This is a genomic window from Rhizobium oryziradicis, from assembly GCF_001939045.1.
Classification (GTDB): domain Bacteria; phylum Pseudomonadota; class Alphaproteobacteria; order Rhizobiales; family Rhizobiaceae; genus Allorhizobium; species Allorhizobium oryziradicis.
The window spans coordinates 688,159-742,906 of the sequence record NZ_MKIM01000027.1; the positions used below are offsets into that span (position 1 = coordinate 688,159).

Consider the following 54,748-nt stretch of genomic DNA (forward strand, 5'->3'; position numbering starts at 1 on the left):
TCGCTGTCTTTCCAGCAGCGCAAAATCAGGCGGTCTGTTTCAAGAAACATCATGCTGACCTCAGGCGGAGACGAAATCGGTTTTGCGATAGCCTTGCAGATAGAGAAGGGCGGTGAGATCGCTATGGTCGATGCGGATTTTGGCTTGCGCCGCAACCGATGGTTTGGCGTGCAACGCCACACCGGAACCTGCAATGCCCAACATGCCAAGGTCATTGGCACCGTCACCCACCGCCATCACGTCATCATTGGTAATGCCAAGCTTGGCGACAATGTCTTCGAGCGCATCCACCTTGGCCTGTTTGCCCAAAATTGGCTCGGCCACTTCGCCGCTTAACAATCCATCCCGCTCCAAAAGAATGTTGGCACGATTTTCATCAAAGCCGAGCGTTTCTGCGATTTTTGAGGTGAAAACGGTAAACCCGCCAGAGACGAGGGCGGTGTAATATCCCTTGGCTTTCATGGTGGCGATCAGCTCAAGGCCACCTGGAGTAAGGGTGATGCGCTTGGCAATCACCTCATCCACCACATTGGCGGGCAGGCCTTTCAGCAGCGCCACGCGCTCGCGAAGGGCTGGCTCAAAGGCGATCTCACCGTTCATGGCGCGGGCGGTGATTTTTGAGACCTGATCTTTCAGCCCCACTTCGGCGGCGAGTTCATCAATGCATTCCTGACCGATCATGGTTGAATCCATATCGGCAATCAGAAATTTTTTGCGGCGTTGATCTGCGTGTTGAATGGCCACATCAATCGGCAGATCTGCCACGATGGTGCGAAGACAGTGCTCTGCATCCGCAAGGTTTGTGCCGTCTTTCAAGGCGATATCGCATGCCACGCCATCGGCCAGCCAGTAAAGACCGGAGGCATCCAGAGCCAGCGCCGCCTTTTCTGCAAGAGCGGGTGTAAGAACAGGATTTGACGGATTGGCGATAAGCGTGGCAACAAAAGCCATGATGAAAAACCTTGAAGATAATTTCGACGCCATCCTGATAACCGGCCCGACCGCCAGCGGCAAGTCCGCGCTAGCGCTAAAGCTGAGCAAAGACGCAAGGGGCGTGGTGATCAATGCCGATAGCATGCAGGTCTATGATACGCTGCGGGTTGTCACAGCCCGGCCAGATGATGCCGAGATGCAAGGTGTGCGGCATTATCTCTACGGTCATGTGCCCGCCAGCAAGACCTATTCCACCGGTGACTGGCTGCGTGAAATAGAGGTGCTGTTGGCCGGGTTGAAAGCCGAAGGCCGCCTGCCGGTGATCATCGGCGGCACGGGGCTTTATTTCAAGGCGCTGACGGGTGGTCTCTCAGAAATGCCTGCGATTCCTGAGGAGGTCCGCAGCCGTTTGCGCAAGCGCGAAGCGCTGGAAGGATCGCAAGCGCTGCATCGCGAGTTGATGGAGCGCGATTCCGTCATGGCCGCAAAGCTCAATCCGCAAGATGGTCAGCGCATTGTGCGGGCATTGGAAGTGCTGGAGGTCACGGGGCAATCCATCGCCACGTTGCAAGCCCGCACGGGACCCGTGATCGTTGATCCAGCAAGAGCTCGAAAAATCGTGGTTTTACCGGAGCGCGCCACTTTGCACGATCGGATCAATCGCCGGTTTGCCTTGATGATGGAGCAAGGGGCGGTGGAAGAAGTGGAGGCGCTTTTGGCGCAAAATCTTGCCCCGGATATGCCCGCCATGAAAGCCATTGGTGTGATGCAAATTGCCGCCATGCTGAGGGGCGATATCAGCCGCCAAGAGGCGATTGAAAAGGCCTCTGCCGCGACCCGGCAATATGCCAAACGGCAAATGACCTGGTTTCGCAATCAAATGAGCGATGGCTGGGAAATAATAAAATAAGACTATGTATAGTCATCTGACCAGAACAGATGTGCCGTTTTTGTTTTCTATGCTTTCTTCATGATTCACGCATCTTCAATATTAATGTGCCAAAATAGGTGCATTGAAAGATGTTTGGATCTGCGCATGTGTTTGGCCGATAAAATAAAAAGACATTGCGCCGGTTTGTTGAAATTGGCGTTTTGCTGCGATGTTTAAAACGATCCTGCAACATTACAGGATCTGGGCAAGTCCAATTCGTCAACAGGCGATGGCAGACGCTTATAGGCCTATTGTTCGTGGTTTTCTTGCTCCCGGCTGCGCTTATTATCTCTTTGTCACCTGGGGCCATTGGCATGATGAGCACGGGCTTCATCTTGCCGTGCTGGGCGGAATCAGTCTTTGCACTGCTCTTTGCTACGCGCTGTTCAGGTATTTTCTGTTGCCGGAGGGCAAGACATCCCTGGGGCGATTGGAGACTGTGGGCCTTGCCACCAATCTGCTGATGTATCTCAATGTGCTGGCCTATATGCTTTTGCATTTTGAAGAGCAGAAGCTGGTCTATTTTGTGCTGATGGCGGTGGTGTTTTCCACCTCGGGCGTCACGCTACGCGGCACATTTGTCAGCGTCGCCATCTCCATTGCCACGCTGTTCTGGTTTGCCGCTGGCCTTTCGGCCGAAGACGCTGCACGCTTTGCCTTCATTGGTGTTGCAACCTCGTTTGCGGCATTTGGCATGGCAACGCTTTTGCGCAAAGCCATTTTGCGTCAGATTGATGCGCGCCTTTATGCCGATCAGATTTCGATGCAAGACAGCTTGACCGGTATTGCCAATCGCCGCGCGCTGTTTGGCCATATGGAGATGTTGGTCCAGGAAGAGCGTCCATTCTGGATCGGAATTCTGGATCTCGACGGGTTTAAAGCCATCAATGATATCTATGGCCACTCCGTGGGTGATAATCTGTTGTGCCAGGTGGTGACGCGACTGAAGCGGCACGAATCATCCGAGATCGTGTTTGGGCGTGTCGGTGGCGATGAATTTGCCATTTTGATAACCGGAGGGCTTGATTGCCAGCAGGTGGAGCAATTCGGTGCCAATTTGATTGCCACCATAAGTCTTCCCTATGAAATTGCACTGCTGCAATTGAATGTGAGCGGAACCATTGGCTTTGCTCATTATCCAACAATGGGCAAAGCGTCAGCCTGTATATATGAGAGAGCGGATTTTGCGCTCTACCGCGGCAAGCAAAACGCGCGGCGCAGCACAATCATCTTCACGCCCGAACAGGAAGAGCAGATGCGGCAAGGCGTGGAGCTTGAAAGAGCATTGCGCGAGGCGAACCTGAATGAAGAGCTTCATTTGGTGTTCCAGCCTCAGATGGATATTCCGACCCGTCGAATTATGAGCTTTGAGGCGCTGGCCCGTTGGCAAAGCCCGAAGCTGGGCGAAATCCAACCGGAGAGCTTTATCCGCGCTGCCGAGCGGGCGGGTTTGATTCAGAATGTCACCAAAATTCTGTTCGGCAAAGGCCTTGACGCTTTAGAGACATGGCCAACCGATGTGAGCATCTCTTTCAATCTCTCGGCACAGGATGTGGCGGATAGAGATTTTATATTTTCGCTGACAGCGCAGGTGTTTGCGCGTGGCATTGCCCCGGGGCGCATTGAATTTGAAATTACCGAAACGGCGGTGATGAAGGATATTGCTGCGTCACGCAGTCTGCTGGAAGACCTGTCTGCTGCGGGATTCAAAGTGGCGCTGGATGATTTTGGCTCCGGCTATTCCAGCTTTGCCTATATCGACCGTCTGCCGCTGGACAAGATCAAGATCGACAAGAGCTTTGTGCGCAAGGTGGCCGATAGTGCCACATCCCGCGAGATCATCGCAGCCATTATTACGCTTTGCCGTAACCTCGATTTAAAATGCGTGCTGGAAGGCGTCGAAACCGAAGAGGAATTGGCTGTTCTCATGCCGATGGCTCCGCAGATTATTCAGGGCTATCTGTTTGGCAGGCCAATGGAACTGGAGGCAATAGTGCCTTTGTTGACGCAAAACAAAGCCGAAAACGCGCGTCTCGTTTGAGCAAGCACTGGTTTTGTCTGGCGCTTGCTAACCCGCATTATCCGTGATGGGATTGCGCTGAAAACACCACTGCACGGGGTCGCACATGAATCTCTTTCTGGCCAGAACACTTTCCACTCTCAACGCCGTTTTTGCCCTGTTGATCATCGTAATTGCCACGGCCTCCGGCGCCACCGGCGGCAGCTATTATTATTATTATGGCGGCAGCGGCATATCGCTCACCGGTGCAATTTTCGGTGGCCTCGGCGGCGTGCTGATAGCCGCGCTGATCTGCGGAACAATTGCCTTTCTCACCCTGATCGAGCGGCATTTGAGTGTGCTGGCGGAGGCCGCCAAGCGGAACGGAGGCGGCTGAGGGTCCGCATGGGGCTGAAGAAGAGAGTGCCGGTGCAGATCCTCATTGTGACAGGATATCTTGCGAGCAACGGCTTACACTGATTGATCAGACATGCTTAATTCCCGATATGACAGCACCGACACCAGAACAAATTGAAAAACTCGCGATCGCTTTTGAGCGGTTCACCCGCCGTTTCAAGGTTGAAGAAGCGGCGGCGGCCCTGAAAAATGCGCTTAATGCTCTGGATATCCAGGCCCTTCTCTTCATCAGTGAGCACCCCGAATGCACATTGGGAGATGTGGCGCGCCACCTTGATGTCGCGCTGACAACGATGTCTTCTTCGGTCGACAGATTGGTGCGCAAGGAGATGGTCGAGCGGCGGCGTCCACAGGAAAACCGCCGGTCGGTTTCGCTGAATATCACACAGCAGGGTCAAGATGCCGTTTTGGGCTATGTTGATGGGTATCGAGCCTCGTGCAAAGCCATGTTGGAGGCGCTTGATCCGGCAGAGAGAACCACGTTTCTCAATCTCACACAAAAAATCTCTCAATCCGAAGATTGAATAATACGAATTTCGTAGTATTTATGTGATGTCGCAAGTCTGAAGGGACGTCACTATGAATCACATATCAAATATTGCACTCATCACCGGCGCGAATAAAGGAATTGGGTTTGCTATTGCCCGACAGCTCGGCGCAAGTGGTCACATGGTTTGGCTCGGTTGCCGGGATATGTCACGTGGCGAGGTGGCGGCTCGGAGTCTGAGGGACGAGGGAATTGATGCACGCGCCGTGCAACTCAATGTGACAGACGATACCAGCGTGACCAAGGCTGCAAAGACCATCGAGCAGGCCGTGGGCCATGTTGATGTTCTGGTCAATAATGCCGGGCTTATGTTTGCTGAAGCCCCCTCTCTTTCGAGCGAGTCGATTGATGAGATCAAACAGATGTTTGACGCCAACGTGTTTGGTGTCTTGCGGGTCACTCAGGCATTTCTGCCTTTGTTGCGCAAATCGAGTGCGGCGCGAATTGTGATGATGAGCAGTGGTCTCAGCTCACTGTCGGATGCTCTGGATATGAGAAGCGAAACCTGGAGCGTGGGCTTTGGTGGATATTGTGCGTCCAAAACGGCGCTCAACATGCTGACTGTTAAACTTGCCAAGGAACTCGACCGTGAGGGGATCAAGGTGAATGCTGTTGATCCCGGCCTGACATCAACCGATATGACAGGAAATGGCCCCGGCCACTCCGCCGAGGAAGGAGCCCGACCTGCGGTCGCGTTGGCAAACATACATGCATATGGTCCTTCGGCAGGATTTTTTGCGTGTTCGACCACAGGCGATCTGGTGTCTAAGCCCTGGTGACAGGCTGGTGTTCGGCTTCTTACAGCGGCATGGATACCCAAGCAGCTGTTGAGCAAAGCCGCTTAGTCTTTCCCATCCTTCAAGGGTTTTCTCAAAATACTCTCGCGCAAACTCATGCCATGCTCGCGTCTTGGTGGCGCGACTGGCGATGATGCCGTGGCGAAAAGGCCGGGAGCGTCAGGATTGCGCAAACCTGCATAGGCGCTGGCCGGCCTGAAGCCTGAGGATGTGGCAGCGGCCGGGGCATCGGGCTCTACGCTTGGCAACATGTCCGGGCGATAGGGCTCGATAGGTGCTGGCGAGGAGGGGGCCGGTGACATCTGTGTGTAGTTTTGATTGAAATTGCCGAGGTCTGGCTCGGCGCTGGCGCGCATGCGCGAGATGACATCGCGCAGGTCGATGTTGTCCGGTTTTTCGTCGGATTGGCGCACGGTTGTGCCGCTGGCTTTGGGCAGATAACGCTGCTCGACACGCGAAAAGCGCATGCGCATCGGCACGGAGATCGCCTCGCCAAAGGCAATGGCCTCACCATTGCCGATGGAGGAGATAAAACTGGTGGCCGAAATGGAGCCGTCTGGCAGGGCAGAGCGGATGATGTCCTGATCGCGGTCATTGGCCAGCCGCATGGCAAACACGGTGGAGCATTGCGAGAGAATCGTTTGGTCCAGCTCGCCCGGCCTCTGGGTGATGATGCCGAGCGACACGCCGTATTTGCGGCCTTCCTTGGCAATGCGGGCAATGGCCTGGCGCGTGGGGAAAAAGCCGAGGCTGGGGTCAGACGGTACATAGCGGTGGGCTTCTTCGCACACCACCAGCATGTGAATGGCACCGTTCGACCACATCGCCAGCTCAAACGCCATGCGGCACAGCACGGAGGCAACCGAATTGACGATTTCGGAGGGGATGCCCGCAAGCTGAAATGTGGAAATCGGGCGGCCATGGCCGGGAACGCGGAAAATATGCGCAACCGTCTCCATAATCGTATCGCTGATTGTGTTGCTGGAAAACATGAAGCGATAGCGCGGATCATTCACCGCCGAGAGAATGCGGATTTTAACGGTGCGCAGATGCGGCTTTTCCTCGCGACCTTCCAGCTTGCCAATGCGCTCATCAATGCCAGCCAGCAAATCGGCCAGCCGGTAGGGCACCGGTGTATCGGCGGTGAAGCTGGCGCGATCGCTGCGGCGGATCAGGCTTGCGTCACCACCCTTGAAGGCGCGTTTGGCCTCCGGGATCAGCTCGCGCAGAATGTCGACTTCTTCTGGAACAGCAGGGCGGCCGCGATACAGCACCTCGGTAAATTCTTCCAGCCGCATCAGCCAGAAGGGGAGGTCCAGCGTGTCGGTATCCACCACCACGGCATGGTCGGGAAAGGCGGCGGCAAATTCATTGTGCGGATCAAGGATCAGCACGCGCAGCTTCGGGTCGCTCTCAATGGCTTTGTGCAAAAGCAGCGACACAGCCGTGGATTTGCCAACACCGGTTGAGCCAACCACGGCGAAATGCTTTGAGAGCATGGCGGGGATGTTGATGGTCGCGTCAATCTCGTCATCCTGAGAGAGCTTGCCAATGACGCAGCTGCCGCCTTCTTTGGACTCATAAATACGCTTGAGGTCGGCCACGCGAATGCGGTGGGCAACAGCGCCCAGGTAAGGATATTGCGTAATGCCGGTTGAGAAGGTTTCAACGCCATCTGCACCACGGCGCACTTCGCCCATCAGCTCAACATCAATGATGAAGCCATTATTTTCGCTTTCGGTCCAAAGTCCGCTTGCTGTGCGCATGGCATAGACGAGGGCGACGACACGATTTTGATCGACGGTGATGGAAATCAACCGGCCAACCGACCAAAGGGAGGTGAGGCTGGTTTCGCCATGCTCGGCGGTGGCGGCGATGGTGGCCTGCGCGCCATTGCAGCCGACGACGCGCCCCAAGAAGCGATTTCCCGGTGCCATGAGATTGCGACGATCCTCCTCGGGTGTCGAGGACGGTGGGGAAATGTCTTGATTACGCAATGGATGCTCCATGGGCCTGGCGCTATTTTAAGGCTGGCTCTGTTAATAAGCCGTATACTGATTTCACAGCCTTTGTATGCCGCGCGGAATGCCCGATAAATTTGCGTTTGCTGCCGCATTCGCGGGCTTTTTGGCGTTGACGCTTATCAAGATAGCGTTTAAGACTTCGCCTATGAAAAATTTTGCTATTATTCTTGTGGTGGGATCGCGTATGGGCATGACGGTGTAACCGTCAGGCATTAGCCTCCCATGCGCGACAAACAGGCTCCTCTCAGGGGCCTTTTTTTATGCCCAAAATCACGCTAACAGCACATACACTTCGGGAAACTGGCGGGAGCAGACATGACTGGAACAGAAAAAAACGCAAATGAGCAGCCAAGCGCAAAGATGACCGGTGCGGAAATTGTCTTGCAGGCTTTGAAAGACAATGGTGTCGAGCATATCTTTGGCTATCCGGGCGGTTCGGTTTTGCCGATCTACGACGAGATCTTCCAGCAGGATGATATTCAGCACATTCTCGTGCGTCACGAGCAGGGCGCTGGCCATGCGGCCGAAGGTTATGCCCGCTCGACCGGCAAGGTCGGGGTTGTTTTGGTCACCTCTGGCCCGGGCGTCACCAACACGATCACGCCTTTGCAGGATGCTTTGATGGATAGCATTCCGCTGGTGTGTCTGTCGGGACAGGTGCCCACCACGTTGATTGGCTCGGATGCGTTTCAGGAATGCGATACCGTTGGCATCACCCGCCCTTGCACCAAGCACAATTGGCTGGTGAAGGACGTGAATGATCTGTCGCGCATCATCCACGAAGCGTTCCGCATTGCGCAAACGGGGCGTCCCGGCCCGGTTGTGGTTGATATTCCAAAGGATGTGCAGTTTGCCACCGGCACCTATACGCCGCCAGAGCGCCACGCCATTCAGCGCAGCTATCAACCCAAGCTGCAAGGCGATGCCAAAGCCATTGAAGCCGCCGTTCAGCTGATGGCCAGCGCCCGCCGCCCCATCATCTATTCCGGTGGTGGCGTGGTCAATTCCGGTCCGGAAGCCTCGAAGCTGTTGCGCGAATTGGTACAATTGACCGATTTTCCAATTACCTCGACCTTGATGGGTCTGGGCAGCTATCCGGCATCGGGCGCAAATTGGCTTGGCATGTTGGGCATGCACGGCTCTTATGAAGCCAATATGGCCATGCATGATTGTGACGTGATGGTGTGCATTGGCGCACGCTTCGATGACCGTATCACCGGCCGTTTGAATGCGTTTTCGCCCAACTCCAAGAAAATCCATATCGATATTGATCCATCGTCGATCAACAAGGTCGTGCGGGTGGATGTTCCGATCACCGGCGATGTTGGCCATGTGCTGGAAGATATGGTGCGCATCTGGCGTGCTTTGCCCAAGAAGCCGCAAGCAGACCAGACGGCAGAGTGGAAGGCCAGCATTGCTCAGTGGAAGGCGCGCAACTCCTTCTCCTACAAGCCGTCCAGAGACGTGATCATGCCGCAATACGCTATTGAGCGTTTGTCGGCGCTGAGCCTTGGCCGCGATACCTATATCACCACGGAAGTGGGCCAACATCAGATGTGGGCAGCCCAGTTCTTTGGCTTTGAGCAGCCAAACCACTGGATGACCTCTGGCGGCCTTGGCACCATGGGCTATGGCTTCCCGGCCGCCATTGGCGTGCAGATTGCCCACCCTGAGGCTTTGGTTATTGATATTGCCGGTGACGCCTCGATTCAGATGTGTATTCAGGAAATGTCCTGTGCTGTGCAGTATAACGCGCCTGTCAAGATTTTCATCTTGAACAACCAGTATATGGGCATGGTACGCCAGTGGCAGCAATTGTTGCATGGCAACCGCCTGTCCAATTCCTACACCGAAGCCATGCCGGATTTTGTCAAGCTGGCCGAAGCTTATGGTGCGGTTGGAATGCGTTGCGACAAGCCCGACGAGCTGGATGATGCCATCATGGAAATGATCAATGTGAAGAAGCCGGTGATTTTCGATTGCCGCGTGGCCAATCTGGCCAATTGCTTCCCGATGATTCCATCGGGCAAGGCCCATAATGAAATGCTGCTGCCGGATGAGGCGACGGATGATGCGGTGGCGACAGCCATCGACGCCAAAGGCCGCCAGCTCGTTTAACTGAGGGAGAACATTATGAACGCACATCTACAGCCAACCGGTTCTGCCTATTTCATCTCGCCGGAAACTGAACTTGCTGAAAACCACACACTTTCAGTGCTGGTCACCAATGAACCGGGCGTTCTTGCCCGCGTCATCGGTCTGTTCTCTGGTCGCGGCTACAATATCGAAAGCCTGACCGTGTCCGAGACCGAGCATGAGTCCCATCTGTCGCGCATCACCATTGTCACCCGCGGCACGCCGCTGGTGCTGGAGCAGATCAAGGCACAGCTGGAGCGGATCATTCCGGTGCACCGCGTGCTGGACCTCACGGTGCGTGCCCGCCAGCTGGGGCAGGAGCGGCCCATTGAGCGCGAAGTGGCGTTGGTGAAAGTTGTCAGCACCGGCGAAATGCGGGCTGAAACCCTGCGTCTGGCCGATGCTTTCCACGCCAAGGTGGTGGATGCCACGGTGGATCATTTCATTTTCGAGCTGACCGGCAAATCCTCCAAGATTGACCAGTTTGTCTCGATCATGAAGCCGCTTGGCCTCAATGAGGTTTGCCGCACAGGCATTGCCGCCATGAACCGTGGCGCGCAAGGCATGTAATTGTCAATTTTCCACAGCTTTGCGCAGGATATTGCTGTCTTGCGCAAAGATTTATTAACTTTTTTAAGCGTGATTTTGAACAAAACAGCTGGTGGCGCGTTAATGGCTCAGAGAAACACAGGAGCCTGCCATGAAAGCAGCAACAGTATTCATTCTTATCGCATCTTTGACAGTTCCGGCTGGTCTTGCGGCAAAGGGATTTGTTGAGCATCAAGGCCAATCTTCTTTCACGAAAACCGAGCCTTTTGCGAACGTCACTGTGAAAAAGGGTAATCGTTTGCCAAAAATGAACGAGCAGAGCGCTTTAAACGATGACTATGCTTCGGAATGGGTGTCAGATTGCTATGACGCTTATGGTGATGCCGGGAATGCGGCCAATCTGAAGGCTTGCCTCAAAGGCTAAACACATCAGTGACGTTGTTAGATTTTTTGAACTCGCTTTCGCGACCTTTTTATCATGTAAGACAGCATTGAAAATCCCGCACACTTTTAAATGTGCGGGATTTTTTATAAATACTCCAAGGTTTTGCAATTTGTATATTATAAATATCTATAATTCACATTTTTGTGTTAATGGCTTCGTTTATTTATATTTTATAAAGCGCCCATTTTCCTTTTTATATTTGGGTATAAGCTGGATATCGACCTCTCAATCGACATTTTGAATAAAGTCTATTTCTTGTCGGTTTTTATGACTGGATAAAACAGGGAGGGTTCCAGTTTATATGTGCTCGAGGCCCGTAAAGTGATGAAGGTACCGGCGCAATGATAGGGGATTGGCATGAAAAACGGTGCTTACACGCGTTTGGGGACGTTGGTCATTTCTATCTGTTTGGCTTTGTCGAGCAGCGCTTATGCAAAGTCCACAGGGTGGTTGAACGCAAATCAATTGCAGGTTTTTAGCAGGGAGCATTTGCGCGCCGAGGCATTTCCGACATCCATAAGCTGTAAGGATTCTGAGGTCGTGGCGGGCATGGATCGCCGCAACATGATGGTGAAGATCGAATATTCTTCAAACCCACATCACCAGAGTTGGAAGTGGGCGTGGGGCGGGGCGGTCGGCAAGGTTGAGCACGATTATGCTGCAAAAGGCTACAAGATGGTTTCTCAAGACAGTTTTCGCCGTCCTTCGGGATTGTTGATGCGTTGCGCCATCTGGCACAAACAGAACTGACAGACGCCAGAGCATCGCACAGAAGAATGCAATAGAGACGACGCGCTGAGCTTTTGTTTGCGCATCGGATTTATCCGAAAATCGGCTCCCTGTCCGTCGATGCTCTATAACATTTCAAGAGGTTGTTTGCGCTGTGGTGGCGCAAACAAACTATCAAGACGCTGCAAATCCTCATCCGTGAGGTCCAACTCGACCGCCGCTCTATTTTCCTCCACACGATGCACATTGGCCGATTTTGGAATGGGAAGCACACCCTCACGCTCCAGCAAAAAGGCAAGCGCCACTTGCGCGGGCGTTCCCTGATAGGCTTTCGCCATATGAATGAGGTCCGCATTGTTGTGCAGGCGGCCTTGCTCTATGGGAGAGTAAGCCATAACCGCAATATTGTGCTGCTGGCACCAAGGCAGAAGATCAAACTCAATGCCGCGACGGGTGAGATTGTAGAGCACCTGATTGGCCGCACAATTGCGCCCATTCTCAATGCTGAACAGCTCTTCCATGTCATCCATATCGAAATTGGAAACACCCCATTCGCGGATTTTGCCATCCTGTTTCAAGCGCTCAAATGCGGCAACCGTGTCTTCCAGCGGATGTTCGCCAGGCCAATGCAGCAGGTAAAGATCAAGGTGGTCGGTGCCCAATCGCTTCAGGCTGTCCTCGCAGGCCTGAACGGTGCCTTTGAGACTGGCGTTCCACGGTAAAACCTTGGACACCAGAAAGGCTTCATCGCGGCGGCCTTGCAAAGCCGCGCCGGTGATCTTCTCAGCGCCGCCCTTGCCATACATTTCGGCGGTATCAATCACCGCCATGCCGAGGTCGAGCGCTTTGCCAATGGCTGCAATCTCGTCCTTGGCTTTGGTGCTGTCTTCGCCCATGTTCCATGTGCCAAAACCAAGGGCAGGCAGGGTGATGCCCGATGGAAGGGTTACGGTTGGCATGGTGTCGTCCATTGTCGTATCCTCCGAGATTGGTTCAATTCAAAATAGCAATGGATTGGCACTTGGCAAGTTTTGTCGGGATTGGATTATCGTGTCACCATGACAATCAAACCGGATCAGAGTGCTGGAAGATTCCAATAGGTCAGTTATGCTGACCTATTGGAATCGCGGGAGGGTATTTTGACAATCGAAACATTGGGAGCGCTGGTGCTGTTTGCTTTCACCACGTCGATCACGCCGGGGCCAAACAACATGATGCTGTTTGCATCGGGGGTGAATTTTGGTTTCCGGCGCACACTTCCGCACATGCTGGGCATTGGTGCGGGCTTTTTCTCGCTGCTGATTGGCGTGGGTCTTGGCCTTGGCGCTTTGTTGGCTGCCGTGCCGGCCGCTTATCTGGCGCTTAAAATTGCGGGCGGGCTTTATCTTCTCTATATTGCCTGGAAAATTGCCGCATCTCGCACCTTGGGTGAGGGCAAGACCACTGAAAAGCCCATGAGCTTTCTGTCTGCTGCTGCATTTCAATGGGTCAATCCAAAGGCATGGGTGATGGCGGTGACGGCCATGGCGACGTATACAAGTGTTGCAAATTACGGGTTGACGGTGATGATTGTTGGCCTTGCCTTTGCGGCGGTCAATATCCCATGTGTGTCCACATGGGCGGGTTTTGGCTCGGTGCTGCGCGATTGGCTCTCGGTGCCGGTGCGGCTGAAATGGTTCAATCTCACCATGGCCGTCTTGCTGGTGCTGAGTTTATGGCCGATGCTGAAGTGAAAAATGAGGGAATCCTGTGAGCGGACACCACCACCACCACGATGATGAGCATCATCATGACAATCATTACTCCGATATGCAGGCGCGCGTGCGGGCGCTGGAGACGCTGTTGACGGAAAAGGGGTTGATTGATCCCAAGGCCATTGACGCCATTGTTGATACCTATGAAACCAAGGTTGGCCCTCGCAATGGTGCCAAAGTCGTTGCCAAGGCATGGACTGATCAAGAGTTCGCTCAATGGCTGGAAACAGATGCAACAGCGGCCATTGCCAGCCTCGGCTTCACAGGGCGGCAGGGCGAGCATATGCGTGCGGTGTTCAACACCGAAGACATCCACAATATGGTGGTTTGCACACTATGCTCTTGTTATCCTTGGTCGGTGCTTGGCTTGCCGCCGGTGTGGTATAAGGCGCCCGCCTATCGCTCACGGGCTGTGATGGACCCACGCGGCGTGCTGGCCGAATTTGGCGTGACCTTGCCAGAGCAAACAAAGGTGCGCGTGTGGGATTCCACCGCAGAGCTTCGCTATCTGGTGATTCCCATGCGTCCAGTGAACACGCAAGATTTGAATGAGGCGCAATTGGCTGATTTGGTCACGCGCGATTCCATGATCGGGACGGGTCTTGCACGATTGCCGCAGGTGGCTGCATGAATGGGCCGCATGATCTGGGTGGGCAAATGGGCTTTGGTGCCGTAGCCCCTGAAAAAGACGAGCCGATATTTCATGCCGAGTGGGAAAAGCGCGCATTAGGCATCACGCTGTCCTGCGGTGCCTTTGGGGCGTGGAACATTGATGAAAGCCGCCATGCGCGCGAAAATATTCAGCCGGCCAATTATCTCGCCGCCAGTTATTACGAAATCTGGATCAGGGGCATCGATATGCTGCTCGAGCGGCATGGCTTTGCCACCCGCAACGAATTGTTCTCCGGCCACCACCAGCATCAGGGTGCGGCACCAAAACGGATCTTGACGGTTGATCGTGTCGCAGAGGTGTTGGCAAAGGGTGGGCCATGTGACCGGGTGGTTGAAACCGATCCGCGATTCGCCGTGGGGCAGCGGGTGAGAACGCGCAATTTCAATCCGTCAACGCACACCCGCCTGCCACGCTATGCGCGTGGCAAAATCGGTGTGATTGATGCGGTGCAGGGCGGTTTTGTCTTTGCCGATGACAATGCCCATGGCCGGGGCGAAAACCCGCAATGGGTCTATACCGTTGTTTTTGACGGCGTGGAAATTTGGGGCGAGGGGGCTGATCCGACGCTGAGCATTTCCATTGATGCATGGGAGAGCTATCTTGAACCAGTGTGAAGCACCATCCGTGCTTGCCCATTCACAAGGCCTGCCAAAATCGGCGGAAGGTGACCCCGTGTTTGCCGAGCCTTGGCAGGCCGATGCCTTTGCGCTTACCGTGCATTTGCACGCACGCGGCGTCTTCACTTGGCCAGAATGGGCAGAGGCGCTCTCAGCGGAGGTTCACAAGCCCGATCGCGCGGAGGATGGCTCGGATTATTTCGAGGCGTGGGTTGCAGCTTTGAGTGCAGTTTTATGCAGCAAGGGTGTTGTGGATGCGCCGACCCTTGATGCGCTGCATCAGGGTTGGCAGAGGGCTGCGATGGCGACCCCACATGGTCAGCCAATCCTGTTGGAAAATGACCCGGAATATGCAGCGTAGGAGCGGCAAAAGCCGGTTTACGCTTGCAATTGAGGTGCGAATCCGCGCATGACCTCTGCATGGAATTTGCACCTCAACAGGATGAAGCCCTCAAGGCCGTTGCCAAATGGCTGAAAGAGGGAAAAACCCCGGTTTTCCGGCTGTTCGGCTATGCTGGAACCGGCAAGACCACGCTTGCGCGGCATTTTGCCGAACATGTGGATGGTGATGTGCTGTTTGCTGCCTTCACTGGCAAGGCGGCGCAGGTGTTGCGCTCCAAGGGGGCAACGACGGCCCGCACCATCCATTCTTTGATCTATCGCCCGCGTGGTGAAGAGGAAGTGTCGGACGAAGAAACCGGCAAGACCTCGATGACGCCGATGTTTTCAGTCAATCGCCAAAGCCCGGTGGCAAAAGCCGCGCTGATTGTGATCGACGAATGCTCTATGGTGGATGAGCAACTTGGCCGCGATTTGATGAGCTTTGGCACTCCCATTCTGGTGCTGGGCGATCCCGGACAGTTGCCGCCGGTGTCGGGTGGAGGTTTCTTTACCGAGCAGGAGCCAGATTATCTGCTGACCGACATTCACCGTCAGGCGCGCGATAACCCGATTATCCAGCTGGCCATGCAGATCCGCGAAGGCAAAGAAATCACCCATGGTGATTATGGCGCGACGGCACGGGTAATTTCAAAAAACGAAGTGACACAGGATCTGGTGCTCAATTGCGATCAGGTTCTGGTGGGCACCAACAAGACCCGCCGACGCTATAATAAGCGCCTGCGCGAGCTGAAGGGCTTTACGGCCGATTACCCGCAATCGGGCGACAAGCTGGTGTGTCTTCGCAATGATCAGGTCAAGGGTCTGCTGAATGGCTCGCTGTGGCAAGTAATGACCTCATCACGCGAAACGGTGAAGCCGGGCATGAACCTGCTGATCAAGCCGGAAGACGACGATATGGATCGCGGTGCCGCCAAGATAAAATTGTTGAAAGCCGCCTTTGAAGATGTGGAGACGGAAATTCCGTGGACCACCCGCAAGCGCTACGACGAGTTTGATTACGGCTATGCCTTGACGGTGCACAAGGCCCAAGGTTCGCAATGGAACAATGTGGTGCTGTTTGATGAAAGCTGGGCCTTTCGCGATACACGCGAACGCTGGCTTTATACGGCAGTGACGCGCGCGGCAGAAACGCTGACGATTGTGCGTTAGAGTTTGTCAGCGAAACGTGGAATCCGGTTTTACTGATCAGACAAACTCAAACAAAGAAGTTTAGAGTCTGTCTGGGTCAATCTGAACCTCACAGACTCGAGCGCATTTCCATCCGGAGATGCGTCTAAGACGCGATCAACCCCAGCAAAACCGCTTTTGCCACGGCTTGAAAGCGGTTGGTGGCCGAGATTTTGCGCATGATCCCGGCTTCCAGCGCCTGTACCGCTTCGGGTGTCATTTGCAGCGTGCGTGCAAGGCGAATTTGGGTATAGCCCTCTGCCATCAGCGTCAGGCATTGATGCTCCAGGTCCGACAGGCAGACACGCGGCAGAGGCTGCGCCTCTTCATCCATCTGCTCGTCCTCATCCTGTTCAATCAAGCAGTTGATCTGCTGCATTTGCCGAAAAAGAGTGGATTGCGCGCCAAAAAGCTCGCGCTTTCGATATTCAAGAGCCGTTCGCAGCAGCGCATTGGCCTCGCTTTGGTTGGCGACATCGCTGAGCTCTGCCAGAAGATCCTGAATGGCAACAATGGGCATGCCGATTTCGCGGCAGGTGTTGATCAAGGCCATCAACCGGATGTCGCGGTGATAATAGACCCGCATCAACCCCACCCGGCTTGCTGACAGGAGTTTTTTCTCTTCATAGAAATGCAAGGTTCGATGCGTGACGCCAAAAAGATTGGCCATGTCGGAGATGGCAATCGGCTCCGCCGGTAAATTCGCCGGCATTGGCACATGCGGCAAAAATGGCAGGGAGGCGTAAGAAACCCTATCTGTATGCGTGGTGGAATTTGAATGCTCGGTGTGAAGCCACATAGGATTGTCTCTGCCTCCCTCATGTCACGTTCGGTTTTGTGGGCTTGACACCATGCCGACTCATGATTTTCTTATAGAAAATCACTTATCATTGTTAATTCGAAAATACAAATACACGTATTGTGTCCCATTTTGTATTTTGTGATGGTGATTGCGCTCTCTATGTCGCGCGTTATTCAACGTCCACAAACAACAAACTGTTTTAAATGCATAATTTTGTTCATTACGCTCAATCCAGGATGAAAAATCATACTGCAGATATAAAGCGCCGCAACACTTCTTTGTGCACTGCTTGGGCGCGAAATGCGATCACCGATAGGCTGAAAGCACGCGCATCATTCCTGAAAGGAAGGCTGGCTTTGGGGTCACTTTATTTGCAAAGTGAAAGGGCTTAAGTTGCCAGGTTCCCTTTTTTTACATCCTTCCCATCGTGCTTCTTTATCACATGCTTTGCAAGCAAAAGCGGCGTGGGTCTTGAAGAAAGTCATCTCCCTTGGCATCGCGGAGGGTGAGGCTGACAAGGGGCGGGAACGGAAAATACAATAAATTCCGAATTTCCATGGATTGATCACATAATCTCATTGGCGTTTGATGCGCCAAAGTTTTACAGACAAACAAGGGATGGTCCGCAATGCTTTGTGGCGATCCGTCACTATAAATGGATTTTGATCAATGGCAGCCAAGCTTTCCGTCAATCTCAATGCTATCGCCATGTTGCGCAACCGGCGTGATCTTCCCTGGCCAGATGTGGCCCATTTTGGCCGCTTGGCGTTGAAGGCCGGTGCCTATGGTCTGACCGTGCATCCACGGCCTGATCAGCGTCACATTCGTTTCTCTGATCTGCCAACGCTTCGCGCGTTGATTGACGATGAATTTCCCAAGGCCGAGTTCAATATTGAAGGCTATCCCACCGAGGAATTCCTGGCTTTATGCGAAGGTGCAGAGCCTGAGCAGGTGACATTGGTGCCCGATCACCCATCGCAGGCGACCTCGGACCATGGCTGGGATTTTGCCGGCCATCAGGAGCTTTTGAAGCGTGTTGTTGGCCGCCTGAAGGCCAAGGGCATGCGTGTTTCGCTGTTTGCCGATGGTGACGGCAAGGAAGAGGCCGTGATTGCTGCAAAAGCCACCGGTGCTGATCGCATCGAGCTTTATACCGGCCCTTACGGTGGGTGCTATGATGCGCCTGAACGGCGAGACGTGGAACTCGACTTGCTGGGTAAAACCGCCGATGCTGCCAAAGCTGTTGGCCTTGGGGTCAATGGCGGCCATGATCTGACTGTTGCTAATCTGCCAGCCCTTGTGAGCCGGATTCCCTATCTGGCTGAAGTGTCGATTGGTCATGGATTGACCGCAGATGCGTTGGAATTTGGCATGGCGGAAACGGTGCGGCGCTTTCGCCATGCCTGTGGAGAATCCGTCTAAAGCAGACTTATCCCGCCAATGCAGCCGCGTTGGCGGTGATGAACGCCTTGAGCGAGGTCAACGGTGTCTTGGCCAGTGTGGCGGCATCGTTTGATGCGATGTCGAGGTCGCCTGCACGTGTGCCTGTATCAAACGATACCAGCAGAGGGGCCACGTCTGCGGCGATGCCCACGGCCACCAAGCCATTGAGCAATTGCTCATCGGTGAGGTTGATCACCTCAATCGGCTTCGCGATCACCTCTGACACCAGAGCGGCAATCTCACCATTGGTGTAGCTGGCATCGCTGTTGAGGCTATAGGTCACGTTGTCGGCCACCGGATCGGCAAGGCCTGCGGCAATGGCACGGGCAATATCGTCTCGGGCGATATAGGCGGTTTTTCCGTCTCCTGCCGATGTGTACCATTGACCATTGGCCACCGCTGGCGGCACGGCCATGAACAGGTTTTCCATATACCAGCCATTGCGGAAGATGGTGTAGGCGAGGCCGGATGCTTTGATATTGGCTTCGGTTGCGGCATGTTCCGGCGCAAACAAGATTTTCGATGTGTCGGCACCGAGCATGGATGTGTAGAAAATGCGCCCAACCGAGGCTTGTTTGGCGGCATCAATGGCGGCCTTGTGCTGCTCGATGCGCGCGCCAATGGCATCACTGGAAATCAGCAGAAGTCGGTCCACGCCCTGAAACGCACTTGCAAGCGTTGCGGGATCTGCAAAATTCACTGTGCGCAATTCGATGCCCTTCGCGGCAAATGCGGCCAGTTTGGACGTGTCTCGGCTTGCAGCAATGATGTCGTGTGCGGCAACGCCCTGGCTCTCCAGAAGATGCTTGATGACAAGACCGCCAAGATTGCCGGAGGCACCGCTGATTAAGATTTTAGACATGCTCTTTTCCATTCCATCAAGGTCGTTGTCGGATAAATATGTTGCTCTCAATTTGAGACTAGGGCTAAAATGAGCATTCAAAGGCGTTTGTAAAGAAGGCAGTTTTTGTGCTGCTCGTTACCAAAAGGGAACCACCATGCTGCAAGAGTTTAAGCCCGAAAATGGGGCAAATGCCGACATAGCGCCGCTTTCTGCGAAACAAATGGAGGATGTATGCCCGGTTCGCTCGGTGATTTCCCATGTGGGCGACAAATGGTCGACGCTGGTGCTGGGTGAATTGTCGCAAAAGCCCTATCGGTTTGGCGAGCTTCGTCGCTCGATTTCCGATATTTCCCAACGCATGCTGACCCAGACCCTGCGAGATTTGCAACGCGATGGCTATGTCAATCGGGAGGTCTTTCCCACCAAGCCACCCAGTGTGGAATATAGCCTCACGGAGCTTGGGCAATCGCTGGTGTTTTCTCTGAAGCAATTGATTGAGTTTGCGCTCGAAAATCATCCAAAAGTGGTGGATGCGCGCCGAAAGTTTGATGCTGAAAATATGTGAAGATTAACGCATACGCACAGGCGAGGCATCTGCCTCGCCTGTCGTGACAGGACATGCTCTATTTCGGTTGTCCGGAGGTTTTTTCGCTTAAAATCAACAGAAGGGCAGCGGTTGGAAACAGCAAGCCAAGCCAGCTGGTGCGCTCCCATCCTCCTGTGGCATAGGCCCATCCGCCTGCCGCCGAGCCAATGGCCCCGCCGAGAAAGAAGGTGGCCATATACAGGCCGTTGAGCCGGCTTCTGTGCTCAGGGCTCATGGAGTAGATGATGCGCTGACCGCTGACCAGATTGGCCTGCACCCCGAAATCCAGAATGATGGCCGAGAGGGTCAGCAAAGCCAATCCAAGCGCCGGGCTCAGTTCAATGCTGGTTCGCCCCAGCAGGAAGGCCGCCATACCCATGATCATGGCTGCAATCGACACGGCACGGGTCAGGCCTTTATCAGCCATGCGCCCGGCAATGGGCGAGGCAATGGCACCGGCTGCACCGGCCAGCGCAAAAAGCGCAATGCCGTTTTGGCTCAGGCCAAAGTGAGGGCTTGAAAGCAAAAGTGGTGTTGTGGTCCAAAACAGGCTGAACGCGCCAAACATGCCCGCTTGATACAGCGCGCGACGCTGCAAGATGCGGTTGGTTGTTGCCAGGTGCAGCATGGAGGACAAAAGCGCACCATAGCTGATCTGGCCATGGGGTTTGCGCTGCGGCAAAGACAGGCGAAGGGCTACCAGAAGCGCAATCATGGCAATGGCTGAGACAATATAAACAACATGCCATGATGAGGCTTCGGCAATAACACTTGCAACCGGGCGGGCCAGCATGATGCCGGTGAGCAATCCGCTCATGACATTGCCAACCACCCGGCCACGATAGGCATCCGGTGCCATGCTGGCTGCAAAGGGCACCAGCACTTGAGCCGCTGTTGAGGCCAGCCCAATGGCAAAACAGGCCAGCAAAAACAGGCCGGGGGTGGAAGACAGTGCCGCCGCCAGCAGGGCAATTGCTGCCAAGGCCAGAAGAACGAGAATGAGCTTGCGATTTTCGACCAGATCACCCAGCGGCACCAGCAAAATGAGGCCAAGGCAGTAGCCCAGCTGACAGAGGGTAACAATCAGCCCGGTTGCCTGTGGCGAAAAGCCGAGGTCGGTGCTGATAAGACCCGCAAGCGGTTGACCATAATAGAGGTTGGCAGCCACCAGCCCGCAGGCCAGCGCGAAGATAAAGGTGAGCAATGGCGACAGCGCTTTATCCGCGCCATGCGTGAGCAGGGTTCGTGAAAGAGACATTGGAATTTCACTTTTCAAAGGTTGGCTCGCCATGAGGGAGGCGGACGAGCGAAGAGCGCAAGTTGAGTTTGTCAGGAAAAAGTGGTCACCGGTTTTTCTGATCTGGCAAACTCAAACAAAGAAACGATAAGGCTGTCTGGTTCAATTTGAACCTGACAGTTTCTAGTCCAGAAGTTTCATGGCCATATCGGCCACGTCATACATGTCGGATTCCGTAGTTTGGCCGGTTTTGCCCACCACCCGCATGCCCATGGAGAGGCATAGCAGGCTGCGGGCGGCTGTATCCGCATCAAGGTCTTTGCGCACCGAGCCATCAAGCTGCCCGGCGACAATCTGTTCTTTCAGGCGAAGATGGTTGGCGGCAAAGGCTTTGTTGACATGCGCGGCGGCTTCCGCATCCAGCAGCGAGAGATCATTTGCGCCGCCCACCACCAGACAGCCCCGCCGCCCAACTGCGCCGTGAGAGCTTTCGGCATAATGGGCCAAAATGGCGCGCACTTTCTCCCGGCCAGTGGCAAGTGTGGCAAGCCGCCGCTGGATCAGCGCATTGCGCACCGACCAATAGCGATCAAACGCACCGAGAAAAACACCGCGCTTGTCGCCAAAGGCTTTGTAAATGCTGCCGGCGGTCAGGCCGGTTGCTGTCGTGAGGTCACTGATTGAGGTGGCCTGATAGCCACGCTCAGAGAACACGATCAATGCGGCGTCAAGCGCTGCATCCATGTCAAATTCGCGGGGTCTGCCGGCTGATCGAGCTGATCTTTCTACGGATTGTTTTGTCATGCGATCTTTAATAGGAAATGATCGTTTCCAAATCAAGTCACAGAAGCGTGAACGAGAAATGTCCTGTTAAAGATCAAGAATCCATGTTTGCCCGAACTCAGCTTTGCCAAACTGCTGATGCGGCTCGGAGGAAACCAGTTGGAAACCCGCTTTGCGATAAATGGCAATGGCGGCATGCAAGATGTCATTGGTCCACAGCGTGATTTGATCGTAACCGACCCTTCGGCAAAATTCGATGGCCTGTTGCACAAGAAGATGGCCTAAGCCAAGGCCACGAGCGCTTTCATCAATGTAGAGCAAACGAAGCTTGGCGATATTATTGCCGCCATCGGCAATCAGAATAGAGCCAACGCGATTGCCATGACGCTCGGCAATCCAGCAATACTCCCGATCCTTGTTGAAATGCGCCAAAAATTTCGCGGCCACTTCACAGACAAGGGCTTCGAAGTGGTCATTCCAGCCAAAGCTTTGCACGTAAAACCGTGTTTGAGACTCGATAATCCATCCCATGTCCCCTGGGCGGTGCGCGCGCAACACCACGGGTGCTGTGGTCGCTTTGTCCGGCAAAGCCAGCCGAAGGGTTGTCTGGGCGGCCTTTACCAAGTCTTCCAGTTCTCGTTGAGACAAATGACTGGTTTTCTGGAGGATTTCATTGCGCGATAGCTGACCCAGATTTGCTCTGACGGCCTCACCGTCAGGGGTGAGTTGCAGGGTCTTGGCGCGCTTGTCGTTTTTGTCGGGCGCTATGAGCAGCAGGTTGCTCTTTTTGAAGCTGGAGAGGATTCGGCTGAGATAGGCAGGATCAAGATGCAGATCGCGGGAAAGCTCCGCCGGTGTGCATATGCCGCGATCACCAATTTCATAGAGAATACGCGCTTCCGTCAGGGTATAGCCGCTTCCAAGATAGGAGCGGTCCAGCAAGCCAATGTGGTTCGTATAGAGGCGGTTGAATTCTCTCAATCGCTCTGCGGCAGCCTGTCGTTCATCACATGCAGTCATTCCGGCTCTCCTCTCGTTTGTGAGAGAAAAGCCGACATTATGGATAAAAGCAAGTATTTACTTGATCAAGTCAAGCAATTTCGCGCAGCTCGATCTCGTTCAGCGAAAAGCCAACCGCAGACTGGCAATGGATCGTGGTGGAATCGAAGCCGGGCACAACCAGGTCATCAGGGTTGAGCAGCAGGCAGATTTCGGTGCAGCCGAGAATGACGCAATCGGCACCCTCCGCTTTGGCCTTGTCAATGATGGCCAGATAGGCCTCGCGGGATTGGTCCTTGACGCTGCCGCAGCAAAGCTCATCAAAAATAACGTTGTGAACAGTCTGGCGGTCATCGGCGGCTGGCACCATGGGCTGCAAGCCAAGGCTGGTCATGCGATCAGTGTAAAAGCCATGCTCCATGGTGTAGCGCGTAGCCAGCAGGAGCGGGCGCTTGAAGCCAGCGGCTTTAATAGCGGCGGCTGTTTCATCGACAATATGAATGAGCGGCACGTTCACGCGGGCGGCAACAGCATCGGCAATCAGGTGCATGGTGTTGGTGCAGATCAGCACGCATTCGGCCCCGGCGCGCTCAAGGGCGGCGGCGGCATCGCCCAGTGCCTTTTCGGCCAGATCCCAGCGACCTGCTTTTTGATAGCTGACGATTTCTGCAAAATTGACAGAGCGCATGACAACTTCGGCAGAGGCAAGGCCGCCAAGTTCCGCACGCACCGCTTCGTTGATCAGCCGATAATAGACTGCTGAACTCTCGAAACTCATCCCACCAATCAGGCCAATCATCCGCATTGCTCAAATTCCTGTGCTGCATTTTGAAGATGCAACAATGATGGAGCAATTCGGATGATTGCGGTTTGCAAAGTTTGGAAAAAAATCACAGCGCGACGCACATAAAATGCGCTATGATGATCTCAGGCGCGCATAATTTGCGCGTCGTTTTGAAATGGCGGGAGGCATAGGCGTGTTGGACGATCGAGACAGGAAAATATTGGATGCGCTGCAACGCGATGCCGCCATTGCCGTGAGTGATCTGGCCGATCAGGTCTCTCTCTCAGTCTCCGCCTGTTCGCGGCGCATTCAGCGCCTGGAGGAGGGGGGGTATATCGAGCGGCGTATTGCGGTGCTGAATCGTGAGAAAGTGGGGGTGCCAACCACGGTCTATGCTTTAGTCAAAACGGCGCATCATACTGATGAATGGACGGAGGAATTTCGCCGCGCCATTGGCGATATTGCCGAGATTGTCGAGGCGCACCGGCTGACGGGGCATCACGACTATATCTTGAAAATCGTGCTGCCACGGGTGGAGCATTATGATGTCGTCTACCGGCGTCTTGTGCGCCGAATAGAATTGTTTGATGTCTCGGCATCCATTTCCATGGAAACCATGAAGAGCGGCAGTGCCGTGCCGGTGGATTATGCGGTTTAGGGTGTCGGCCCAGCCCGGAACGCCTGAAATAGGCGTTCCGGATCGGGGGATGGTTGAGCCATGGGATCAGCCAGTGAATTCATTGCGATGATGCTCATGAGGATACATCTGTTCGCTGTTGTTCTGAGCTGTTTTATCTCTCGTGGAGATGGTTCGCGTCACGGCAGCTTGCGGCTGGGAATGCTTGTCCTGCACCGGGGCGGCATAGGTAGCCGATGCGCCGGCAAGAGTTGCGATCACGGCGGACATCAGAAGCGTTTTCATGATAAACTCCATATTTCAAATATGTCTGTTTTTTAATCAAACCGATTGGTTCGATGGACTTAAATTGAGCGTTTCATTTTGAGAATTCAAGCGGCTCTCGAGGCTCGGTACCGCATTGCAGCATTGCGTTTTTGCGACTTGTCAAAAAGCGTCATCCTTAAGGCACTGAATAGTTTTGTTTTTTAATCTCAAAACGTTTCCGTGAGGCGTCTAAGGAAGCTATTTTGCAGCACACTCACATCTTGTTGAGAGATATTTGTCTTTGACAAAATCATGAGCATTACAAAAGCCGCTTGACGTCCTCGTCTAATCATCTTAATAGGAACCGTACCGTACGGTACTTTTCTTGGAGGAGTGTTCTCGTGTCAGTCGATACCATGCCAGCAGCGGAGTTTTCCCCGCGCCAGAGCGCCGTTCTGGCAGAAGCTCTGCGGCTTTTGGTGGACGGAGGCGATAAAGCCCTGACAACGGCGGGGCTTGCCCGTGCTGCCAATTGCTCCAAGGAAAGTCTCTATAAATGGTTTGGTGATCGCGACGGTCTGTTGTCGGCGATGATTTCCTATCAGGCCAGCAAGGTGCGCACCTTTGAGCGCTCTGGCGAGCGCCTGTCGCCGCAAACATTGATTGAACATCTTGAACTGTTTGCCCGCGATTTGCTGGAGGTTTTGTCCGGCGAGATTTCACTGGCGCTGAACCGTCTTGCCATTGGCCAAACCAGCCGAGACGGCTCCAAGCTTGGTCAGATGCTTTTGCTGCGCGGTCGCCGCCAGATTGATCGGCGCGCCAGAGCGCTGCTGGACTCTGGCCGCCGCGATGGCTTGTTGCGTTTTGATGATGGCGATGACGCCTACCACACCCTTTACGGGCTGATCGTTTCCGATCTGCATGTTCGCCTTTTGCTGGGCGAAAAGCCTGAGCCAAAAACATTCGACACCCGTGCGCGCAAGGCGATTTCAGCCTTTCTTGTGCTGCATGGCACCGATAAGACATCGCCAGCGTAAGCATCGCTGGTGCGAGGAAAAACGTTCTAACACCTGACATAGCATAGGGAAGGATTACACAATGCGCGTCTATTATGATCGTGATGCCGATTTGAACCTCATCAAGGCCAAGAAAGTTGCCATCATTGGCTACGGTTCTCAAGGTCGCGCCCATGCGCTGAACCTCAAGGATTCCGGCGCTCAGAATCTGGTTATTGCCCTTAAGGCTGGCTCCAAGACCATTGCCAAGGCCGAAGCCGATGGCTTCAAGGTGATGACTGTTGCCGAAGCCGCTGCCTGGGCTGACCTGATGATGATGGCAACCCCTGACGAGTTGCAGGCCGACATCTACACAGCCGACATCGCTGACAACATTCGTGACGGTGCAGCAATTGCATTCGCTCACGGCCTCAACGTTCACTTTGGCCTGATTGAGCCAAAGAGCACCGTTGACGTGGTTATGATCGCGCCAAAGGGCCCTGGCCACACGGTTCGCGGCGAATATCAGAAGGGCGGCGGCGTGCCTTGCCTCGTTGCTATTCACCAGAACGGTTCCGGCAATGCGCTTGAGCTGGCTCTGTCCTACGCTTGTGGCGTTGGCGGTGGCCGTTCGGGCATCATTGAGACCACCTTCAAGGAAGAATGCGAAACCGACTTGTTCGGCGAGCAGGTTGTTCTGTGCGGCGGTCTGGTTGAGCTGATCCGTGCCGGCTTTGAAACGCTGGTTGAAGGCGGCTATGCGCCTGAAATGGCCTATTTCGAGTGCCTGCACGAAGTGAAGCTGATCGTGGACCTGATCTATGAAGGCGGTATCGCCAACATGAACTACTCGATCTCCAACACTGCCGAGTGGGGCGAATACGTCACTGGCCCACGCATCATCACTGCTGAAACAAAGGCTGAAATGAAGCGCGTTCTGCACGACATTCAGACCGGCAAGTTCACATCCGATTGGATGCAGGAATACCGCGCTGGTGCCGCTCGCTTCAAGGGCATTCGCCGCATGAACGACAACCACCAGATCGAAGAAGTTGGTGCAAAGCTGCGCGGCATGATGCCTTGGATCGCCAAGAACCAGCTGGTTGATAAGTCGCGTAACTAATTAGCCCTGAAAGGTTCTTGGCGTTCCAAGTTTTCTTGTCTCTATGCCCTCGGCATTGCGGGGGATCGCCAAAAACCATCTGGTCTATCAGACGTGCATCAAATATCGAATTTTAAACAGGGCTGGAGATTCATCTTCAGCCCTGTTTTGTTGTTCGCGCCTAAGATGGCCAACGTCTGACAAAGACGTATTGTGCATTTGCGTGATGATTTTTATGTCAGAATAAGCGGCCCAAGTTATGTGAAGCTGCGCTGCAATCTATTGGTTCTTATATTCTTGCTTCACGGAGGAAGAGGGCCAGGAAAACAGGAAGTTCCGACAGTCTTCCTATTGTCAGCAATATCTTACTTGGTTGCGTGTGGCATGTTGAGTTGATCAATTTCAAGTTTACTTTTTGTATATGTTTACATGCGAATAATCGAAAAACAAATTTAGGCCGCAGATAAACCTGCCGATTGGCGTGGTGAACGGAGAGTGTCGCATGATACTATTTGATGTGTCAGGATCCGCCAAATCAGAGGTCGATGCACTCAGAAAATCGCAGGCCGTTATCGAATTTGCTCTTGATGGCACGATTTTAGATGCCAATCAGAATTTTTGCAGCGCGATGGGGTATACGCTAGCCGAGATCAAGGGAAAGCATCATCGGTTATTTGTGGATCCGGAAGACGCCGACAAGCCCGAATATCGGATGTTTTGGGATAATCTGCGCGCTGGCAAATTTGAGCGCAGGCAATATCTTCGCATTGCCAAGGGCGGGCGCGAGGTCTGGATTGAGGCCTCTTACAATCCTGTTTTGAAGGGTGGCAAGCCCTTTAAAGTGGTGAAATACGCGACTGATGTTACCGCATCCAAAATACGGGCACTGGAAGATGAAGCCACATTGAAGGCAGCCTCGGCCTCCCAGGCTGTGATTGAGTTCAAGCCCGACGGCACGATCATCACCGCCAACGAGAATTTCTGCAACGGTTTGGGCTATGCCCTGTCGGAAATTGTTGGCAAGCACCACAGCATGTTCTGCGAAAAGGCCTATGTGCAATCGCCTCAATATGCACAATTTTGGCTTGATCTGGCCACTGGCAAAGCCTTTGCTAACGAATTTCGACGGATCGGCAAGCGCGGCAATGATGTCTGGATTCAGGCATCCTACAATCCCGTGTTCGACCGCCATGGCAAGGTCTACAAAATTATCAAACTTGCGACTGACGTTTCGGCGCGCATGAATGCCATTTCTGACGTTGCTCAGGCGCTGAAAGCGCTGGCAGAGGGAGATTTGACCCGTCGGCTGGACAATGAATTTGTGCCAACGATGGAAAAACTGCGCCTTGATTTCAATGAAGCGGTCACGCATTTATCCCGGACGCTGAACGGCGTGGCAAACAGTGCCCGCACCATCGCCAACAGCACGAACGAGATTAAAGATGCTGCCAGCAATTTGGCTCAGCGCACAGAAATGCAAGCGGCGTCTGTTGAGGAATCGGCGGCAGCGCTGGAGCAGATCACCACGACGGTGGCAGATTCTGCCAATCGTGCGCGCGCTGTCGGGCAGCTTGTGGGGCAGACGCGCAACCATGCGGAGAAATCGGGCATGGTCGTGCGGGATGCGGTCAAGGCTATGGGTGAAATAGAAGAATCATCCAAGCGGGTGTCGAGCATTCTGGGTGTGATTGATGAAATTGCGTTCCAGACCAATCTTCTCGCCTTGAATGCCGGTGTGGAAGCAGCCCGCGCCGGGGAGGCAGGAAAGGGCTTTGCTGTTGTGGCGCAGGAAGTGCGCGAGTTGGCCCAGCGCTCCGCCAGCGCAGCCAAGGAAATCCGGCAGTTGATCAGCACCTCGGCGGCACATGTTGAAAAAGGCGTTGAGCTTGTCGCCAATACCGGATCTGCGCTGGATGTGATTGTTGAACAGGTTGCGCGGGTGAGTGAGAATATTGATGCGATTATTCATGGTGCTGCCGAACAATCTGGTTCCTTGCAGGAAATCAACAGTTCCATGAACACGATAGACCAATCTACGCAGAAAAATGCGGCCATGGTGGAGGAAACCACTGCGGCCACGTTTTCTCTTGCGCATGAAGTGGCCAGCTTGTTTGATACCCTATCACACTTCAAAATCGAAACGTCGTCAGGCCAGGAGGGGCGCGTTCGGCGGGCGGCTTAAAACAGCATGCGGGCATATGTTCAGGCCGTATGTTAAGGCCAGGTGAAATCACGTCAATTTGGAAGATTTGATAGGTCAGTATTGTTGACACATCATTGCTTTCATGGTCCTCTCAAGCATCACAAAAAGACCTCTGAGGAAACTCCCGTGCTCAATTGGGATCATATGTTTGCGACGCGCTCATCCAAAATGCGCGCGTCTGAAATCCGTGAATTGCTGAAATTGCTGGATCAGCCTGATATTATCTCCTTTGCTGGCGGCATTCCTGACCCGGCCCTGTTTCCCGCAGACGCATTTCAGGCAGCCTATGCCGATATTTTTGCCGGCAACCAGGTGAATTCCGCCCTGCAATATTCCGTCTCGGAAGGCTATAAGCCCCTGCGTGAATGGCTGGTTGGCGAAATGAGCAAGATCGGCATTCCTTGCGATGCCGACAATATTTTCATCACCTCTGGTTCGCAGCAGGCGCTGGATTATCTCGGCAAACTGTTTCTATCGCCCAAAGATACAGCGCTGGTGACTTGGCCGACCTATCTCGGTGCCCTGCAGGCCTTTAATGCCTATGAGCCAAACTATGATCAACTGTCGGTGACGGGCAATCGCACGCCCGGAAGTTACGAGGCCATGGCGATAAATATGGGTGGGCGGGTCAAATTTGCCTATCTTTCGACAGATTTTTCCAACCCGACCGGCGAGACGGTGGATTTGGCAGCACGCCAGCATTTGATTGATATGGCCGATGAAATGGACATCGCCATTATTGAAGATGGCGCTTACCAATCCTTACGCTATGAAGGTGAAGCGGTGTCACCCATTCTGGCTCTGGAGATTGCCCGCAAAGGCTCGATTGAGCAGACCCGGACCATTTATTGCGGTTCGTTTTCCAAGACCTTGGCACCCGGTTTACGGGTCGGTTTTGTGGTGGCGAATACAACGGTAGTCCGCAAGCTGGTGTTGATGAAACAGGCGGCGGATTTGCATTCGTCCACCATCAATCAGATTGCCATTGCCCATGTGGCCCAGCGTCATTTCGAGGCGCAGGTGGCCAAGATCAAGGCTGCGTATAATGCACGGCGTCTGGCCATGCTGGCGGCGCTGGATAGGTACATGCCGGCAGGCACAGTCTGGACGCGGCCAGAAGGCGGCATGTTTATCTGGGTGACATTGCCCGAAGGCATGGATGGCGCTGATCTTCTCAGCCAATCCATCAAGACGGAGAAGGTGGCATTCGTGCCGGGGCAGGCGTTTTTTGCGGATCGTTCCGGTGCCAATACGTTGCGGCTCTCCTTCTCCTGCGCCAACGAGCAGATGATTGAGGAAGGTATCAAGCGCCTTGGCCGTTTGGTTTCAGCGGCTCTTGCCGACGCGGTCTGATGGCGCAAGGGCTGCATGTTTGTCCTGAAATTGAAGATGTGATTTTTGAAAAGCCGCCGGTTTTCTGGCGGCTTTGTCATCGAATGGCCCGTAATCCTGTGTCAGAGCCGTGAGATGGAAAAATGTTACTGTGCCGCGTGCCAAGGTTTCAGTAACGCTGCATCATGTGCACCTCGAACCGGTTCCGGTTGAGATGGTCATGATGCAAAACAGTCGCCAAAGGATGCCGCATGTCGCAATCTGCCAAAGTCATCACGACCAGCCTGGTTGAAGATCACCTGAACTGGCCGCCCGAGGGGCAGGTTTTTGAGGTCGGTGAGGTGCAATTGGCGGTTCGCGCCGGTGAGCATCCCTTTCATCTTGCCAATGTCGAAGCTGCCAAGGCGCATTGGGTGGAGGCTGTTGCGGCAACGCCTGCGCTGTTCGACGGAGAGATGGTGTTGTTCAACCGCTTGTCTTTGGCCGGTGGGCAGGTGATGGGTGATTGTTACAAGATTCCCTTTTCCACATTTTTGCTGTGGCGCAAGCAGGCAGATCCCGGCCTTGGTTATCACATCATGTGCTTTGCCGTGATCATGTCATCAGATGGCGCATTGATTGCTGTTGAAATGGGCGCACATACCGCAAATCCCGGCATGGTCTATTGCGCGGCGGGCTCGCTGGATAACTCCGATATTGTTGATGGTTTTGTCGATGTTGACGCCAACATGCGCCGCGAAGTGATGGAGGAAACAGGCCTGTCGCTGGAGAGTGCCAAGGTGGATCCCCAATTGCGCGGATATCGGCGCGGGCGCAAGGTAACGTTGTTTCGCAGCTTTCATCTGGACATGACGGCGGATGAGATTTTTCAGCACATTGAAATGCATATGGTTGCGGATCATGAAAAGGAAATTGCGAGGCCTGTCGCGATATGGTCTGCCGATCGCAGCGCCTATCGTTTTAATGCCGCCATGTACCCGCTTCTAGATTGGGTATTTCCCGGATAAACTTAAGAGATCGCCTTGCATGGGCGGCTGAGGTCGTGCAGTCTGCACCCAAATTCAATCGGCACTGGAGGCGCGTTTGGCTCGGCCATATTGCATCTATGACGTTTTCACCGACAAGAAACTTTGCGGTAATCCGCTGGCAATTGTGTTTGATGCGGACGGGCTTGATGATGAAGCCATGCAGGCCATTGCGGGTGAATTCAACCTGTCTGAAACAGTGTTTGTTTTCCCATCCCTGAACCCGGCGCATCTGGCGCGTATCCGCATCTTTACGCCCACAAGAGAGCTTCCCTTTGCCGGTCATCCCACCGTTGGCACGGCAGTGGCCCTGGCAGAGAAAGCCCATGAGGGCAGGGATCGTCCGCTGGATATTGTCTCCGTGCTGGATGAAAAAATCGGGCCGGTGCGCTGCGCAGTCAGTCTTCGGGATGGCGAGGTTGGCTTTGCCGAATTTGATCTTCCAAAAACCTCGACACAAATCCATTTCTCGGTAGAGCGTGAGGCCATTGCCGAGGCGCTGGGGCTGCAGCTCGGCGATCTGTGCTTTGGCAATCATGTGCCCTCCATCTGGAGCGCAGGCGTTCCGTTTTTGTTGATCCCGGTCAACAGTCTTGCGGCCGTTGAAGGTGTGGAGTTCGACCCACAGCTCTGGGAGCGCACGGTGCCGTTTTGCGAGGGCGCGTTAAGCTCTGCCTATGTTTATTGCCGTGGAGGCGTGCACCATGCGTCGCATTTTCATGCGCGCATGTTCTCGCCAGATATGGGCATTGGCGAAGACCCGGCCACGGGTTCGGCGGTGGCGGCCCTGTCCGGAGCAATCAAACATTTCGATGGGCTGGGTGATGGGCATCACCCCATATTGGTCGAGCAAGGGGTGGAGATGGGACGTCCGTCCTTTATTCACCTGCATATTGATTGCAAGGAAGACAAGGTGTTTCGGGCGCGGATTGGTGGTCGTGCTGTGCGGATTGCCTCCGGCATTCTCGACTATTGATATTGCTTGGTTTTTTCTAATTTTTATTTTTTCCACACTTTCTGGCTTTTTTTTAAAAAGGATGCTGGACAAGGTGAGAGAACCCCTTTATATCCCCGCTCACGCCAGCAGTGAGGCAAACAAACTGCAGACGTACGGGTGATTAGCTCAGTTGGTAGAGCAGCTGACTCTTAATCAGCGGGTCGTAGGTTCGAACCCTACATCACCCACCATAACACCATAGACGGGTGATTAGCTCAGTTGGTAGAGCAGCTGACTCTTAATCAGCGGGTCGTAGGTTCGAACCCTACATCACCCACCATGGTGTGTAGAATGTCGTCGATCACGGTAAGAGTGACGAAAATATTAAAAAAGTTTGCACAATCCCCATGTTGTTGATTTGTTCCGCATATTTCTCATGCGTTCTTTTTTTGTTCGTGTAGTTTGCCTTTTTGCAACCCGAAAAGGCTGTGGATAACTGTGGATAACTTGCTGTGCGCTCTATGTGCTTGTGGCGCAATCCCGAATCACACGCGATTTTACCGTCTCACGACGGGAATGGGTGCTGCGGCCCTTTGCGCTCATGATCGTCGTTTCTCACAAAGCGTATCAAACTGCGTCATGATCAAAGATCGAGCCAATCCAAATTCTGGGACAAATTCTTGAATTGATCTGCTGAAAAAGCGCATCCGCGCAGTAAAAATCAACAAATACGCAACTTACAGCGCCGTGCGCCATATATGGCGCACAAAGGTTCGCTGTAGCTCTTTTAATCTGCTGCATAATTTTCGCCTTAAATCGATTCCGATTTAAGGAATTATGCAGTAAGGGGCTTTGTGTCATTTATCTTGCCGCATTGCCGCGATAGATACAGCCAAACTGACGTGAAAAGGGACCTGGGTTTGCAAAGCGTTAAGACATTTCTTGCGGCATTTTCCATTTTGGTTTTGATGGTTTTGGCAACCGTTCCGGGGAGCGATGTTTTTCTGCCGGGCGTAGCCATGGCGCAGGACGGCCCGTTTGCTGATGACGAGGCGGTGAGCAAGGCGTCTGCGGCTCTTGATGCTGCGCAAAAGCAACTGGATGCGGTCAGCGGTGAACTTGCCGATCATGCCAGCAGTGATCGTGACCTCATGACGGAAAAGTCGAAGGTCGATGATGTTCTCGCAGGCTTGCTGGCTATGAAAACCCAGATTGCTCCTCGCCTTGACGAAGTCACGGCGCGTTTGGCGGACCTTGGGGCACCCCCCAAGGAAGGAGCTCCGGTCGAGGCGGTTGAGGTTGCCACCCAGCGCGGCAAATTGACGGCGCAAAAAGCCACCATCGTCAACATCCTTGCGCGTATTGATGACACGACCAAAGTCGCCAATGATGTGTCATCCAAGATCTCGACAGCGCGGCGCGAGTTGTTCACCAAAGAGCTTTTCGCCCATGCTGATGTGTCGCTGGATGCCATGAGTGTCGCGGTCGATTCGATTGCGCCGGAAGTGTCGCGCTTTGTCGATACCATGAGCAACTGGATCAGCTTTGTTGTTCGCTTGAAACTCGTGTCCTTGGCCTCCGCACTGGTTCTGTCGCTCATCATGATGCTGGGTCTGCGCATGATTTTGCATCGGATTTTCGGTCCCATTGTTGCGCGCGGCAAGCAAGAGCAAGATCCATCCTACATGAGCCGGTTTTCGCTGGCCTTCTGGTCTACGATTCTGCCATCGCTGGCGTTTAGCTTTTTCCTCGCATCCAGCTTTTTCTTTCTGGATATGTTCAACGTCTTGCGCCCCGACATTCGGCATATGGTGGGTGCCTTCTTTGGTTTTTGTGGGTTTGTTTTCTTTTCCTCGCGTTTGGCATTGGCCGTGTTTAATCCGGTGTCGCCAAAATGGCGCCTGCTGCATGTCACCGATCGAGGCGGCTATCAGTTGGCTGCGGCCTTTATTTCGATGTCTGTCATCAACAGCCTGGATTTTGTTCTGGCCACGATCTCGCAAGTGCAGAGCTGGCCGATCGAGATGACGGTGCTGAAAGGCTTGGTGCTTGCCATTCTGGTGGGCGCAATCTTGATCGGTGTATCGTTCATCAAGCCACTGCTTCCCAAAAATATTGATGACAACACCGTTGCTCGGCCTTGGTCGGTGACAACCTCGAGCCTGATGCGCGTTATCGGTGGCGTGATCATCGTCCTCGGCCTTTTTGGCTATGTCGGGCTGGCGCGTTTCGTTGCCACCCAGATCGTGCTGACAGGGGGCTTGCTCTGCACCATGTATATCGGCATCCGTTCGGGCAGGGCGGTGTCAGAACGGGATCGCTTTGGCGAAACCGTGGTGGGCCGCTATTTTCAGCGCAGATTTTCCATCGGTCCCGTCGCTCTGGACCAGATGGGCATTGTGGCAGGATTGCTGATCTATTGCATCGCGGTCATGCTGGGCTTGCCATTGATCATGCTGTCATGGGGCTTTCAGCTGCCAGACATTCGCCTTTGGGTTTATAACCTCTTTACCGAAATCAAAATTGGCAGCATCAGCATTTCCGTGGTCGGGATTTTGGGCGGCGCATTGCTTTTTGCCATTGGCATCGTTGTGACGCGCTGGTTCGAAAAATGGCTCGACGGCACGATCATGGTGCGCGCTCATGTTGATACGGGTGTGCGCAACTCCATCAAGACAGTGGTGGGTTATGTGGGCGCTGTGCTTGCTGCAGTCATTGGCCTGTCTGCTGCGGGCATTAACCTCTCCAACCTTGCGCTGGTTGCCGGTGCTCTTTCTGTTGGTATCGGTTTTGGTTTGCAAAACATTGTTTCCAACTTCGTGTCGGGTCTGATTTTGCTGGTGGAACGGCCGTTCAAGGTGGGCGACTGGGTGCTGACCGGAACCACAGAAGGTTTTGTGCGGCGTATCAATGTGCGCGCCACAGAGATTGAGACGTTCCAGCGCCAAACCATCATCGTGCCAAATTCCGAGTTGATCAACGCAGCCGTTGGCAACTGGACTCATCGCAACACGCTCGGTCGTGTCGACGTGCCAATTGGCGTGAGCTATGACAGCGATCCGCAGAAGGTCATGGATGTGCTGAAAGAAGTGGCTATGGCTCAGGAAGGCGTGCTGCGCAATCCGGAACCCTTCGTGGTTTTCCTGAGCTTTGGTGCGTCGTCGCTCGATTTTCAGCTCAGTTTCTTCATCGGCGATGTTTTGAATGGTCTGGCCATCAAGAATGGCGTGCGCGTCAAGCTGTACCATCGGTTTCGCGAAGAAGGGATTCAAATCCCTTACCCCCATCAGGATCTTAAAGTGGTGTTGGAGAGGCAGCCCCCCAAGGGGCCTATCCAGCCTCCGGCGTAAGCTGCCCCGCTTTAAACTGGCCCCTCTAAGCTAAACTGAATTGCAGAAACCACCACAGCATCGCTGTGGTGGTTTTGTCTCAGGCGCGTATGGCTTCAAACATCACCATATCCAGCATGAAAGAGCCATCCGGCTCAATGGCAAAATGAGACTTGACCTCGGGACTGGCCTTTTCCTGCAAGATTGAAATTGCCGCGCACAATGGCTCAGCCGTGCCGATGCGCAAGGTCCAGCTTTTGAACTCCATCCGCAGGCGAAACGGCCGCAGACTTGTCACATCAAAGCCGGCGCGTCCCAGCATTTCGGTCCATTCCGCAACCGTGTAATTGCGCACATGCGATGTATCGCGCAACAGCTCAATTGCCTGCAAATGGGTGTTTAACAGCGGTGCCGGCGGGGCAACCACATCAATAAATATGGCTTTTGCACCCTTTGACAGCACGCGCCGCGCTTCTCGCAAGCCAGCATTCACATCATGCCAATGGTGGGCGCTGTAGCGACAGGCCAGAAAATCGAATGTCCCATCCGCAAAGGGCAGGTGTTCGGCAGAGGCCTCGGTTGTTTTAACATTGCTCAGTCCTTTCGATGTTGCCGTCTGTCTGACCGCTGCCAGCATGCTGGCAGACAAATCAACGGCGGTAACGGCACCAGCATGAGGTGCGATGGTGTAGGAGACATGGCCGCCGCCGGCCCCCAGATCAATGGCGTTTTGTGGGCGTACATCCTGTGCAATTTTGCCAAGCTGGTTCAGGTCTTCACCTTGGGAATGGACGCTGCTTTCCACATAGGCGTTGGCGCGCGGGCCAAAACTATCCTGCACGTGGCGGTCGTGATCCTTGGTGTTCTTTGTTGTGCTGCTGGTTGGTGTTGGCATGACTTCTCTCCTGTTAGACTATTGTTGTAGCATTGCACAAAAATATGCTGTTACAAGATGATCAGTTATCCTGTTATAAGTGCTTCCATGCTCGACGTTGATCAACGAAAATCCCTTGGTGAATTTGTGCGTGCCCACCGCGAAAAGCTGGTGACGGATCGCGTTGGCCGCAGACGTACACCCGGCTTGCGCCGTGAAGAACTGGCCGAGCGCGCAGGAATCAGCCCGACATGGTGTGCATGGATAGAGCAGGGCAGGCAGGTGCAGGCATCGCCCCATGCGCTGGCGCGGCTGGCGAGAGCGTTGGAACTGACCCGGGCCGAGCGCGCCTATTTGTTTGAGCTGGCAGCACGCCGCGATCCGGATGATGAAACTGGCACACCGATGGATGATGCACCAGCCTCGTTGCTGGCGGCGGTCACAGCGGTGCAACACCCCGCTTACGGGCTTGATCGTTATTGGAATGCCTGTTGCTGGAATTCGGCGGCTGTTTCGCTGTTTCCGGGCTGGCTGGATGAAGAGGCGCAGGAGCGAAACCTGCTTCGCTACGTGTTTTTAAACCCGCGCGCTCAGGAGCATATCGTCGACTGGCAGGTGCGGGCATTGCGGCTGTTGGCGGAGTTTCGCGCCGATTATAGTCACGCATTGAGAGATCCCGCCATTCGCAATCTTGTTGAAACGCTACAGCAGGAAAGCGCTTTGTTTGATCAGGGCTGGCAGGAGCAAATGGTGCTGGAGCGCGAAGGAGGCGAGCGCGCGTTTTTATTGCCCCCTCGCGGCTTGCTGCGCTTTCGCCAGTTCAATTTCCGGCCAAGCGACAGGCCCGATTGCAAGCTGGTCTTTCTGATTCCCCAATGAGGACGAAAGTCAGGGCTGTTCCAGCCATGTTCTGGAGGTTGTCAGCATAGAATTTAGAGCGAGGTCGCGGCCTTCCATGCTCATGTCGCAAACGGGCGGCAAAGCTGGCGTCGTCTTTATCATAGTCCCATCATCAACATCTGCTGCGGCATTTATGATTTGCGCTGTGGCGAGAGCAGAAACAGGGGAATTCCATGTCGATCAAATCTCATGCGCGCGCCGTGGTGATTGGCGGAGGCGTCGTTGGCGTTTCCACACTCTATCACCTTGCCAAGAAGGGCTGGAGCGATAGCGTTCTGATTGAACGTAAGGAACTGACATCCGGCTCGACATGGCACGCCGCCGGTCTGTTGCCATTGTTCAACATGAGCTACTCGGTGGGCCAGATCCACAAATATTCCGTGAAATTCTATCAGGAGCTTCAGGAAGAAACCGGCATGAATGTCGGCTTCAGCAAAGTGTCCAACATTCGTCTCGCCCGCACCAAGGATCGCTGGGACGAATATATGTATTACGCAGGCATTGCCGAAACCATTGGCGTCAAGGTCAATATTCTGACCCCCGAACAGGTCAAGGAAATCTGGCCTTTGTGCGAAACCGAAGGCCTGCTGGGTGCCATCCAGCATCCCGACGATGGCTATATCCAGCCTGCTGACCTCACACAGGCACTGGCCAAGGGCGCGCGCGATCGCGGCGCTACCATTTACCGTAACACCACCGTGACGGCGATTGAGCAGCAGCCAGACGGGCTTTGGAAAATCACCACCGACAAGGGTGAGATCACCGCTGAGCACGTCATCTCTTGCACGGGCAATTTTGCCCGCAAGACCGGCGAGATGGTGGGCATCAACATTCCGGTCATTCCGGTTGAGCATCAATATATCGTCACCGAGCCGCATCCGGCCATCCTTGAGCGTAAGGCGCAAGGCCTGCCTGAAATGGGCGTTTTGCGTGAGTCGGATAGCGCCTGGTACATGCGCGAAGAAAACGGCGGTCTGCTGCTGGGTCCATACGAGCACGGCGCGCCCGTCTGCTATGTCGATGGCCCGTCGGACGAGAGCGAATACGAGCTTTTCCAGGAAGAGCTGGACCGTTTGATGCCGCATATTGAAACGGCGATGGTGCGCGTGCCTGCCTTTGGCGAAGTGGGGATCAAGAAAGTCTACAACGGCGCGATTGCCTATACACCGGACGGCAACCCGATCATTGGCCCCGCTCCGGGCCTGAAGAATTTCTGGCTCAATGAGGGCCATTCGTTTGGCATTACCGCCGCTGGCGGGGCTGGCTGGCAATTGGCAGAATGGATTGTCGATGGCGAATCCACTCTTGATATGATGGGCGCAGATCCGCGCCGTTTTGGCCCCTATGCGACTGAGGGCTATCTGATTGCCAAGAACGAAGAGGCCTATGCCAACGTCTTCACCATGCATTATCCTGATGAAGAGCGTGCGGCTGCCCGTCCTTTGAAGACCACGCCGGTCTATGATCGCCTCAAGAAAATGGGTGCGGTGTTTGGCTCGGTGTATGGTTGGGAGCGCGCCAACTGGTTTGCGCCAGAAGGCTACGAGATCCCCAAGGAAGAGCTTGGCGTTGGCGCAGATGTTTTGACCAGCCACAACTACGCCGAACCCACCGAAGATGGTCGTGTTGTTGAAAAATGGTCATTCCGCCGCTCGAACTATTTCGAGCATGTCGGCAATGAAGTGAAAAATGTTTCCGAGAATGTTGGCGTGCTGGATATGTCGGCCTTTGCCAAGATGGAAGTGTCGGGCGTAGGTGCTCGGGCCTGGCTGGAAAGCATTTTTGCCAATGCCATCCCCAAGAAGCGCGGCCGTATCGCGCTCTGCCACATGCTGACCAAGCATGGCGGCGTGCGCGCTGAATTCACGGTCTATGAATGGGCACCCAACCGCTTCTATCTGGTGTCTGCGGGGGCCTATGAAGCTCATGATCACGATTATCTGCGTAAGCTGGCCCCAACCGATGGCTCGGTGAAATTGCAGCATATCACCCAGAAAATGGGCGTTCTGGTGCTGGCGGGTCCAAAGTCACGGCAGGTGTTGCAAAAGCTCACCCGCACCAGCCTTGCCAATAAGGATTTCCCTTGGTTGTCGGGCAAAGAAATCGCGGTTGGTGTTGCCTCAGCCCATGCCTTGCGCGTCAACTTCGTGGGTGAACTCGGTTGGGAGCTGCATCACCCGATTGAGATGCAGAACTATATCTTTGATCAACTGATGGAAGCCGGTGCCGAGTTTGGCATCAAGCCCTTTGGTATTCGCGCCATGCTGTCCATGTCGGTGGAGAAATCCTATCGCTTGATCCCGCGGGAAATGTCGATTGAGTACAATGCGTATGAGTCGGCGCTGGACCGCTTTATCAAGCTCGATAAGGAGTTCCTCGGCAAGGAAGGGTTGCTGGCCTATAAGGAAAAGGGCTTGCGTTGGAACTTTGCAACGCTGGTGCTGGAAGGCGTCAAGGACGTTGATGCTCGCGGATCGGAAGCAATCTACAACGAAGCGGGTGAGCTGGTTGGCCGTGCCACCAATGGCACCTATGGCTGGCGCGTCGGTAAATCTATCGCTCTTGCTATGCTCAAGCCCGACTATGCTGCAATTGGCACCAAGGTGAAAATCAAAATCCTTGGCGATATTTATGATGCGACGGTGGTGGGTGAAAGCCCGTTTGATCCAGATAATGCGGCCTTGCGCGCTTAACGTGTGGTGTTGCTGATCGAAACACAGGGGGCGGCTCAAGGAGTCGCCCTTCATTTTTTGTTTAGGACATCAACAACAAGCACCCGTTTACATTAATATTTCAGCAATCGGTGACGTCTATACTCGCGCAAAATCACTTGTTTTCAAAGGCGCGTCATGACCTACCTTGGTGTATCTGGAATGCAATATTCCGGCGAAAAATTTCCGGATGCACGTATCATCGTTGCGGAAGATTCCAACGTCTTTACCTCCATGATCAGGCAGCGTCTGAAAGAAATTTTTAATATTGATGTAGAAATTTGCCGCACCTATGAAGATTTGATGGCGGCAAATGAACTTTCAGACGCCGAAGTGACACTTGCTATCTCCAATATTAACCTGCCTGGAGCTGAAAATGGCGAGGCTCTTGAGTATTTGACGGATTTAAGTATTCCGACAATCGTTTTTACAAGTACATTTCATGAAAAAACCCGTGAAAAACTGTTGGCAAAAGACATTGTTGACTATGTTTTGAAGGACAATATTTTCGCAGTTGAAATGCTGGTCGAATCTGTTTGTCGCTTTTTGACCAATCATGATCATCACGTATTGATTGTTGATGATAGCCCAACCGCGCGTGCGCTGCTGTCCAGCCGGTTAAAGCGTTACAATTTCCGCGTCAGCATGGCCGATAGCGGTGCAAAAGCGTTGGAAATTCTGAAAGCCAATTCCGATATCGGTCTGGTTGTTACCGATTATAACATGCCTGACATTGATGGTTTCGAGCTCACGCGCCGCATTCGCGCTGTTCGCGGCTCGCACGAGCTTCGTATTATTGGCGTTTCCTCTTCGTCTGACCGGCTGTTGTCGGCGCGCTTTCTCAAAATTGGCGGCAATGATTTTATGTTGCGCCCGTTTATCGATGAGGAATTTTACTGCCGCGTGAACCAGAATCTGGATACGCTGGTGCAAATTCGCGCTGGCCGCAAGCGCGCGCAGGCCGCAGCTTAATCTGAAGCGCGGCGCGCTTTATAGCCTAAACCGCTTTGCGCTTGTTTTTTGCAGATACGATGTCGTTTTGCTGCTGATATCGCTTTGAGCCAGTCTGCCATGTCCTGGGTTCTTGTCATGGGAGCCAGGGAATTTTGCTTTTGCCTAAATTTGTTTTCAACATGTTAATAATTTAACAAGCAGCAATTGGGCAAAAGGCAAGGCTGGATAAAAACATGGCTCCGATGTTGGTATAAGTGAACGTATGACCGAGAACATTCTGTCAGGAAACACGGGAAATCCCGTTGAAGACGCACGTGCGGCCGCAGATGGCATGGTGCGGCAACCCTCTGTCCTTCTGATCGAAGATTCGCGCTCCATCTCGTTTGTTTTGAAGGAGCGGCTGGAGAAGAGCACGGGCGGGCGGATTACGCCTTGCTTCACCGCGCATGAATGCCGCGACGTGCTGGAAAACGTCACCCAGGATTTTGACGCGGCGATTGTCGATCTCAATCTGCCCGGTGCCTCAAATGGGGAATTGCTGGATCTGGTGGTGGCTGCCGGCATTCCGGCTGTGGTGTTTACGGCAACCTTTGATGCTGCTGTGCGCGATACGATTCTGGCGAGAGGCGGTGCAGACTACATCATCAAAGATCACGATAGTGCGCTGGACATGGTGCAGGCCGCCGTTGAGCGCCTGATTGGCAATCAATATTTCAAATTGCTGGTGGTGGAAGATGGATCGTCGGCGCGGCATAGTCTTGTCAGCGTGCTCAAACGCCAGAGATTTCAGGTGGTGGAGGCCAAAACCGGCAAAGAGGCGCTTGAATTGCTGGAGCAGCAAACGGATATCGCCTTGGTTCTGACCGACCACTATATGCCCGACATGGACGGTTATGAGCTGACACGCCGTATTCGCCGCACGTACAAGAGCGAAGAAGTTTGCGTGATCGGCATTTCATCGTCAGCGGACCGGTTGCTGTCTGCCCGGTTTCTCAAGGCAGGTGCCAGCGATTTTGTGTACCGCCCCTACGTGGTGGAAGAGCTGCAATGCCGAATTGATCTCCATATTCAGGCTCTATCAAAGGTCCGCCAACTGCGGATGGCGGCCTTTCACGATTACCTGACGGGTCTCTACAATCGCCGCTATTTTTATGATGAAGGCCCGAACCTGATCGAAAAATGCCTTCGGAAGGGGCAGACATGTTCTGTTGCCATGGTGGATATTGATCACTTCAAGCGGATTAATGACACCTATGGCCACAATGCTGGCGATGAAGTTCTCAAACATGTGACCAGCCGGATGACGGCGAGGATGAAAGACAAGCCCGGCCTGGTCGGACGTGTCGGTGGCGAGGAGTTTGGAATTCTATTGCCCGGCATGGACGATCAGGAGGCTTTGGCATTTTGCGAGGCGCTGCGGCAAGAGGTGTCAAACGATGTGCTTGTGCTGGGCGGGCAGGAGGTTTCTATCACCATCTCTATCGGCTTGGCCCATGTGAGTGGACGTGAATATTTCCACAATTACATTAACGCGGCAGATCAGTGCCTTTATCTGGCCAAATACGCTGGCCGCAACCGCGTTTACTCTGAATCGCATATCGGTTCAGACCTGTAAGGCTTCTGTCGTCACCAAGGAAATCCACAACAGGCGGTGGTCGCATGCGCTTGGCGTGCTATAAGAGCCTCCTGTTTGTCAGGATTCGGTAAGAATGGCCTCAATTATTTCCATCCGCGACCTCACCAAAACCTATGCCAATGGTTTTTCTGCCCTCAAGGGTGTTTCTCTGGATATTGAAGAAGGAGAGATTTTGGCACTGCTGGGGCCAAATGGCGCTGGCAAAACCACGATGATCTCCATCATCTGCGGCATTGTGAACCCCACATCCGGCGTGGTGACCGTTGGCGGGCATGATGTGGTGAAAGATTTTCGCCAGACACGGTCGCTGATCGGTCTTGTGCCGCAGGAATTGACGACGGATCAGTTCGAGAGCGTTTTGAACACGGTCAGCTTTTCGCGTGGCATCCATGGCTGCAAAGCCAATCCAGCCCATATCGAAAAGGTGTTGAAGTCGCTTTCTCTTTGGGACAAGCGTAACAGCGCTCTTCGTGAACTGTCCGGCGGCATGAAACGGCGGGTGCTGATTGCCAAAGCCCTGTCGCATGAACCCAAAGTGCTGTTTCTGGATGAGCCGACGGCTGGCGTGGATGTGGCGCTGCGCCGCGATATGTGGAGCCTTGTTTCCGATCTGCGCCGTGAGGGTGTGACGATCATTCTCACCACCCATTACATTGAGGAAGCCGAGGAAATTGCGGACCGCGTTGGCATTGTCAACAAGGGAGAACTGCTGTTGGTCGAGGATAAAGCCAAGCTGATGGGCAAACTTGGTCGCAAGCAGATGGTTCTTGATCTGGTGGAGCCGCTGAAAAGTATTCCGGGACGTCTCGATGAATGGGACTTAAAGCTCAGCGCTGACGGCATGCAGATTGTGTATGATTATCAGCCAGATGCCACCCCCGGTTCGCTTATGGCTTTGTTGGCGGCGTTGGAACTCTCCAGCATTGCCGTGTCCGATATGGCCAGCCGCCAGACCTCGCTTGAGGATATCTTTGTATCGATGACGGGAGAGAAGGCATGAACACTTTCGCCATTCTGGCCATTTACCGTTACGAGATGAACCGTCTGGGCCGCACGCTCATGCAGAGCGTGATTTCGCCTGTCGTATCCACCTCACTTTATTTCATCGTGTTTGGGGCCGCCATTGGTGCGCGCATGGATACCGGAACCGGCATCCCTTACGGCGGTTTCATCACGCCGGGCTTGATTATGCTGGCGTTGATTACGCAATGTATTCAATCGGGCCAGACGGCGATCTATTTTCCCAAATTCACCGGCACGATCTATGAAATTCTCTCGGCACCCGTTGCCTTGACCGAAATTCTGATTGGTTACGTGGGGGCTGCGGCCACCAAGGGCATGATTGTCGGCCTGATCATTTTGGCAACCTCGGCATTTTTCGTTGATGTGCGGGTTGACCATCCTGTGATGATGGTCTTGTTCATGGTGCTCACGGCGGTGACCTTTTCCCTTGCCGGATTTATCATCGGCATATGGGCCAAGAACTTTGAACAGCTGAGCCTTGTGCCCATGCTGGTGGTGCCACCGCTGACCTTTTTGGGCGGCACATTCTATTCCATCAAAGCCCTGCCGCCTTTCTGGCAGCTGGTGAGCCATTTCAACCCGGTGTTTTATCTGGTCAGCGGCTTTCGCTGGAGCTTTTTCTCGCAAGCCGATGTCAATCCGATGATCAGTCTTGCCATGGTGGCTCTGTTCTTCGGCCTGTGTTTGCTCGTTGCTGCGTGGATTTTCCGCACCGGCTACAAGCTGAAGTCTTAGAGTCTGTCAGGTTCAGATTGAACCAGACAGACTCTAAACTTCTTTGCTTGAGTTTGTCTTTTCGGGAAAACCGGATTCCACTTTTCCCTGACAAACTCTAATCAGTAAGCCGCAGCTCGTCACCGCGCATTTGCACGCTATCGAGTGTGGACAAAAAGCTCATACCGAGCAGGCCGCTTTGAAGCCGCCCCGGTTGGGTCACAAGGGCGCGAACATCCTTGCGCACAATTGGCCCTATCGCCACCTCATTCAGCCGCACAGGTGCCGCCAAGGCATCGCCATTGGCGGTGCTGACAGTGACGCCATAGTTCAGCTTTTCGACATCAATGCCGAGCTTTGCGGCATCTTCGGCGCGCAGCACCACGCTGCTTGCGCCCGTATCCACCATCATCGGCACGGTAACGCCATTGATCGACACTTTGGTGGCGAAATGGCCACTGTTGCCGCGCTGAAGAATAATCTGGTTTTGGCCATCGCCGGTGGTGGTGACAACAGCATGACCAGGCACCAATCCTGCAACAACCCGATCCGCCACGCCCATCGCATCATCGCGGTAGAGGTAGCCAATCACCAACACCAGCGCAATCATCAGCCACCACACTGCAAAGCGCAGGTTTTGCCCAAGGTTGGCGCGGCTTGCGACAATGCCCGACGAGAGCAGCAGTGCAAACGGCACGAGCATCACCATCCGCGCGAAGCTGTCATTGTCGATGCCAAAGCTTTGGCCACTATCGCGGTTAATGAAAAGCACAGCGAGGCCGGCAACGATGATGCCAATCACAATCCCAAACATGCCGAACCTCATGATCGTGTCCTTTCAAATGCTGATGGGGCTTGCAGTGTTGCCATGATGGCCCGGCGCGTGGCGGGCGCATAGCTTGACCACGCCGCAATCTGGGCGAGGCTACGACCGCAGCCGAGACAAAACGCTGTTTGCTGATCAATGGTGCATATGCCTGTGCAGGGAGATTCGATGGGAGGTGCTGTCTTGTTTTTCATTAAAAGCCTAGAGTGAGATGGAGAGAGCGGCCAGTGCGATCATCTCAACGATCTGCTGGGTTGCGCCAATGGTGTCGCCTGTCTGGCCGCCCAGCTTCTGACGCACGTAGATTTGAAAACCATAAGCGGCAACGCCGCTGGTGAGCAAGCTGACGATCAGCGGATGAAAGCCCGCAAAGGGCACAATGGTCACCGCAGCGATGCCAATCCCCAAAAAGAGCGCGGTATAAAGCGCTTGATCATGCGGCGCGCCGAGCGAGGCTGCCACGCCATCGGCTTTTGCAGCGGGAAGGGCATGCCAATGCCACACCATCATCGCGCGGCTCAACGCGGCAATTCCAATCAGGCAAAGCGCTACATTCATTGGCTCCAACGTGTTGATCAAGGATGCAATGGCTGACACCTTGATGCCAATCGATAAGACCAGCGCCAGCACGCCATAGGAGCCAACCCGGCTGTCCTTCATGATCAACAGCGCTTTTTCACGATCTTTTCCCCCGCCAAGTCCGTCGGCGCAATCGGCCAAACCATCTTCATGCAGGGCACCGCAGAGCAATATTTGCAGCGCCACAGCTGCAAATGCGCTGAGCATGGCGCTTGCGCCAAAGCCCAGCAGAAGGGCTAGAAACAATCCGGCAGGTGCGGCAATCACAGCACCTGCCAATGGAAAGGCGCGCGGGGTGCGGCTCATTTCGCCAGAATGCCCTTCAAAAGAACGAGAGGACACAGGAAAGCGGCTCAGGAAACCGAGAGATCGTGCCAAATCTGTGATGAGCGCGCTCAACTCTTTCACGTGTCGTTCCTTTATTTCTATCACGATTGGACGGCGGACCGAAAATGAGCCTCGGTTTTTGCAAGAAATCCGACGCTGTAGATAGGGTGTTTGGCGGTGTTTTCCAATTGCCCTTGCAAGCCGATTATCGCGTGATGCCCGGTGAATTGCTTTTTCAGTTGTTGGAATGCGACGCACTGTTTAAGAAGGGCACCAAAGCCTGATTTGTGCAAAAATACAAGAAAGCCTGCCTGATGAGTGTTACCGGCCTGCCTTTTGATGACTTCCGTGTGCTGCTGCGTGATTTGCCGGGGCCTGATACGCAAGCGCTTAGCGCCGCGCGTGCGCGCGATCGGCAATTGACCAAGCCACCCGGATCGCTGGGACGCCTGGAAGAAATCGCCATGTGGCTCGCCGCATGGAGTGGACGTGCACCGGCGGTGAATCGACCACTGGTGGCTATTTTTGCGGGCAATCACGGCGTGACCAAGCATGGCATCACGCCATATCCTTCGTCTGTGACGCAGCAGATGGTGGAGAATTTTGCAGCCGGTGGTGCGGCCATCAACCAGATTTGCGTGACCCATGATCTCGGCCTGAAGATTTTCGATCTGGCTCTGGATTATCCGACAGGTGACATCACCTGTGAGCCAGCTTTGTCCGAGCGCGACTGTGCGGCAACCATGGCCTTTGGCATGGAGGCCATTGCTGGCGGAACCGATCTGCTCTGCCTTGGTGAAATGGGCATTGGCAACACCACCATCGCGGCGGCCATCAATCTGGCGCTCTATGGGGGCACGGCCGAAGACTGGGTTGGACCGGGCACGGGCTCCGAGGGAGACGTACTGGAGCGTAAAATTGCCGCCGTCAAACAAGCGGTGGCCTTCCACCGCGATCATTTGTCCGATCCGCTCGAAGTGATGCGCCGTCTGGGCGGACGCGAAATTGCGGCCATGGCCGGTGCGATCCTTGCCGCCCGCGTCGAGCGCATCCCGGTGTTGATTGACGGCTATGTCGCAACATCTGCCGCGGCAATCTTGAAGGCGGCCAATCCGTCGGCGCTGGATCATTGCCTGATTGGACACGTTTCTGCCGAGCCCGGCCATCTCAAGGCCATCGACAAACTGGGCAAGACGCCGCTTTTGGCGCTTGGCATGCGGCTGGGCGAGGGCACAGGGGCTGCCCTTGCTGCCGGCATCGTCAAATCTGCCGCAGCCTGCCACTCAGGCATGGCGACCTTTGAGCAAGCTGGCGTTTCCAACGCAAACAGTCATTAAGGCAGGGGCGGCGCAGATATGGAAGCTCCCAATCCTGCGCCGTTTTCCAAGAAAACGGGCTTTGCCCATCTTTGGGCCGCCACCCGCTATTCCCTTCAAGGGTTTCGCCGCTTGTTGGCCGAATCGGCTTTTCGCCACGAATTGATCTTGCTGGCCGCAGCTTTTGGCCTGTTTGTCTATTGCCATGCAACAATGTTGCACTATCTCGGTTTGATTGTTCTGGGGCTGATGTTGATTGCCGTTGAGGCGCTAAACACTGCCATTGAAGAGGTCATCGACCGCATCTCGCCAGAATTTTCAGACGTGGCCCGAAACGCTAAGGATCTTGGCTCGTTTGCGGTATCGTGCCTTTTGCTGGCCACCCTGATGTATGTGGGGTGGGTGGTGTTTTTTGCTAATTTATAAATCGGTTTGGGAAAAGTATGAAACGTCTTTTACGTCTTTTGGTTATCATGGCGATCACCGGCGCGGTGATTTTTGGATGGCGCTGGTACACATATGTGACCAACACAGAAACCCCTTATCAGGAAGTTGGAATCGACATTAACAGCCGTATGCCCGGCCCGCTGAACAGATGGGGCTGCGACCGCCTGCACGCAACATTCGCAAACATGCTGCCGCCCTATGGCTGCCAAAGTGTCACGGATGCCCGTCAATGGCGGTGAATGTTGATAAGTTTGGAAAAATTTCAAAGAGTGTTGAATAAGCCCTTGCGCTGAAGATCAAACCGTTCTAAATGCCCGTCACCACACGCTTTTAAGTATTGGAATGGCCTCGTGGCGGAGTGGTTACGCAGAGGACTGCAAATCCTGCGATTTTCCAGAAAATTCAATGGCTTTTCCGACATTTACGTAAAATCCTACTTGATTTTGGCGACTTTAGCGCCATTGATTTCATTGGGCTTTTCAGAGCGTTCGGAAATTCCAAACCGCTGCTTTGTCGCCTCTAAAACCCGCTTTTCTGTCTCTTTTGCATAGCCGCGATAGGCTGTGCTGGTTTTGTGTTTGGAGAGCGAACGGCCTTGGCCTTCGGTCAATCCGCGCTCTTCCAGCTCTGTCATGCCGCCATGACGGGCAGCATCCAGCGTGAAGCCGGGCAGGCCAAGTTTGTTCGCAACGGCGGTCACGTCTTGGGAAAGGCGCGTGCCGTCACCGAACAGTTTTCCGCTCTTCTGGCAGACGATTGAAAGCCCGTAGCGTGGCACTGAGCGCAAGATAGATTCGGCTTGCTCGTACAGGCAGATGACTTCTCCATCCTCGTTCACAAATTCCAGCGGGTGTTCTGCCCGTGCGCCGGTCTTGCGATGGCGAACGACTATTTTATCTGGGGCATGTTCGCCCCGGTAATCTGTCCAGTTGGCAAAACCGGCCCCGATAGAAGACGGGCGCATAAGAAATTCGAAAGCCAGGACAGCCGCCGCCGCCAGCTCTGGCCGCTTTTCCTTGATTGCACCTTTGGCAAAAGAATAGACGGTGGAGCGATCAGCGTGGTGCTTGATAGCCTTGGTGCGGCGGCGGATCGTGACGCCTTCCCAAGGATTCGGAACGTCAGAACGGAATAAATCGGGGTGATGTGGCTTCATTCGTTGCCACATGGCTTTGCAGTAGGTCACGACCTTTTCAGAGGTACGGGCCGCACCAGTTGCGTGGAACTGGCTATAAATCTTTTCGGCAGTTGAAACCGCAATCTGATTTATTTTTGCGTCGCCGATACGCACTGTAAGGCCATTTGTAGCTTTGATATTGGTATCGCAGACGCGATCAAAAATGCGCTTGTAATCAGGTCTCGAAAACTCCGAGACCCGTTCGGTGAAACTTGGATGACGCAAATAGGCGTTGACCAACCATTCAACAGTGCCGTGGCGCGATAGTTCGGGCTTTAGGAATGGATTACGTTCTGTTTTCCACCCCTCAAGCCTTTCATTCCAAACGGCTGCGGCTTCGTTCAATTCGCGTTGTGTCAGGTCGTGCCCAAGCGTGACGTTGCCATAGGGCGCGCCTGCTTTCTTGAACGCTGTTGGGCAGGCCCAATAGAACGTATGAGAGCCGTCCCTACGTGTCTTGAAAGTCACGTATTTCGGCATTGCCATAGGGATCATTACAGCGCCTCCGGGTCGCCGCTTACGCCCACGGGGTTTATTACTTGGTCCAGGTCTATCTTGCGCCATGCTCGAAACCTTCCTTTGCCGATACCGCTATTGATGAAGGGTTCGGGCCATATGACCCCGACGCGGGATAGAAAAGCCTCGACGGTCTTTTCGCCGGCGTAGGCCGCTGCATGTTCGTCGCGCAAAATGGCGGGCCAGCAGCCAACGGGAATGGAAGCGGGCTTGGTCATTGGTGAGCTACTCCTTTTGCAACGTGCCTTTTCGGTGTCTCGCTGCACTCCATTTCGTCCAGGAGTTCCGCCACATAGGAAAGCTGTTCGCGGATAGCGCCAAGGAAGCGCTCAAGGCCACCTATTGCGCCTTCTCGTTTAGGGCAGGGGGCGCTTTCCGAGATTTGAGCGACGGTGAAGACTGCAACATCGAGCATCGAATATGCGTTGTAGACACTATCAAGCGCTTGGGTAACTTGCTCCAAGGAAGGTGTTTTCATGCTGCACCGCCTTTTGCTTCGAGAAAGGAAATAACCGCTCCAAGCAATGGCACGGTGAGTTCGCTACACGCGAAAATTTCCGCTTCCTTTCTTGCCAGTCGCAAAGCCTCCAAAGCCTCTGTGTGGCTCTTGGCGGGGCCCTCCCACGCCTCTAATTTCCTAAAGGGCGGCATCCAGCTTTTCGCCGCGTAAGCATCGGCTTTTTCATTGTCGTGCCCATAAATTTGCGCGTCAAAGTCCGCCATGCCTGCATAGTAGTGCTGAATAGTGTCCATCAAAGACGGTTCGCCAGCTTGGCCAGCTGAATTTTTACTGAAATCCATCATGCTGCGCCGCCTTCAGGCATAGCAGGGACGTACCAAAGACGCGGCGTCTTTACGTCTTGCTCCAAATCCATGGCAATATCGCCCGCCTTATCAATGCACTCTCTCGCCCGTCCCAGAAGGCGCGGCAAAGACCGAATTGCCTTTTCGCAGCCAGTAAATTCCGACAGGTCATAAAGTTCATTGGTCACGAAGATTGCAGCATCCAGAAACGAAATGGCGTCAAGATAGCCTTCCGTCGCTGCCCTCAATTCTGCTTCACCAAAGGGAAACGCACTTGCGTCATTTTGGTTTTGTGGTGTATGTATCATGGTCATAAATGATCCTTCTGGGGGTTGTTTTCCAAAAAGCCGACGTCCGTTTCTCAGGCGGTGACGTCGGCTTTTTCAGTTTCTGGGGTGCTTTTCATTTTTTCCCTTAGGGCGATCACGATCTCAGACGATTGGGAGCGCAAGTTTTTGCGCGCCAGCTGTTCTAGCCAAGATTTCACGTCTTCCGGCAGATTAATTTTAAGCTGCTTATGCGCTACATACATACCAATATCCTTTTCACCAATTTGGTGCACGCTAACATGCACCAAATTGGTGATCAATAGGACGGTATTGGTTTTTTCACCATTTTAGTGTTAAAGGGCATTATGGCAAAGCAAGATGATTATGTAAGATACACTGTACGCCTTCCAAGGGAGCTTTACTCCATGGTGGAAGCACTGGCGAACGAGTCCTCTCGCTCGGTAAATGCCGAAATCACTGAATTATTGGAAAAAGCACTGGACCGTGACTTTAGCTCTCCAGTTGAGATAGTAAGGCTCAAGCCTTTAGGCATTAACATAAATGATGCCGCAGCCATTTTGGGTGTTTCAGTTGAAACGCTAAATCAATTCGTTCAGGAGAAACGAATATCTCCGCCCATGAAATTTGGGGCAGAATTTGTTTTGCCAACAAAAGAAGTTGAGCGTTTGGCTAGAAGCTTATTTCCTGAATAGAAATGTGAAGAGTGATTAAATTATATTTTTTATGTCATGGGGTTAGCGATAAAATCTGAATTAACATCAGAATACCTCGCCCCGGAGCGGAGTTTATCTCACGTTTAGAATTAGGGCATGATAGGCATGAGGATTAGTTAACGTCTATTTGAATTTCTGTGTTTTTGGCTGAACCCCCGGCGTTCTTTCATTTGAATGTGATTGTTTAGTGTTTCCTTCATCGTCTTTCCGCGATAAACTTCTATTCTGGGGAAATAAGGGGGAATACATGCAAGGGTTTATCATTGCTGCGGTCGCTCTGGCTGCATTGTCGAGCTGTGCAAAGCGGCCTGACGCCATCGTTCCGGTAGACATACCGATGTCCGCCTATTCAAATCAATCATGCCCTTCCTTGGCTCAAGAACTCATCAAGGAACAGCAAAACCTTGCTGCTATCTCAAAAGCACAAAATAGCGCAGCCACGGGCGACGCATTTGGTGTGTTTCTGATAGGCGTTCCCACCTCCAGCGCCTTCGGCGGTGACAAAGAGGGGCAAGTCGCCGTTGCGAAGGGCAAGGTTCAGGCGATACAACTTTCTATGAAATCAAAAGGGTGTAAATAATATAAATTATTCGAATGTTGGATTTTTCCAGAATTACAATGAGTAAAGGAATGAATTTATTATGATTGGCATGGAAGATTTTCACTGGTGTTGCTCGTATTGTGACAGAAGTCAGATGGTTACATCTAGTAATTACCATAATTCATTTCAAAATTTTGGCGTAGGGTACACAAAATATGGAAATGTCGGTCTCGATGTCACTGCTATTAGGTGTGTAAACATTGAATGTCTCGAAGTTACTATTTCTGTGGGACTAAATGTATCTATATGGAACCAGAGAGATAAGGAGTATCAAGCAGGGGACGGCATATATAATTATCCGCTTCGCCCAAATTCGATGGCTAAGCCGCAACCGGATTATATCCCTTCTCCAATTCTGGAGGATTATTACGAAGCATGTCTTATTAGCGATAAAAGCCCAAAATCATCAGCGACTCTTGCGCGCCGTTGCCTGCAAGGTATGATTCGTGATTTTTGCGGCATCTCGAAACCGACCTTGTTTGATGAAATAAATGAACTAAAGACTCGAGTAGAGGGGGATCTTGCTCCCAAGGGCGTTGATGCTGAAACAATTGAGGCGATTGATGCTATCCGAAAGATAGGCAATGTCGGTGCTCATATGCAGCGTGATATCAACATAATTGTAGATGTTGATCCAGGCGAAGCGAGAGCGCTCATTGAGCTAATCGAAATGTTATTCAAAGATTGGTACGTGGCGCGGCATAGTCGCCAAGTTCGCCTTGATAGAATCAGGTCGATTGCGGCTGAAAAAGATGAGCAAATATCAAGTCAGAAAAACATTGATAAAAGTGAGCAGCCTTAACGACTTTAAGTGATCGTGTCGTCGGGCCTTGGCGGTCTTCGCTGCAATTGACGTATACGACGCATACTATGCCTTGCATACGTTAGGGAAGTGATGCATACTCCAACTGAATTGCAGTGGAGACTAGATTTATGATCGGAAAATTCGAAGAGCTGACTTTGTTATCGCTGTTGAGGGCAGGACCAGACTCGCCAGCGGCGAAAATCTATGACGTGCTGGAAACGGGGCTCCAATCCCCTCCAGCATTTGCAGCACTCTACACGGCGTTAGACCGAATGACTAAAAAAGGCATGATCTCGGAGACACAAGACACTTCAGGGAAGCGACCTAAACGTTTATTTACGATGACAGCAGAAGGTCGGCGCGCTCTTGATGAATCGATGAACGCCACGCGTTCAATTGCGGGTAATGATTGGGGCTACGCTCATGGCTAATCTTGAGGCGCAACTAAAAATTGCTATTTCTCAGTTGCGAAACAATACGCTGGAAGCGCGTAAACAAATCTATCAGGAAACGCGCATCGCTTTGCGGAGAGGGTTAGAAACGAAGAAACCTCAACCTGCAGGGGAAGACGTCGCTTTGGAGCTGGCAAGACTAGAATGGGCGATAAGGAATTGCGAAGATTTACTCTTTCGAGCTAGGGCTGATGCTTATCTCAAGAAAACTTCGTCTTCGATTGAAACCGTAAAAACAAGATCTATGATAAGGTCTGAATTTCTTGTTGACTTGGCGCTACCTACTTCTAAAGCGGGTGACTTTATTGACAATTTGGAAAAATTATTCAGCGAAAATTGGGTTCCCAAATATGGTATCCGTCGCGCAAGATTGATTTGGCATCGTCAATGTTTTGGTCTAGTTGTTAGATATTGGTTTGACCTATTGCTGTCGACGGTTGAGAGACTTAAAAAGATTGGTTTTTCTTTTTAATTCATCTCTATAAATTTTGCATGTTCACGAAATGCCGCCCGTCCCACTTGTGATTAAAGCGGAACGGACGGCGAGCGCGGTTTTTTGCTTGGTAGCGGGACACTCACGCCTTGTCCCAGCCTGTGAGGCAAATGCAAACCTCAAGCGGCCAACTTATGGGCATTTCGTCGGCTCTTAGGCGGCGTTGCCAAAGTCACCATAGACCAAGGCTTCTGGGCGCTTGGTTGCCAACCCGATACGCTCCTCGCCAAGGATGGTTACAAGGTTGCGGGTAAAGTCGTCATTCTCAAAGCCAACTTCCACACGGGCCTGCCAGCGGTCATAGATGGTCTGTGACTGGAACGAACCGACAAGGAACTTGTCCACCGTCATCGACTCGGTGGTAACGACTGGCAGGCCGAACAGGCTCGGTTGAACCTGTGTCATCGGATCGCCGAGAATGTATTTGCCGTCCGCGTCCTTGGTGAGGCGCATACGCCACCAATCGCTAGGATGAATGACAATGCCGTCCGGTGGCACGTTCGTAAGGCTGGCCTGAAGGATGGCAAGGCCGATTTTGTCAATCTCGGTCATCGTTGCAAGCGCGATGGCCGGTGCGAAGGCTGTGGCCTGTGGAATGATGCCATTCAGGTTTTGCCCCGCCCCGTTGCCCGAAAGGATCTGCTTTTCTTCAGCAAGCGCCAGGCCATAGAGCAATTCTTGGTCGATGAAGTCGCTCAACTGGGGTGCATCTTCCAAGATTTGGCGTGACGCCTTCGTCCAGTGCGCAATGGTACGAATTGGCACGGGCTTCAAATTGAACTGAAGATCAGAGGACGGCTTGGCCGCGCCTTCAGCGACCGGCGCGGCATTGTTCAAGCGTCCGACCTGTTCCGGGTATTCAATGGAACCGGAATCAACCTGCACCACGCTCATGAGATTGCGGATGGTCAAACGCTGGCGCGGCATGGCCACCAATTGTTCCCGGAAGGGCGTCACCAGTGCGCCCGCAGAGCCGCTTGCGTCATTTGTCGCGCTGGTGATGGCGGCTTTGATTTCAAGCGAGGTTCTGCCCCGTTCGGTGTTGATCCGGTAGAGTTCATCGCTGCGCTCTTTTGTGAAGCACTGGCCGAATGTCGCCGGTGCGCCCATACGACCAGAGGAAAAACTCTCACCACGAACCGCTTTTTGCTCAAACTCAGAAAGGCGGGCTTTGACCTCATGC

General features: G+C 53.5%; 61 protein-coding genes and 2 tRNA genes (2 of these 63 running past the window's edge). 41 read left to right on the forward strand and 22 right to left on the reverse strand.

Features of this window, described 5'->3' with window-relative positions; genetic code table 11:
* Together BJF95_RS14235 and serB are read right to left on the reverse strand one after the other, a co-directional pair.
* Positions 1 to 53, reverse strand: the beginning of a protein-coding gene (locus BJF95_RS14235; protein WP_075640076.1) for a GNAT family N-acetyltransferase. Its footprint begins 514 nt before the window's first position; the window shows 53 of its 567 coding nt (coding positions 1-53); the start codon lies at positions 51 to 53; its stop codon lies off the left edge, out of view.
* 7 nt (positions 54 to 60) lie between these two features.
* Positions 61 to 951 (reverse strand): phosphoserine phosphatase SerB, encoded by an 891-nt coding sequence (gene serB, locus BJF95_RS14240; protein ID WP_075640077.1) that lies wholly within the window; start codon positions 949 to 951, stop codon positions 61 to 63.
* On the opposite strand from serB, the gene miaA reads away from it, so the two are divergent.
* From miaA to BJF95_RS14265, 5 genes are all read left to right on the forward strand, one after another.
* Complete coding sequence (miaA, locus tag BJF95_RS14245; protein ID WP_075640078.1) at positions 950 to 1,843, forward strand: tRNA (adenosine(37)-N6)-dimethylallyltransferase MiaA; 894 nt, start codon at positions 950 to 952, stop codon at positions 1,841 to 1,843. The genes serB and miaA overlap by 2 nt on opposite strands.
* A gap of 250 nt (positions 1,844 to 2,093) precedes the next feature.
* Entirely contained in the window at positions 2,094 to 3,905 is a 1,812-nt protein-coding gene (locus BJF95_RS14250) for a putative bifunctional diguanylate cyclase/phosphodiesterase (protein ID WP_075640079.1), read from the forward strand.
* 85 nt (positions 3,906 to 3,990) lie between these two features.
* Complete coding sequence (locus tag BJF95_RS14255; protein WP_075640080.1) at positions 3,991 to 4,260, forward strand: hypothetical protein; 270 nt, start codon at positions 3,991 to 3,993, stop codon at positions 4,258 to 4,260.
* A 109-nt stretch (positions 4,261 to 4,369) separates the two neighbouring features.
* The gene (locus tag BJF95_RS14260) at positions 4,370 to 4,804 is read left to right on the forward strand and encodes a MarR family winged helix-turn-helix transcriptional regulator (RefSeq protein WP_075640081.1); all 435 of its coding nucleotides are present in this window, start codon (positions 4,370 to 4,372) and stop codon (positions 4,802 to 4,804) included.
* 55 nt (positions 4,805 to 4,859) lie between these two features.
* Positions 4,860 to 5,606: an SDR family NAD(P)-dependent oxidoreductase gene (locus BJF95_RS14265; protein WP_075640082.1), complete on the forward strand. Its 747-nt coding sequence runs from the start codon at positions 4,860 to 4,862 to the stop codon at positions 5,604 to 5,606.
* A gap of 62 nt (positions 5,607 to 5,668) precedes the next feature.
* On the opposite strand, the gene BJF95_RS14270 is transcribed toward BJF95_RS14265, so the two are convergent.
* Positions 5,669 to 7,621, reverse strand: coding sequence for an ATP-binding protein (locus tag BJF95_RS14270; protein WP_425348693.1), 1,953 nt, complete (start codon positions 7,619 to 7,621; stop codon positions 5,669 to 5,671).
* 342 nt (positions 7,622 to 7,963) lie between these two features.
* Here BJF95_RS14270 and BJF95_RS14275 point away from each other — a divergent pair, with 342 nt between their 5' ends.
* The 4 genes from BJF95_RS14275 to BJF95_RS14290 all read left to right on the forward strand — a co-directional run bounded on the left by BJF95_RS14275 (position 7,964) and on the right by BJF95_RS14290 (position 11,528).
* Entirely contained in the window at positions 7,964 to 9,766 is a 1,803-nt protein-coding gene (locus BJF95_RS14275; RefSeq protein ID WP_075640084.1) for an acetolactate synthase 3 large subunit, read from the forward strand.
* Positions 9,767 to 9,781: 15 nt separating this feature from the next.
* On the forward strand, positions 9,782 to 10,354 hold the full coding sequence (gene ilvN, locus BJF95_RS14280; protein WP_075640085.1) for an acetolactate synthase small subunit: 573 nt from the start codon (positions 9,782 to 9,784) through the stop codon (positions 10,352 to 10,354).
* Positions 10,355 to 10,484: 130 nt separating this feature from the next.
* Positions 10,485 to 10,757 carry a hypothetical protein gene (locus tag BJF95_RS14285; protein WP_075640086.1) on the forward strand — a complete coding sequence of 91 codons (273 nt, stop codon included), beginning with the start codon at positions 10,485 to 10,487 and terminating at the stop codon, positions 10,755 to 10,757.
* Positions 10,758 to 11,135: 378 nt separating this feature from the next.
* Entirely contained in the window at positions 11,136 to 11,528 is a 393-nt protein-coding gene (locus tag BJF95_RS14290; RefSeq protein WP_075640087.1) for a hypothetical protein, read from the forward strand.
* Positions 11,529 to 11,632: 104 nt separating this feature from the next.
* On the opposite strand, the gene BJF95_RS14295 is transcribed toward BJF95_RS14290, so the two are convergent.
* Positions 11,633 to 12,478, reverse strand: coding sequence for an aldo/keto reductase (locus BJF95_RS14295; RefSeq protein WP_075640088.1), 846 nt, complete (start codon positions 12,476 to 12,478; stop codon positions 11,633 to 11,635).
* 168 nt (positions 12,479 to 12,646) lie between these two features.
* Here BJF95_RS14295 and BJF95_RS14300 point away from each other — a divergent pair, with 168 nt between their 5' ends.
* The 5 genes from BJF95_RS14300 (at position 12,647) to BJF95_RS14320 (ending at position 16,102) form a co-directional block, all read left to right on the forward strand.
* Positions 12,647 to 13,240 carry a LysE family translocator gene (locus BJF95_RS14300; RefSeq protein ID WP_075640360.1) on the forward strand — a complete coding sequence of 198 codons (594 nt, stop codon included), beginning with the start codon at positions 12,647 to 12,649 and terminating at the stop codon, positions 13,238 to 13,240.
* A gap of 76 nt (positions 13,241 to 13,316) precedes the next feature.
* The gene (gene nthA, locus BJF95_RS14305) at positions 13,317 to 13,892 is read left to right on the forward strand and encodes a nitrile hydratase subunit alpha (RefSeq protein ID WP_083638816.1); all 576 of its coding nucleotides are present in this window, start codon (positions 13,317 to 13,319) and stop codon (positions 13,890 to 13,892) included.
* Positions 13,889 to 14,548 (forward strand): nitrile hydratase subunit beta, encoded by a 660-nt coding sequence (gene nthB, locus BJF95_RS14310; RefSeq protein WP_075640090.1) that lies wholly within the window; start codon positions 13,889 to 13,891, stop codon positions 14,546 to 14,548. Before nthA ends, nthB begins: the two co-directional genes overlap by 4 nt.
* Positions 14,535 to 14,912, forward strand: a complete 378-nt coding sequence (locus BJF95_RS14315) for a nitrile hydratase accessory protein (protein WP_075640091.1) — start codon at positions 14,535 to 14,537, stop codon at positions 14,910 to 14,912. Before nthB ends, BJF95_RS14315 begins: the two co-directional genes overlap by 14 nt.
* Before the next feature lie 59 nt (positions 14,913 to 14,971).
* A complete protein-coding gene (locus tag BJF95_RS14320; RefSeq protein ID WP_075640092.1) occupies positions 14,972 to 16,102 on the forward strand; it encodes an ATP-dependent DNA helicase in 1,131 nt (376 codons plus the stop codon).
* Between the two features lie 124 nt (positions 16,103 to 16,226).
* Here the strand turns inward: BJF95_RS14320 and BJF95_RS14325 are convergent, their stop codons facing one another.
* A complete protein-coding gene (locus tag BJF95_RS14325) occupies positions 16,227 to 16,832 on the reverse strand; it encodes a MerR family transcriptional regulator (protein WP_245297327.1) in 606 nt (201 codons plus the stop codon).
* Positions 16,833 to 17,591: 759 nt separating this feature from the next.
* Between BJF95_RS14325 and BJF95_RS14330 the strand changes: the two genes are divergently transcribed.
* Positions 17,592 to 18,344: a pyridoxine 5'-phosphate synthase gene (locus BJF95_RS14330; RefSeq protein ID WP_075640094.1), complete on the forward strand. Its 753-nt coding sequence runs from the start codon at positions 17,592 to 17,594 to the stop codon at positions 18,342 to 18,344.
* Positions 18,345 to 18,351: 7 nt separating this feature from the next.
* On the opposite strand, the gene BJF95_RS14335 is transcribed toward BJF95_RS14330, so the two are convergent.
* On the reverse strand, positions 18,352 to 19,227 hold the full coding sequence (locus BJF95_RS14335) for an SDR family oxidoreductase (protein ID WP_075640361.1): 876 nt from the start codon (positions 19,225 to 19,227) through the stop codon (positions 18,352 to 18,354).
* A gap of 136 nt (positions 19,228 to 19,363) precedes the next feature.
* Here BJF95_RS14335 and BJF95_RS14340 point away from each other — a divergent pair, with 136 nt between their 5' ends.
* A complete protein-coding gene (locus BJF95_RS14340) occupies positions 19,364 to 19,774 on the forward strand; it encodes a winged helix-turn-helix transcriptional regulator (protein ID WP_075640095.1) in 411 nt (136 codons plus the stop codon).
* A gap of 58 nt (positions 19,775 to 19,832) precedes the next feature.
* Here BJF95_RS14340 and BJF95_RS14345 read toward each other — a convergent pair whose 3' ends face one another.
* From BJF95_RS14345 to BJF95_RS14360, 4 genes are all read right to left on the reverse strand, one after another.
* Positions 19,833 to 21,053 carry an MFS transporter gene (locus BJF95_RS14345; RefSeq protein ID WP_075640096.1) on the reverse strand — a complete coding sequence of 407 codons (1,221 nt, stop codon included), beginning with the start codon at positions 21,051 to 21,053 and terminating at the stop codon, positions 19,833 to 19,835.
* A 162-nt stretch (positions 21,054 to 21,215) separates the two neighbouring features.
* Positions 21,216 to 21,836 (reverse strand): TetR/AcrR family transcriptional regulator, encoded by a 621-nt coding sequence (locus tag BJF95_RS14350; protein WP_075640097.1) that lies wholly within the window; start codon positions 21,834 to 21,836, stop codon positions 21,216 to 21,218.
* Positions 21,837 to 21,902: 66 nt separating this feature from the next.
* On the reverse strand, positions 21,903 to 22,835 hold the full coding sequence (locus BJF95_RS14355) for a bifunctional helix-turn-helix transcriptional regulator/GNAT family N-acetyltransferase (RefSeq protein ID WP_075640098.1): 933 nt from the start codon (positions 22,833 to 22,835) through the stop codon (positions 21,903 to 21,905).
* Between the two features lie 70 nt (positions 22,836 to 22,905).
* Positions 22,906 to 23,619 carry an aspartate/glutamate racemase family protein gene (locus BJF95_RS14360; RefSeq protein ID WP_075640099.1) on the reverse strand — a complete coding sequence of 238 codons (714 nt, stop codon included), beginning with the start codon at positions 23,617 to 23,619 and terminating at the stop codon, positions 22,906 to 22,908.
* 172 nt (positions 23,620 to 23,791) lie between these two features.
* Between BJF95_RS14360 and BJF95_RS14365 the strand changes: the two genes are divergently transcribed.
* Positions 23,792 to 24,256, forward strand: coding sequence for an Lrp/AsnC family transcriptional regulator (locus BJF95_RS14365; protein ID WP_075640362.1), 465 nt, complete (start codon positions 23,792 to 23,794; stop codon positions 24,254 to 24,256).
* Between the two features lie 66 nt (positions 24,257 to 24,322).
* Here BJF95_RS14365 and BJF95_RS14370 read toward each other — a convergent pair whose 3' ends face one another.
* Positions 24,323 to 24,520, reverse strand: coding sequence for a hypothetical protein (locus BJF95_RS14370; protein WP_139317503.1), 198 nt, complete (start codon positions 24,518 to 24,520; stop codon positions 24,323 to 24,325).
* 377 nt (positions 24,521 to 24,897) lie between these two features.
* Between BJF95_RS14370 and BJF95_RS14375 the strand changes: the two genes are divergently transcribed.
* The 9 genes from BJF95_RS14375 to BJF95_RS14415 all read left to right on the forward strand — a co-directional run bounded on the left by BJF95_RS14375 (position 24,898) and on the right by BJF95_RS14415 (position 35,428).
* Complete coding sequence (locus tag BJF95_RS14375) at positions 24,898 to 25,521, forward strand: TetR/AcrR family transcriptional regulator (protein WP_083638817.1); 624 nt, start codon at positions 24,898 to 24,900, stop codon at positions 25,519 to 25,521.
* A 61-nt stretch (positions 25,522 to 25,582) separates the two neighbouring features.
* Positions 25,583 to 26,602, forward strand: coding sequence for a ketol-acid reductoisomerase (gene ilvC / locus BJF95_RS14380; protein ID WP_075640102.1), 1,020 nt, complete (start codon positions 25,583 to 25,585; stop codon positions 26,600 to 26,602).
* A gap of 481 nt (positions 26,603 to 27,083) precedes the next feature.
* Positions 27,084 to 28,763 (forward strand): methyl-accepting chemotaxis protein, encoded by a 1,680-nt coding sequence (locus tag BJF95_RS14385; protein ID WP_075640103.1) that lies wholly within the window; start codon positions 27,084 to 27,086, stop codon positions 28,761 to 28,763.
* A gap of 147 nt (positions 28,764 to 28,910) precedes the next feature.
* A complete protein-coding gene (locus tag BJF95_RS14390) occupies positions 28,911 to 30,137 on the forward strand; it encodes an aminotransferase-like domain-containing protein (RefSeq protein ID WP_075640363.1) in 1,227 nt (408 codons plus the stop codon).
* A gap of 230 nt (positions 30,138 to 30,367) precedes the next feature.
* The gene (locus BJF95_RS14395; protein WP_075640104.1) at positions 30,368 to 31,123 is read left to right on the forward strand and encodes a DNA mismatch repair protein MutT; all 756 of its coding nucleotides are present in this window, start codon (positions 30,368 to 30,370) and stop codon (positions 31,121 to 31,123) included.
* Positions 31,124 to 31,199: 76 nt separating this feature from the next.
* Positions 31,200 to 32,117, forward strand: a complete 918-nt coding sequence (locus BJF95_RS14400) for a PhzF family phenazine biosynthesis protein (RefSeq protein ID WP_075640105.1) — start codon at positions 31,200 to 31,202, stop codon at positions 32,115 to 32,117.
* Positions 32,118 to 32,253: 136 nt separating this feature from the next.
* Positions 32,254 to 32,329 (forward strand) — tRNA-Lys (locus tag BJF95_RS14405).
* 13 nt (positions 32,330 to 32,342) lie between these two features.
* Positions 32,343 to 32,418: transfer RNA gene (locus BJF95_RS14410), tRNA-Lys, on the forward strand.
* 580 nt (positions 32,419 to 32,998) lie between these two features.
* Positions 32,999 to 35,428, forward strand: a complete 2,430-nt coding sequence (locus BJF95_RS14415; protein ID WP_075640106.1) for a mechanosensitive ion channel family protein — start codon at positions 32,999 to 33,001, stop codon at positions 35,426 to 35,428.
* Between the two features lie 79 nt (positions 35,429 to 35,507).
* Here the strand turns inward: BJF95_RS14415 and BJF95_RS14420 are convergent, their stop codons facing one another.
* Positions 35,508 to 36,302, reverse strand: coding sequence for a class I SAM-dependent methyltransferase (locus tag BJF95_RS14420; RefSeq protein WP_075640107.1), 795 nt, complete (start codon positions 36,300 to 36,302; stop codon positions 35,508 to 35,510).
* An 87-nt stretch (positions 36,303 to 36,389) separates the two neighbouring features.
* Here BJF95_RS14420 and BJF95_RS14425 point away from each other — a divergent pair, with 87 nt between their 5' ends.
* The 6 genes from BJF95_RS14425 (at position 36,390) to BJF95_RS14450 (ending at position 44,240) form a co-directional block, all read left to right on the forward strand.
* Entirely contained in the window at positions 36,390 to 37,160 is a 771-nt protein-coding gene (locus BJF95_RS14425) for a helix-turn-helix transcriptional regulator (RefSeq protein WP_075640108.1), read from the forward strand.
* Between the two features lie 200 nt (positions 37,161 to 37,360).
* Entirely contained in the window at positions 37,361 to 39,874 is a 2,514-nt protein-coding gene (locus BJF95_RS14430) for a GcvT family protein (protein ID WP_075640364.1), read from the forward strand.
* Positions 39,875 to 40,030: 156 nt separating this feature from the next.
* Positions 40,031 to 40,864 carry a response regulator gene (locus BJF95_RS14435; RefSeq protein WP_075640109.1) on the forward strand — a complete coding sequence of 278 codons (834 nt, stop codon included), beginning with the start codon at positions 40,031 to 40,033 and terminating at the stop codon, positions 40,862 to 40,864.
* Positions 40,865 to 41,177: 313 nt separating this feature from the next.
* Positions 41,178 to 42,461 (forward strand): response regulator, encoded by a 1,284-nt coding sequence (locus tag BJF95_RS14440; RefSeq protein ID WP_075640365.1) that lies wholly within the window; start codon positions 41,178 to 41,180, stop codon positions 42,459 to 42,461.
* 94 nt (positions 42,462 to 42,555) lie between these two features.
* Positions 42,556 to 43,482 (forward strand): ABC transporter ATP-binding protein, encoded by a 927-nt coding sequence (locus BJF95_RS14445; RefSeq protein ID WP_075640110.1) that lies wholly within the window; start codon positions 42,556 to 42,558, stop codon positions 43,480 to 43,482.
* Positions 43,479 to 44,240, forward strand: coding sequence for an ABC transporter permease (locus BJF95_RS14450; RefSeq protein ID WP_075640111.1), 762 nt, complete (start codon positions 43,479 to 43,481; stop codon positions 44,238 to 44,240). The genes BJF95_RS14445 and BJF95_RS14450 overlap by 4 nt, the downstream gene beginning before the upstream one ends.
* Positions 44,241 to 44,337: 97 nt before the next feature.
* Here BJF95_RS14450 and BJF95_RS14455 read toward each other — a convergent pair whose 3' ends face one another.
* From BJF95_RS14455 to BJF95_RS14465, 3 genes are read right to left on the reverse strand one after another with little or no spacing between them, the layout of a single operon-like run.
* A complete protein-coding gene (locus BJF95_RS14455; protein ID WP_083638818.1) occupies positions 44,338 to 45,045 on the reverse strand; it encodes a retropepsin-like aspartic protease family protein in 708 nt (235 codons plus the stop codon).
* Positions 45,042 to 45,239 (reverse strand): DUF1289 domain-containing protein, encoded by a 198-nt coding sequence (locus BJF95_RS14460; RefSeq protein WP_075640113.1) that lies wholly within the window; start codon positions 45,237 to 45,239, stop codon positions 45,042 to 45,044. Before BJF95_RS14460 ends, BJF95_RS14455 begins: the two co-directional genes overlap by 4 nt.
* A gap of 7 nt (positions 45,240 to 45,246) precedes the next feature.
* Positions 45,247 to 46,056 carry an adenosylcobinamide-GDP ribazoletransferase gene (locus BJF95_RS14465; protein WP_342587946.1) on the reverse strand — a complete coding sequence of 270 codons (810 nt, stop codon included), beginning with the start codon at positions 46,054 to 46,056 and terminating at the stop codon, positions 45,247 to 45,249.
* Between the two features lie 20 nt (positions 46,057 to 46,076).
* Here BJF95_RS14465 and BJF95_RS24100 point away from each other — a divergent pair, with 20 nt between their 5' ends.
* Genes BJF95_RS24100 through BJF95_RS14480 form a run of 4 tightly spaced genes read left to right on the forward strand, consistent with a single transcriptional unit; the run spans position 46,077 to position 47,953 of the window.
* A complete protein-coding gene (locus BJF95_RS24100; RefSeq protein WP_175577261.1) occupies positions 46,077 to 46,235 on the forward strand; it encodes a hypothetical protein in 159 nt (52 codons plus the stop codon).
* Between the two features lie 30 nt (positions 46,236 to 46,265).
* Positions 46,266 to 47,288, forward strand: coding sequence for a nicotinate-nucleotide--dimethylbenzimidazole phosphoribosyltransferase (gene cobT, locus BJF95_RS14470; RefSeq protein ID WP_075640114.1), 1,023 nt, complete (start codon positions 46,266 to 46,268; stop codon positions 47,286 to 47,288).
* 18 nt (positions 47,289 to 47,306) lie between these two features.
* Positions 47,307 to 47,693 (forward strand): diacylglycerol kinase, encoded by a 387-nt coding sequence (locus BJF95_RS14475; protein ID WP_075640115.1) that lies wholly within the window; start codon positions 47,307 to 47,309, stop codon positions 47,691 to 47,693.
* Between the two features lie 17 nt (positions 47,694 to 47,710).
* A complete protein-coding gene (locus BJF95_RS14480; protein WP_075640116.1) occupies positions 47,711 to 47,953 on the forward strand; it encodes a hypothetical protein in 243 nt (80 codons plus the stop codon).
* A 194-nt stretch (positions 47,954 to 48,147) separates the two neighbouring features.
* Here BJF95_RS14480 and BJF95_RS14485 read toward each other — a convergent pair whose 3' ends face one another.
* Genes BJF95_RS14485 through BJF95_RS14510 form a run of 6 tightly spaced genes read right to left on the reverse strand, consistent with a single transcriptional unit; the run spans position 48,148 to position 50,743 of the window.
* Positions 48,148 to 49,455, reverse strand: a complete 1,308-nt coding sequence (locus BJF95_RS14485) for a hypothetical protein (protein WP_139317504.1) — start codon at positions 49,453 to 49,455, stop codon at positions 48,148 to 48,150.
* Positions 49,386 to 49,625 carry a hypothetical protein gene (locus BJF95_RS24105; RefSeq protein ID WP_075640118.1) on the reverse strand — a complete coding sequence of 80 codons (240 nt, stop codon included), beginning with the start codon at positions 49,623 to 49,625 and terminating at the stop codon, positions 49,386 to 49,388. The genes BJF95_RS14485 and BJF95_RS24105 overlap by 70 nt, the downstream gene beginning before the upstream one ends.
* Positions 49,622 to 49,885, reverse strand: a complete 264-nt coding sequence (locus BJF95_RS14495) for a hypothetical protein (RefSeq protein WP_075640119.1) — start codon at positions 49,883 to 49,885, stop codon at positions 49,622 to 49,624. Before BJF95_RS14495 ends, BJF95_RS24105 begins: the two co-directional genes overlap by 4 nt.
* A complete protein-coding gene (locus BJF95_RS14500) occupies positions 49,882 to 50,211 on the reverse strand; it encodes a hypothetical protein (RefSeq protein WP_075640120.1) in 330 nt (109 codons plus the stop codon). The genes BJF95_RS14495 and BJF95_RS14500 overlap by 4 nt, the downstream gene beginning before the upstream one ends.
* Positions 50,208 to 50,525 (reverse strand): hypothetical protein, encoded by a 318-nt coding sequence (locus BJF95_RS14505; protein ID WP_075640121.1) that lies wholly within the window; start codon positions 50,523 to 50,525, stop codon positions 50,208 to 50,210. Before BJF95_RS14505 ends, BJF95_RS14500 begins: the two co-directional genes overlap by 4 nt.
* A gap of 47 nt (positions 50,526 to 50,572) precedes the next feature.
* Positions 50,573 to 50,743 carry an Arc domain-containing protein gene (locus BJF95_RS14510; protein ID WP_075640367.1) on the reverse strand — a complete coding sequence of 57 codons (171 nt, stop codon included), beginning with the start codon at positions 50,741 to 50,743 and terminating at the stop codon, positions 50,573 to 50,575.
* 102 nt (positions 50,744 to 50,845) lie between these two features.
* Here BJF95_RS14510 and BJF95_RS14515 point away from each other — a divergent pair, with 102 nt between their 5' ends.
* The 5 genes from BJF95_RS14515 to BJF95_RS14535 all read left to right on the forward strand — a co-directional run bounded on the left by BJF95_RS14515 (position 50,846) and on the right by BJF95_RS14535 (position 53,544).
* On the forward strand, positions 50,846 to 51,193 hold the full coding sequence (locus BJF95_RS14515) for a helix-turn-helix transcriptional regulator (RefSeq protein WP_075640122.1): 348 nt from the start codon (positions 50,846 to 50,848) through the stop codon (positions 51,191 to 51,193).
* Between the two features lie 268 nt (positions 51,194 to 51,461).
* A complete protein-coding gene (locus tag BJF95_RS14520) occupies positions 51,462 to 51,794 on the forward strand; it encodes a hypothetical protein (protein WP_075640123.1) in 333 nt (110 codons plus the stop codon).
* A gap of 115 nt (positions 51,795 to 51,909) precedes the next feature.
* Positions 51,910 to 52,617 (forward strand): DUF4145 domain-containing protein, encoded by a 708-nt coding sequence (locus BJF95_RS14525; protein ID WP_245297328.1) that lies wholly within the window; start codon positions 51,910 to 51,912, stop codon positions 52,615 to 52,617.
* A gap of 131 nt (positions 52,618 to 52,748) precedes the next feature.
* Entirely contained in the window at positions 52,749 to 53,051 is a 303-nt protein-coding gene (locus tag BJF95_RS14530; protein ID WP_075640124.1) for a PadR family transcriptional regulator, read from the forward strand.
* A complete protein-coding gene (locus BJF95_RS14535) occupies positions 53,044 to 53,544 on the forward strand; it encodes a hypothetical protein (protein ID WP_139317505.1) in 501 nt (166 codons plus the stop codon). The genes BJF95_RS14530 and BJF95_RS14535 overlap by 8 nt, the downstream gene beginning before the upstream one ends.
* Before the next feature lie 174 nt (positions 53,545 to 53,718).
* Here BJF95_RS14535 and BJF95_RS14540 read toward each other — a convergent pair whose 3' ends face one another.
* Positions 53,719 to 54,748, reverse strand: partial view of a phage major capsid protein gene (locus BJF95_RS14540; protein ID WP_083638820.1) — the 3' portion only. The gene runs 170 nt beyond the window's last position; the window shows 1,030 of its 1,200 coding nt (coding positions 171-1,200); the start codon falls outside the window, past its right edge — the gene reads right to left on this strand; it ends in the stop codon at positions 53,719 to 53,721.

What these genes read in the sequence shown, in the direction of transcription:
- BJF95_RS24100 (WP_175577261.1), top strand. Translation starts at nt 46,077, where the DNA reads ATGAGCCTCGGTTTTTGCAAGAAATCCGACGCTGTAGATAGGGTGTTT.
- ilvC (WP_075640102.1), top strand. Translation starts at nt 25,583, where the DNA reads ATGCGCGTCTATTATGATCGTGATGCCGATTTGAACCTCATCAAGGCC.
- BJF95_RS14330 (WP_075640094.1), top strand. Translation starts at nt 17,592, where the DNA reads ATGGCAGCCAAGCTTTCCGTCAATCTCAATGCTATCGCCATGTTGCGC.
- BJF95_RS14295 (WP_075640088.1), bottom strand. Translation starts at nt 12,478, where the DNA reads ATGGACGACACCATGCCAACCGTAACCCTTCCATCGGGCATCACCCTG.
- BJF95_RS14275 (WP_075640084.1), top strand. Translation starts at nt 7,964, where the DNA reads ATGACTGGAACAGAAAAAAACGCAAATGAGCAGCCAAGCGCAAAGATG.
- BJF95_RS14350 (WP_075640097.1), bottom strand. Translation starts at nt 21,836, where the DNA reads ATGACAAAACAATCCGTAGAAAGATCAGCTCGATCAGCCGGCAGACCC.
- BJF95_RS14370 (WP_139317503.1), bottom strand. Translation starts at nt 24,520, where the DNA reads ATGAAAACGCTTCTGATGTCCGCCGTGATCGCAACTCTTGCCGGCGCA.
- BJF95_RS14340 (WP_075640095.1), top strand. Translation starts at nt 19,364, where the DNA reads ATGCTGCAAGAGTTTAAGCCCGAAAATGGGGCAAATGCCGACATAGCG.
- BJF95_RS14375 (WP_083638817.1), top strand. Translation starts at nt 24,898, where the DNA reads ATGCCAGCAGCGGAGTTTTCCCCGCGCCAGAGCGCCGTTCTGGCAGAA.
- BJF95_RS14445 (WP_075640110.1), top strand. Translation starts at nt 42,556, where the DNA reads ATGGCCTCAATTATTTCCATCCGCGACCTCACCAAAACCTATGCCAAT.
- BJF95_RS14535 (WP_139317505.1), top strand. Translation starts at nt 53,044, where the DNA reads ATGGCTAATCTTGAGGCGCAACTAAAAATTGCTATTTCTCAGTTGCGA.
- BJF95_RS14260 (WP_075640081.1), top strand. Translation starts at nt 4,370, where the DNA reads ATGACAGCACCGACACCAGAACAAATTGAAAAACTCGCGATCGCTTTT.
- BJF95_RS14420 (WP_075640107.1), bottom strand. Translation starts at nt 36,302, where the DNA reads ATGCCAACACCAACCAGCAGCACAACAAAGAACACCAAGGATCACGAC.
- BJF95_RS14335 (WP_075640361.1), bottom strand. Translation starts at nt 19,227, where the DNA reads ATGTCTAAAATCTTAATCAGCGGTGCCTCCGGCAATCTTGGCGGTCTT.
- BJF95_RS14505 (WP_075640121.1), bottom strand. Translation starts at nt 50,525, where the DNA reads ATGACCATGATACATACACCACAAAACCAAAATGACGCAAGTGCGTTT.
- serB (WP_075640077.1), bottom strand. Translation starts at nt 951, where the DNA reads ATGGCTTTTGTTGCCACGCTTATCGCCAATCCGTCAAATCCTGTTCTT.
- BJF95_RS14510 (WP_075640367.1), bottom strand. Translation starts at nt 50,743, where the DNA reads ATGTATGTAGCGCATAAGCAGCTTAAAATTAATCTGCCGGAAGACGTG.
- BJF95_RS14525 (WP_245297328.1), top strand. Translation starts at nt 51,910, where the DNA reads ATGGTTACATCTAGTAATTACCATAATTCATTTCAAAATTTTGGCGTA.
- BJF95_RS14455 (WP_083638818.1), bottom strand. Translation starts at nt 45,045, where the DNA reads ATGAGGTTCGGCATGTTTGGGATTGTGATTGGCATCATCGTTGCCGGC.
- BJF95_RS14530 (WP_075640124.1), top strand. Translation starts at nt 52,749, where the DNA reads ATGATCGGAAAATTCGAAGAGCTGACTTTGTTATCGCTGTTGAGGGCA.
- BJF95_RS14290 (WP_075640087.1), top strand. Translation starts at nt 11,136, where the DNA reads ATGAAAAACGGTGCTTACACGCGTTTGGGGACGTTGGTCATTTCTATC.
- BJF95_RS14435 (WP_075640109.1), top strand. Translation starts at nt 40,031, where the DNA reads ATGACCTACCTTGGTGTATCTGGAATGCAATATTCCGGCGAAAAATTT.
- BJF95_RS14395 (WP_075640104.1), top strand. Translation starts at nt 30,368, where the DNA reads ATGTCGCAATCTGCCAAAGTCATCACGACCAGCCTGGTTGAAGATCAC.
- BJF95_RS14440 (WP_075640365.1), top strand. Translation starts at nt 41,178, where the DNA reads ATGGTGCGGCAACCCTCTGTCCTTCTGATCGAAGATTCGCGCTCCATC.
- BJF95_RS14480 (WP_075640116.1), top strand. Translation starts at nt 47,711, where the DNA reads ATGAAACGTCTTTTACGTCTTTTGGTTATCATGGCGATCACCGGCGCG.
- BJF95_RS14360 (WP_075640099.1), bottom strand. Translation starts at nt 23,619, where the DNA reads ATGCGGATGATTGGCCTGATTGGTGGGATGAGTTTCGAGAGTTCAGCA.
- BJF95_RS14520 (WP_075640123.1), top strand. Translation starts at nt 51,462, where the DNA reads ATGCAAGGGTTTATCATTGCTGCGGTCGCTCTGGCTGCATTGTCGAGC.
- BJF95_RS14515 (WP_075640122.1), top strand. Translation starts at nt 50,846, where the DNA reads ATGGCAAAGCAAGATGATTATGTAAGATACACTGTACGCCTTCCAAGG.
- BJF95_RS14475 (WP_075640115.1), top strand. Translation starts at nt 47,307, where the DNA reads ATGGAAGCTCCCAATCCTGCGCCGTTTTCCAAGAAAACGGGCTTTGCC.
- BJF95_RS14325 (WP_245297327.1), bottom strand. Translation starts at nt 16,832, where the DNA reads ATGCCGGCGAATTTACCGGCGGAGCCGATTGCCATCTCCGACATGGCC.
- BJF95_RS14320 (WP_075640092.1), top strand. Translation starts at nt 14,972, where the DNA reads ATGGAATTTGCACCTCAACAGGATGAAGCCCTCAAGGCCGTTGCCAAA.
- BJF95_RS24105 (WP_075640118.1), bottom strand. Translation starts at nt 49,625, where the DNA reads ATGACCAAGCCCGCTTCCATTCCCGTTGGCTGCTGGCCCGCCATTTTG.
- BJF95_RS14425 (WP_075640108.1), top strand. Translation starts at nt 36,390, where the DNA reads ATGCTCGACGTTGATCAACGAAAATCCCTTGGTGAATTTGTGCGTGCC.
- BJF95_RS14255 (WP_075640080.1), top strand. Translation starts at nt 3,991, where the DNA reads ATGAATCTCTTTCTGGCCAGAACACTTTCCACTCTCAACGCCGTTTTT.
- nthA (WP_083638816.1), top strand. Translation starts at nt 13,317, where the DNA reads ATGCAGGCGCGCGTGCGGGCGCTGGAGACGCTGTTGACGGAAAAGGGG.
- BJF95_RS14485 (WP_139317504.1), bottom strand. Translation starts at nt 49,455, where the DNA reads ATGGCGCAAGATAGACCTGGACCAAGTAATAAACCCCGTGGGCGTAAG.
- ilvN (WP_075640085.1), top strand. Translation starts at nt 9,782, where the DNA reads ATGAACGCACATCTACAGCCAACCGGTTCTGCCTATTTCATCTCGCCG.
- BJF95_RS14450 (WP_075640111.1), top strand. Translation starts at nt 43,479, where the DNA reads ATGAACACTTTCGCCATTCTGGCCATTTACCGTTACGAGATGAACCGT.
- BJF95_RS14460 (WP_075640113.1), bottom strand. Translation starts at nt 45,239, where the DNA reads ATGAAAAACAAGACAGCACCTCCCATCGAATCTCCCTGCACAGGCATA.
- BJF95_RS14285 (WP_075640086.1), top strand. Translation starts at nt 10,485, where the DNA reads ATGAAAGCAGCAACAGTATTCATTCTTATCGCATCTTTGACAGTTCCG.
- BJF95_RS14500 (WP_075640120.1), bottom strand. Translation starts at nt 50,211, where the DNA reads ATGATGGATTTCAGTAAAAATTCAGCTGGCCAAGCTGGCGAACCGTCT.
- BJF95_RS14385 (WP_075640103.1), top strand. Translation starts at nt 27,084, where the DNA reads ATGATACTATTTGATGTGTCAGGATCCGCCAAATCAGAGGTCGATGCA.
- miaA (WP_075640078.1), top strand. Translation starts at nt 950, where the DNA reads ATGATGAAAAACCTTGAAGATAATTTCGACGCCATCCTGATAACCGGC.
- BJF95_RS14250 (WP_075640079.1), top strand. Translation starts at nt 2,094, where the DNA reads ATGGCAGACGCTTATAGGCCTATTGTTCGTGGTTTTCTTGCTCCCGGC.
- nthB (WP_075640090.1), top strand. Translation starts at nt 13,889, where the DNA reads ATGAATGGGCCGCATGATCTGGGTGGGCAAATGGGCTTTGGTGCCGTA.
- BJF95_RS14355 (WP_075640098.1), bottom strand. Translation starts at nt 22,835, where the DNA reads ATGACTGCATGTGATGAACGACAGGCTGCCGCAGAGCGATTGAGAGAA.
- BJF95_RS14495 (WP_075640119.1), bottom strand. Translation starts at nt 49,885, where the DNA reads ATGAAAACACCTTCCTTGGAGCAAGTTACCCAAGCGCTTGATAGTGTC.
- BJF95_RS14345 (WP_075640096.1), bottom strand. Translation starts at nt 21,053, where the DNA reads ATGTCTCTTTCACGAACCCTGCTCACGCATGGCGCGGATAAAGCGCTG.
- BJF95_RS14265 (WP_075640082.1), top strand. Translation starts at nt 4,860, where the DNA reads ATGAATCACATATCAAATATTGCACTCATCACCGGCGCGAATAAAGGA.
- cobT (WP_075640114.1), top strand. Translation starts at nt 46,266, where the DNA reads ATGAGTGTTACCGGCCTGCCTTTTGATGACTTCCGTGTGCTGCTGCGT.